53 protein-coding genes, 3 pseudogenes and 1 riboswitch (2 of these 57 cut by a window edge) are annotated in these 55,860 nt (G+C 60.8%); of the genes and pseudogenes, 17 read left to right on the forward strand and 39 right to left on the reverse strand.

Annotated elements, in window-relative coordinates:
- From ACSQ3F_RS28255 to ACSQ3F_RS28275, 5 genes are all read right to left on the reverse strand, one after another.
- Positions 1–165, reverse strand: the beginning of a protein-coding gene (locus tag ACSQ3F_RS28255; protein ID WP_436103461.1) for a sugar phosphate isomerase/epimerase family protein. It extends 681 nt beyond the left edge of the window; only the first 165 of its 846 coding nucleotides appear in the window; it begins with the start codon at positions 163–165; the stop codon falls past the left edge of the window.
- Positions 165–1,241 carry a Gfo/Idh/MocA family protein gene (locus ACSQ3F_RS28260; protein WP_436103462.1) on the reverse strand — a complete coding sequence of 359 codons (1,077 nt, stop codon included), beginning with the start codon at positions 1,239–1,241 and terminating at the stop codon, positions 165–167. The genes ACSQ3F_RS28255 and ACSQ3F_RS28260 overlap by 1 nt, the downstream gene beginning before the upstream one ends.
- Before the next feature lie 139 nt (positions 1,242–1,380).
- Positions 1,381–2,526: an ABC transporter ATP-binding protein gene (locus tag ACSQ3F_RS28265; RefSeq protein ID WP_436103463.1), complete on the reverse strand. Its 1,146-nt coding sequence runs from the start codon at positions 2,524–2,526 to the stop codon at positions 1,381–1,383.
- Between the two features lie 353 nt (positions 2,527–2,879).
- The gene (locus tag ACSQ3F_RS28270; protein ID WP_436103464.1) at positions 2,880–3,815 is read right to left on the reverse strand and encodes a PfkB family carbohydrate kinase; all 936 of its coding nucleotides are present in this window, start codon (positions 3,813–3,815) and stop codon (positions 2,880–2,882) included.
- Positions 3,816–3,818: 3 nt separating this feature from the next.
- The gene (locus tag ACSQ3F_RS28275; RefSeq protein ID WP_436103465.1) at positions 3,819–4,619 is read right to left on the reverse strand and encodes an aldolase; all 801 of its coding nucleotides are present in this window, start codon (positions 4,617–4,619) and stop codon (positions 3,819–3,821) included.
- A gap of 231 nt (positions 4,620–4,850) precedes the next feature.
- Between ACSQ3F_RS28275 and ACSQ3F_RS28280 the strand changes: the two genes are divergently transcribed.
- A complete protein-coding gene (locus tag ACSQ3F_RS28280; RefSeq protein ID WP_436103466.1) occupies positions 4,851–5,612 on the forward strand; it encodes a DeoR/GlpR family DNA-binding transcription regulator in 762 nt (253 codons plus the stop codon).
- Between the two features lie 22 nt (positions 5,613–5,634).
- On the opposite strand, the gene ACSQ3F_RS28285 is transcribed toward ACSQ3F_RS28280, so the two are convergent.
- A complete protein-coding gene (locus ACSQ3F_RS28285) occupies positions 5,635–6,453 on the reverse strand; it encodes a sugar phosphate isomerase/epimerase family protein (protein ID WP_436103467.1) in 819 nt (272 codons plus the stop codon).
- Positions 6,454–6,754: 301 nt separating this feature from the next.
- Here ACSQ3F_RS28285 and ACSQ3F_RS28290 point away from each other — a divergent pair, with 301 nt between their 5' ends.
- Positions 6,755–7,903 carry a Gfo/Idh/MocA family protein gene (locus ACSQ3F_RS28290; RefSeq protein ID WP_436103468.1) on the forward strand — a complete coding sequence of 383 codons (1,149 nt, stop codon included), beginning with the start codon at positions 6,755–6,757 and terminating at the stop codon, positions 7,901–7,903.
- A complete protein-coding gene (locus ACSQ3F_RS28295) occupies positions 7,900–8,835 on the forward strand; it encodes an alpha/beta hydrolase (protein ID WP_436103469.1) in 936 nt (311 codons plus the stop codon). The genes ACSQ3F_RS28290 and ACSQ3F_RS28295 overlap by 4 nt, the downstream gene beginning before the upstream one ends.
- 24 nt (positions 8,836–8,859) lie before the next feature.
- On the opposite strand, the gene ACSQ3F_RS28300 is transcribed toward ACSQ3F_RS28295, so the two are convergent.
- Entirely contained in the window at positions 8,860–9,894 is a 1,035-nt protein-coding gene (locus tag ACSQ3F_RS28300; RefSeq protein ID WP_436103470.1) for a LacI family DNA-binding transcriptional regulator, read from the reverse strand.
- 557 nt (positions 9,895–10,451) lie between these two features.
- Between ACSQ3F_RS28300 and ACSQ3F_RS28305 the strand changes: the two genes are divergently transcribed.
- The 3 genes from ACSQ3F_RS28305 (at position 10,452) to ACSQ3F_RS28315 (ending at position 13,576) form a co-directional block, all read left to right on the forward strand.
- Entirely contained in the window at positions 10,452–11,699 is a 1,248-nt protein-coding gene (locus ACSQ3F_RS28305) for an ABC transporter substrate-binding protein (RefSeq protein ID WP_436103471.1), read from the forward strand.
- A gap of 87 nt (positions 11,700–11,786) precedes the next feature.
- Complete coding sequence (locus tag ACSQ3F_RS28310; protein WP_436103472.1) at positions 11,787–12,725, forward strand: carbohydrate ABC transporter permease; 939 nt, start codon at positions 11,787–11,789, stop codon at positions 12,723–12,725.
- Between the two features lie 5 nt (positions 12,726–12,730).
- A complete protein-coding gene (locus tag ACSQ3F_RS28315) occupies positions 12,731–13,576 on the forward strand; it encodes a carbohydrate ABC transporter permease (protein ID WP_436103473.1) in 846 nt (281 codons plus the stop codon).
- Positions 13,577–13,951: 375 nt separating this feature from the next.
- On the opposite strand, the gene ACSQ3F_RS28320 is transcribed toward ACSQ3F_RS28315, so the two are convergent.
- Both ACSQ3F_RS28320 and ACSQ3F_RS28325 read right to left on the reverse strand, forming a co-directional pair.
- A protein-coding gene (locus tag ACSQ3F_RS28320) for an IS630 family transposase (RefSeq protein WP_436103474.1) occupies positions 13,952–15,012 on the reverse strand; the annotation gives its coding sequence in 2 pieces (ribosomal slippage) (positions 13,952–14,547 and positions 14,547–15,012; 1,062 coding nt in all).
- A 120-nt stretch (positions 15,013–15,132) separates the two neighbouring features.
- Positions 15,133–16,187, reverse strand: a pseudogene (locus tag ACSQ3F_RS28325) (IS110 family transposase).
- Between the two features lie 221 nt (positions 16,188–16,408).
- Here ACSQ3F_RS28325 and ACSQ3F_RS28330 point away from each other — a divergent pair.
- Positions 16,409–16,891, forward strand: a complete 483-nt coding sequence (locus tag ACSQ3F_RS28330) for a hypothetical protein (protein ID WP_436103475.1) — start codon at positions 16,409–16,411, stop codon at positions 16,889–16,891.
- Between the two features lie 77 nt (positions 16,892–16,968).
- Positions 16,969–19,044: a sigma-54-dependent Fis family transcriptional regulator gene (locus ACSQ3F_RS28335; protein WP_436103476.1), complete on the forward strand. Its 2,076-nt coding sequence runs from the start codon at positions 16,969–16,971 to the stop codon at positions 19,042–19,044.
- Positions 19,045–19,141: 97 nt separating this feature from the next.
- Here ACSQ3F_RS28335 and ACSQ3F_RS28340 read toward each other — a convergent pair.
- From ACSQ3F_RS28340 to ACSQ3F_RS28375, 8 genes and pseudogenes are all read right to left on the reverse strand, one after another.
- Positions 19,142–19,821, reverse strand: a pseudogene (locus tag ACSQ3F_RS28340) (MIP family channel protein).
- A gap of 94 nt (positions 19,822–19,915) precedes the next feature.
- The gene (locus ACSQ3F_RS28345) at positions 19,916–21,547 is read right to left on the reverse strand and encodes a molecular chaperone GroEL (RefSeq protein ID WP_436103477.1); all 1,632 of its coding nucleotides are present in this window, start codon (positions 21,545–21,547) and stop codon (positions 19,916–19,918) included.
- A gap of 65 nt (positions 21,548–21,612) precedes the next feature.
- The gene (locus ACSQ3F_RS28350; RefSeq protein ID WP_436103478.1) at positions 21,613–22,419 is read right to left on the reverse strand and encodes an iron-sulfur cluster assembly protein; all 807 of its coding nucleotides are present in this window, start codon (positions 22,417–22,419) and stop codon (positions 21,613–21,615) included.
- Positions 22,420–22,424: 5 nt separating this feature from the next.
- Positions 22,425–23,447: an amidohydrolase family protein gene (locus tag ACSQ3F_RS28355; protein WP_436103479.1), complete on the reverse strand. Its 1,023-nt coding sequence runs from the start codon at positions 23,445–23,447 to the stop codon at positions 22,425–22,427.
- A 69-nt stretch (positions 23,448–23,516) separates the two neighbouring features.
- Positions 23,517–23,885: an MmoB/DmpM family protein gene (locus tag ACSQ3F_RS28360; RefSeq protein ID WP_436103480.1), complete on the reverse strand. Its 369-nt coding sequence runs from the start codon at positions 23,883–23,885 to the stop codon at positions 23,517–23,519.
- Positions 23,886–23,902: 17 nt separating this feature from the next.
- Positions 23,903–24,961 (reverse strand): aromatic/alkene monooxygenase hydroxylase subunit beta, encoded by a 1,059-nt coding sequence (locus ACSQ3F_RS28365; RefSeq protein WP_436103481.1) that lies wholly within the window; start codon positions 24,959–24,961, stop codon positions 23,903–23,905.
- Between the two features lie 56 nt (positions 24,962–25,017).
- A complete protein-coding gene (locus tag ACSQ3F_RS28370; RefSeq protein WP_436103482.1) occupies positions 25,018–26,100 on the reverse strand; it encodes an NADH:ubiquinone reductase (Na(+)-transporting) subunit F in 1,083 nt (360 codons plus the stop codon).
- A gap of 96 nt (positions 26,101–26,196) precedes the next feature.
- Positions 26,197–27,870 carry an aromatic/alkene/methane monooxygenase hydroxylase/oxygenase subunit alpha gene (locus ACSQ3F_RS28375; RefSeq protein WP_436103483.1) on the reverse strand — a complete coding sequence of 558 codons (1,674 nt, stop codon included), beginning with the start codon at positions 27,868–27,870 and terminating at the stop codon, positions 26,197–26,199.
- A gap of 495 nt (positions 27,871–28,365) precedes the next feature.
- On the opposite strand from ACSQ3F_RS28375, the gene ACSQ3F_RS28380 reads away from it, so the two are divergent.
- The 4 genes from ACSQ3F_RS28380 to ACSQ3F_RS28395 are packed head-to-tail and all read left to right on the forward strand — an operon-like array spanning position 28,366 to position 30,460.
- On the forward strand, positions 28,366–28,821 hold the full coding sequence (locus ACSQ3F_RS28380) for a hypothetical protein (protein ID WP_436103484.1): 456 nt from the start codon (positions 28,366–28,368) through the stop codon (positions 28,819–28,821).
- A 15-nt stretch (positions 28,822–28,836) separates the two neighbouring features.
- Positions 28,837–29,151, forward strand: a complete 315-nt coding sequence (locus ACSQ3F_RS28385) for a hypothetical protein (RefSeq protein WP_436103485.1) — start codon at positions 28,837–28,839, stop codon at positions 29,149–29,151.
- Between the two features lies 1 nt (position 29,152).
- Positions 29,153–30,253 carry a WD40 repeat domain-containing protein gene (locus tag ACSQ3F_RS28390; RefSeq protein WP_436103486.1) on the forward strand — a complete coding sequence of 367 codons (1,101 nt, stop codon included), beginning with the start codon at positions 29,153–29,155 and terminating at the stop codon, positions 30,251–30,253.
- A gap of 30 nt (positions 30,254–30,283) precedes the next feature.
- Positions 30,284–30,460, forward strand: a complete 177-nt coding sequence (locus tag ACSQ3F_RS28395; protein ID WP_436103487.1) for a hypothetical protein — start codon at positions 30,284–30,286, stop codon at positions 30,458–30,460.
- 61 nt (positions 30,461–30,521) lie between these two features.
- Here the strand turns inward: ACSQ3F_RS28395 and ACSQ3F_RS28400 are convergent, their stop codons facing one another.
- Positions 30,522–30,803, reverse strand: coding sequence for a ribbon-helix-helix domain-containing protein (locus ACSQ3F_RS28400; protein ID WP_436103488.1), 282 nt, complete (start codon positions 30,801–30,803; stop codon positions 30,522–30,524).
- A 100-nt stretch (positions 30,804–30,903) separates the two neighbouring features.
- Positions 30,904–31,956: an NAD(P)-dependent alcohol dehydrogenase gene (locus ACSQ3F_RS28405; protein WP_436103489.1), complete on the reverse strand. Its 1,053-nt coding sequence runs from the start codon at positions 31,954–31,956 to the stop codon at positions 30,904–30,906.
- 226 nt (positions 31,957–32,182) lie between these two features.
- Here ACSQ3F_RS28405 and ACSQ3F_RS28410 point away from each other — a divergent pair, with 226 nt between their 5' ends.
- Entirely contained in the window at positions 32,183–34,057 is a 1,875-nt protein-coding gene (locus ACSQ3F_RS28410; protein ID WP_436103490.1) for a sigma-54-dependent Fis family transcriptional regulator, read from the forward strand.
- Here the strand turns inward: ACSQ3F_RS28410 and ACSQ3F_RS28415 are convergent.
- Complete coding sequence (locus ACSQ3F_RS28415; RefSeq protein WP_436103529.1) at positions 34,054–34,449, reverse strand: VOC family protein; 396 nt, start codon at positions 34,447–34,449, stop codon at positions 34,054–34,056. The genes ACSQ3F_RS28410 and ACSQ3F_RS28415 overlap by 4 nt on opposite strands.
- A 109-nt stretch (positions 34,450–34,558) precedes the next feature.
- On the opposite strand from ACSQ3F_RS28415, the gene ACSQ3F_RS28420 reads away from it, so the two are divergent.
- Positions 34,559–35,140: a hypothetical protein gene (locus ACSQ3F_RS28420; RefSeq protein ID WP_436103491.1), complete on the forward strand. Its 582-nt coding sequence runs from the start codon at positions 34,559–34,561 to the stop codon at positions 35,138–35,140.
- On the opposite strand, the gene ACSQ3F_RS28425 is transcribed toward ACSQ3F_RS28420, so the two are convergent.
- Positions 35,132–35,776: a hypothetical protein gene (locus tag ACSQ3F_RS28425; RefSeq protein WP_436103492.1), complete on the reverse strand. Its 645-nt coding sequence runs from the start codon at positions 35,774–35,776 to the stop codon at positions 35,132–35,134. The two genes, ACSQ3F_RS28420 and ACSQ3F_RS28425, sit on opposite strands and share 9 nt — an antisense overlap.
- Before the next feature lie 136 nt (positions 35,777–35,912).
- Here ACSQ3F_RS28425 and ACSQ3F_RS28430 point away from each other — a divergent pair.
- Positions 35,913–36,124, forward strand: a pseudogene (locus ACSQ3F_RS28430) (transposase); the annotation flags it as partial.
- Positions 36,125–36,508: 384 nt separating this feature from the next.
- Here ACSQ3F_RS28430 and ACSQ3F_RS28435 read toward each other — a convergent pair.
- From ACSQ3F_RS28435 to ACSQ3F_RS28460, 6 genes are all read right to left on the reverse strand, one after another.
- Positions 36,509–37,882, reverse strand: a complete 1,374-nt coding sequence (locus ACSQ3F_RS28435; RefSeq protein ID WP_436103493.1) for an ISNCY family transposase — start codon at positions 37,880–37,882, stop codon at positions 36,509–36,511.
- A gap of 175 nt (positions 37,883–38,057) precedes the next feature.
- Complete coding sequence (locus tag ACSQ3F_RS28440; RefSeq protein ID WP_436103530.1) at positions 38,058–38,777, reverse strand: ABC transporter ATP-binding protein; 720 nt, start codon at positions 38,775–38,777, stop codon at positions 38,058–38,060.
- Positions 38,778–38,818: 41 nt separating this feature from the next.
- Positions 38,819–39,778, reverse strand: coding sequence for a FecCD family ABC transporter permease (locus ACSQ3F_RS28445; RefSeq protein ID WP_436103531.1), 960 nt, complete (start codon positions 39,776–39,778; stop codon positions 38,819–38,821).
- A gap of 92 nt (positions 39,779–39,870) precedes the next feature.
- Positions 39,871–40,929, reverse strand: a complete 1,059-nt coding sequence (locus ACSQ3F_RS28450; RefSeq protein ID WP_436103494.1) for an ABC transporter substrate-binding protein — start codon at positions 40,927–40,929, stop codon at positions 39,871–39,873.
- A 35-nt stretch (positions 40,930–40,964) separates the two neighbouring features.
- A riboswitch (cobalamin riboswitch) is annotated at positions 40,965–41,206 on the reverse strand.
- Positions 41,207–41,285: 79 nt separating this feature from the next.
- Positions 41,286–42,080 carry an SDR family NAD(P)-dependent oxidoreductase gene (locus ACSQ3F_RS28455; RefSeq protein ID WP_436103495.1) on the reverse strand — a complete coding sequence of 265 codons (795 nt, stop codon included), beginning with the start codon at positions 42,078–42,080 and terminating at the stop codon, positions 41,286–41,288.
- 155 nt (positions 42,081–42,235) lie between these two features.
- Entirely contained in the window at positions 42,236–43,438 is a 1,203-nt protein-coding gene (locus tag ACSQ3F_RS28460; protein ID WP_436103496.1) for a multidrug effflux MFS transporter, read from the reverse strand.
- A 209-nt stretch (positions 43,439–43,647) separates the two neighbouring features.
- On the opposite strand from ACSQ3F_RS28460, the gene ACSQ3F_RS28465 reads away from it, so the two are divergent.
- A complete protein-coding gene (locus tag ACSQ3F_RS28465) occupies positions 43,648–44,346 on the forward strand; it encodes a TetR/AcrR family transcriptional regulator C-terminal domain-containing protein (protein ID WP_436103497.1) in 699 nt (232 codons plus the stop codon).
- 96 nt (positions 44,347–44,442) lie between these two features.
- Here the strand turns inward: ACSQ3F_RS28465 and ACSQ3F_RS28470 are convergent, their stop codons facing one another.
- From ACSQ3F_RS28470 to ACSQ3F_RS28520, 11 genes are all read right to left on the reverse strand, one after another.
- Complete coding sequence (locus ACSQ3F_RS28470) at positions 44,443–45,252, reverse strand: phosphate/phosphite/phosphonate ABC transporter substrate-binding protein (RefSeq protein WP_436103498.1); 810 nt, start codon at positions 45,250–45,252, stop codon at positions 44,443–44,445.
- A 156-nt stretch (positions 45,253–45,408) separates the two neighbouring features.
- Complete coding sequence (locus tag ACSQ3F_RS28475) at positions 45,409–45,951, reverse strand: RES family NAD+ phosphorylase (RefSeq protein ID WP_436103532.1); 543 nt, start codon at positions 45,949–45,951, stop codon at positions 45,409–45,411.
- Positions 45,917–46,288 (reverse strand): antitoxin Xre/MbcA/ParS toxin-binding domain-containing protein, encoded by a 372-nt coding sequence (locus ACSQ3F_RS28480; RefSeq protein ID WP_436103499.1) that lies wholly within the window; start codon positions 46,286–46,288, stop codon positions 45,917–45,919. The genes ACSQ3F_RS28475 and ACSQ3F_RS28480 overlap by 35 nt, the downstream gene beginning before the upstream one ends.
- Positions 46,289–46,364: 76 nt before the next feature.
- Positions 46,365–47,156 carry a crotonase/enoyl-CoA hydratase family protein gene (locus ACSQ3F_RS28485; RefSeq protein WP_436103500.1) on the reverse strand — a complete coding sequence of 264 codons (792 nt, stop codon included), beginning with the start codon at positions 47,154–47,156 and terminating at the stop codon, positions 46,365–46,367.
- Positions 47,153–48,034 (reverse strand): hydroxymethylglutaryl-CoA lyase, encoded by an 882-nt coding sequence (locus ACSQ3F_RS28490; protein ID WP_436103501.1) that lies wholly within the window; start codon positions 48,032–48,034, stop codon positions 47,153–47,155. Before ACSQ3F_RS28490 ends, ACSQ3F_RS28485 begins: the two co-directional genes overlap by 4 nt.
- On the reverse strand, positions 48,034–50,019 hold the full coding sequence (locus tag ACSQ3F_RS28495; RefSeq protein WP_436103502.1) for an acetyl/propionyl/methylcrotonyl-CoA carboxylase subunit alpha: 1,986 nt from the start codon (positions 50,017–50,019) through the stop codon (positions 48,034–48,036). Before ACSQ3F_RS28495 ends, ACSQ3F_RS28490 begins: the two co-directional genes overlap by 1 nt.
- A gap of 13 nt (positions 50,020–50,032) precedes the next feature.
- A complete protein-coding gene (locus ACSQ3F_RS28500) occupies positions 50,033–50,416 on the reverse strand; it encodes a RidA family protein (protein ID WP_436103503.1) in 384 nt (127 codons plus the stop codon).
- A 10-nt stretch (positions 50,417–50,426) separates the two neighbouring features.
- Positions 50,427–52,034 carry a carboxyl transferase domain-containing protein gene (locus ACSQ3F_RS28505; protein ID WP_436103504.1) on the reverse strand — a complete coding sequence of 536 codons (1,608 nt, stop codon included), beginning with the start codon at positions 52,032–52,034 and terminating at the stop codon, positions 50,427–50,429.
- Between the two features lie 8 nt (positions 52,035–52,042).
- Complete coding sequence (locus ACSQ3F_RS28510; protein WP_436103505.1) at positions 52,043–52,426, reverse strand: type II toxin-antitoxin system VapC family toxin; 384 nt, start codon at positions 52,424–52,426, stop codon at positions 52,043–52,045.
- Complete coding sequence (locus tag ACSQ3F_RS28515; RefSeq protein WP_436103506.1) at positions 52,423–52,914, reverse strand: hypothetical protein; 492 nt, start codon at positions 52,912–52,914, stop codon at positions 52,423–52,425. Before ACSQ3F_RS28515 ends, ACSQ3F_RS28510 begins: the two co-directional genes overlap by 4 nt.
- A gap of 71 nt (positions 52,915–52,985) precedes the next feature.
- Positions 52,986–54,149: an isovaleryl-CoA dehydrogenase gene (locus ACSQ3F_RS28520; RefSeq protein ID WP_436103507.1), complete on the reverse strand. Its 1,164-nt coding sequence runs from the start codon at positions 54,147–54,149 to the stop codon at positions 52,986–52,988.
- Between the two features lie 346 nt (positions 54,150–54,495).
- Between ACSQ3F_RS28520 and ACSQ3F_RS28525 the strand changes: the two genes are divergently transcribed.
- Positions 54,496–55,710, forward strand: coding sequence for a TIGR03862 family flavoprotein (locus tag ACSQ3F_RS28525; RefSeq protein WP_436103508.1), 1,215 nt, complete (start codon positions 54,496–54,498; stop codon positions 55,708–55,710).
- 10 nt (positions 55,711–55,720) lie between these two features.
- Here ACSQ3F_RS28525 and ACSQ3F_RS28530 read toward each other — a convergent pair whose 3' ends face one another.
- Positions 55,721–55,860 carry the end of a DUF4174 domain-containing protein gene (locus ACSQ3F_RS28530; RefSeq protein ID WP_436103509.1) on the reverse strand. The gene runs 274 nt beyond the window's last position, so 140 of the gene's 414 nt are visible here — the last part of the coding sequence; its start codon lies beyond the right edge, outside the window — the gene reads right to left on this strand; its stop codon occupies positions 55,721–55,723.

Below are 55,860 nucleotides of genomic sequence, written 5' to 3' on the forward strand. Positions count from 1 at the left end.
CGCAACCGGGCGCGCCTGCTCTTTGCCGATTGCCTCCGGCATCGAAGGCAGACCCGAGCAGGCCATGTTGTATTGCGTGGAGTCGAAACCGGCGTCGGCAACCGCCTTCAGTACGGTTTCGGGATCCGTCCCCTCGAAGGTCTTGGCGAAAATACCGAGCTTCATCACACGCCACCCGTGGCGTCGGCAAGGACGACCCGCCGGCCGCTTTCGACCGATCGCGCGATGGCGACCATGGCCCGGACGGATGCGAGGCCGTCGTCGACGTCGGCACCCTCCATTGGCGTGCCGTCCAGTATGGTGCGGGCGAAGCCTTCCAGCTGGCGGCGGTAGAAATGCCCGTCCGCACCCAGCACGCGATGGGTCGCCCCGTCGGCTTCCCGAAAGATATCGACCTCGCTGGTCTTGTAGTACCAGGGGTTATAGGTCTTGCCGAGAATGCTGCCGTTCTGGCCGTAGATCTGGAAGCCCTCATGCCAATCCATGCGGACCTGTACGGTCAGGTCGAGATGACCGAGGGTACCGGAGGCGAACTCCACGTCGACGAACCAGCACCAGATACCGGCGCGCTCCGATAGGCGCGCCTGGACCGAAATGATGTCGCCGGCAAAATAGCGCGCAGTGTCGATCAGGTGGCAGCCGTGCGCGAGCATGTAGTAGCGGCGGAGGTCCGCCTTGGGATTGCTGGAAGGTTTGCGGGCATTGGCGCTGGTGACGACCAACGGCTGGACGGCGTCGGTCATCGGATAGCGATGCGTGCTGTCGCAATACCAGGCCTTCAGGGCAATCAATTCGCCAATCTCGTCGCGAATGAAGGCTTTCGCAGCCTGAAGGCCGGCATCGAACCGCTTCATGTGGCCGACCTGGAAGATCTTTCCGGATTTTTCGATTGCAGCTTTCAGCCCGAGGCATTCCTCGACCGTCAGGCCAACCGGTTTCTCGCAAAGAACATGCTTGCCGGCCTCCAGCGCCCGGACGGAGGCCGGAACGTGGAAGGCGTCAGCGGTCGCAATGATCACGGCGTCAAGGTTCGGATCGGCGAGCATCTTGTCGAAGTCGTTGTAGGTCTTCTCCGCCGCATGCGTGATCGCCATGCGCTCGCGCAGATCGTCAGCCACGTCGCAAATCGCATAGAGATCGGAATTCACTGCCTTGGTGCAGCTCTCGAAATGTGCTGCCTGGGCAATCTGGCCCGCTCCGAGGACGCCTACGCGAAGGCGTCTTTCCTGTTTTGCTGGCATCGCGAAACCTTTGGGTGTTGATGTTGACAAGCGACGCCGGTTCCGGCGCCTAAGAGAATGACATGGGGCAACCGAGGCGATGTTCCTTGCGCACCGCCATCGTCGAAGGAGAGCGCCGCGCCCATCGCCGGCCTCGATCTCACAGCGCCATATGCGTCTGCGGGTGGAAAAAATGCAGCTTGGCCGGATCGACGGCCAGATCGATGGACTCGCCCGCCTCAACCGCGCTGACGGCTTCGAACCTCGCGACGGCATTGGCGGCGTTGCTCAGGTCCTCGACGGCGTCTGGGTCGCCCGAATCGACGCGGACCGCCTCGATGTTGAGATGAACGATCAGTTCGGAGCCAAGCTCCTCGATCGACTTGACCAGCGCCGGGATCGTCGGATAGGCGGCGCCCGAAGGAAGGCGCCCGTCATAGAGGTCTTCCGGCCGGATGCCGAAGACGACGGTCTTTCCCTCGAAGGCGGAAAGACCGGGCGCACGATCGAAGGCGCTGACAGGCAGGGGGATGGAGAAGGTCGGCAGCTGGATCTTGCCGTCCTGCAGACGCCCTTCGAAGAGGTTCATGGACGGCGAGCCGATGAAGCCGGCGACGAAGGCATTGATCGGACGGTTGTAGAGCGCCTTGGGCGTGTCCACCTGCTGCAGCACGCCGCCCTTCAGGACAGCGACGCGATCACCCATCGTCAGGGCCTCGGTCTGATCATGGGTCACGTAGATCGTCGTGACCCCCAGCTGTCGCTGGAGGCTTGCGATTTCGGCCCGCATCTGCACCCGCAGCTTCGCATCAAGGTTCGAGAGGGGCTCGTCCATGAGGAAGGCCGCGGGCTCACGCACCATGGCGCGCCCCATCGCCACGCGCTGGCGCTGGCCGCCGGAAAGTTGCGCGGGCTTGTTGCCCAACAGGGTCTCCAGCTGGAGGATTTTGGCGACTTCGTTGACGCGCTTGGTGCGTTCGGCCTTGCTCTTGCCCGCCAACTTCATCGAAAAGGCGATGTTGTCGAAAACGGTCATGTGCGGATAGAGCGCATAGCTCTGGAAGACCATGGCGATATCACGATCCTTGGGCGGGAGATCCACAACGTCCTGCCCACCGATGCTCAGCGTTCCGCTGGTGATTTCCTCGAGCCCTGCGATCATGCGGAGCGCCGTCGATTTTCCGCAGCCGGAAGGGCCGACCAAAATCAGGAACTCGCCATCATGGATCGTCAGGCTCAAATCCTTGATTGCATGGTAGTTGTTTCCATAGGTCTTGCAGATCCTGTCCAGCATAACCACTGCCACGTCATTTTCCTCCCAAGTCCAGTCTCGGCCGCACCCAAGGGCGACCCTCGCCCACCACCTCCCAGCCGCCACACAAGAGGCTCAGGACTACGCATAAAAGTCAACAGAAAATCGCAAGAGAAAAACTCAATCGCCACCGTAATTTTCAATTAAAATACTGAAAAATATACATATTATGTGATTTTAAAAATTACTATGTGTGCAATGTTATTTTTTAACGCGCGTATATTTTTGGTGCAAGACATCGATGGCTGACTTCGCAAGGCGATCGCCGTAGTCGCCCGTCGAAACCGGTCGCGACGGAGGAGCACGGTCCACCGAAACGCACGGTCACGCAGGTACGGATCTGGGTTTTAACTGGCTGTCAAAAGCACGGGCGCGGGCGCATTTTCACTCATCATCCACGCCTGGCATGCATGGTTGTCGGGTAGCCCCTTGCGCCCGCCATGCGATGTCACGGAGATGGCGGCGGCGGCGGTGGCATAGACCACGGAACGGAGAGGTCTCTTCCCTTCCGCGAGAGCAAAAGCATAGGCGCCGTGAAAACAGTCGCCCGCACCGGTCGTATCGACCGCCCGCACCGCATAGGCCGGAACATGCCAGAGCTCGGCGTCACCCTTCTGCCGGACATAGGAACCGCGATCGCCATCGGTGAGAACGACCGCGGAGCGCTCGGCCGACCAGAGCTTTTCAAGGATAGCAGCAGGATCGCTTTCGCCGGCATAGGACTTGCCAAAGGCGAGCGGCAGGACCAGATGATCGGCGAGAGCCATGATCCGGTCGGTCGCTGCACCGACGGTCCATTCGATATCGGCGACAACGGAAAGGCCGAGTGCGCGTGCGCGGGCAACCACCGATTCGGAATGTACGGAATAGCCGTCAATCAGGAGTACTGGCGCCTGCGTCAGCACGTCGTCCGGCAGCGCTTCCGAAGTGCCATGCAATACGTCGTCGTCATAGGCGATAAACCGGTCACCGTCCGGGCCGACCGTGATCACGGAGCGGATGGGCGCGGCGGATGGATGGCGCGGCGCAAAAGATATGTCGACGCCGTCCCGCTCGAGCTCGCGACCGCCGACATCGGCGCGCGGCTGATCGTTCAGCCACCCGATGAATGCGGCGTGTCCACCGAGCCGGGCGACGGTCACCAGGGCCGTCGCCACGTTGCCGCCGTGATCGGTGGCGCGCTCCGTCACCCGCCCCTTGCCGGCGGTCAGCGGCCGATCGACATAGATGATGTCGTCGATTGCCAAGGCGCCAAAGCCCAGAACATGGAAAGAGCGTGGCATGTCCTATGCGCCGGCAGCGGCCAGCGCCTCTCGCGGCGTCATTCCATCATGGATGACGCGTTTGAAGGCGCGCGCCGCCGTCGTGGTGTCGCCGTGACCCCAAAGATTTCGGCCAACCACGGCACCCTTGGCACCAGCCCGCAGGGCGTCGGACGTCTGCTCCAGGGCACCGAGCAGCGTATCCGTCTTCGGACCGCCGGCGATAACGACCGGGATCGGGCAGGTCGCCACCGTTTCGCTGAACGAGTCGAAATCGCCGGTGTAGCCGACCTTGACGACATCCACGCCCGTCTCGTAGCCAATGCGCACCGCATAGGCGATTTCATCCGGTGTAAAGACGATCTTGCCACCATTGGCGAAGTCGCGCGGATAGACATGGGCGATGACCGGCATTTCAAAGCGGGCCGCCGCATTCACCGTATCGGTTAGCCAGCGGATATATTCGCCTTCAGTGTTACCGCGCACCGGAATGGCGACGGCCAGCGCATCGGCACCGTAGCGCACCGCATCCTCAGGCGTGGCGATGAGCTGGCGAATGCGATCGTCCGCCGTGAAACACCCGGCCTGGATAACCAGCGCCGCCTTGCCGGCATATTCCGACCAGAGATGACGCGCAGCACCCGGCTGGATGCTGACGTAGTCGGGGCCGCCGGCCATGACGCGCTTCAGAGCGCCGGGCAAGTCGGCGAGCCCACCTTCGCGCACGTTGCCATAGCCGACGAAATGATCGACAGCGCCTCCGAAAAGATTGCCTGACGGGTTTGAGAACAGGCGGGAGAGACGAATTTTTGTTCCGAGACCCATGTCGAAAAATCCCCTTGCGGTTGCGGGCGCTGATGCCGGGTGACCCTAACTCGAAAACAAAACAACATTCAATATTTCGATTTCTTTCATTTCGACCTTATTTGAGAATTTTTGACGTGCCAATCTCTAAAAAAATCGCTATTGGCTTTTCTGAAATAGAAATGCGGAACAACAGTCTTTCGTTTTTCGAAAGAAATCCTCATCGTCAACAGAGGCAATTCGGGGTCATTCATGCTTGCAGAACAGCGACGGCATCAGATCTTGCTGGAACTCCAAAGAGTCGGTCAGGCGCGCACCCGCCAGCTCGCAGAATTCTTCGAGGTTTCGGAAGTGACGATCCGTTCCGATCTCGAAATCATGGACGCCAAGAAGCAGCTCATCAAAACCCACGGCGGAGCGGTCGCCCTGCCCGCCGATTCTCCGGCCGCCGCCTTTGAAGAGCGCATGCAGCGCAATTTCGATGCCAAACGGCGGATCGCGCAGGTGGCCGCCCGCCAGATCATCGACAACCAGTCGATCGTCTTCGACAGCGGCTCCACGCTGTTGCAGGTGGCCATGCAGATGCCACCGGTCCACAATGTGGTCGTGGCGACAACAGCCATGAATATCGCGCAGCATCTGATGTATCGGCCGGGGCTCGACGTGCACATGATCGGCGGCCGGGTTTTTCCAAGCACCGTCAGCACGATCGTTTCGGATTCCGACAAGGCACTCGGCGGGCTCGTTGCACATCAGGCCTTCGTCAGCGCCCACGCGATCGATCAGGCCTTCGACGTCGTCGATGTGTCGGAAGACATCGCTCGCACCAAGCGCAATCTGGTGCGCATGGCCCGCCGCGTCGTGCTCGTGGCAGACTCCAGCAAATGGGATATCGGAGCATCCTCCAAGGCTTTTTCCCTGTCACGTGTCGATCTGATCATCACGGACAGCAACATGCCGCATAGCATCCGCAACCGCCTGGAAAAACTGGGCGTGGAAGTCCGCTACGCATGAGCTGCAGGCGGCCTGTCGCCGGCTAGAACCCAAAGCGGCGCAGCGTCTCACGATTCTCTCGAACGGCGCCGGACGGACTCTTGCCAGCATGATCGGATTCTTCCTCGACCACGATCCAGCCATTGAACAGCGGAGCCACGCGGACGGCCGCGACTACGGCCGACACATCGCAGACGCCGGCGCCAAGCATCGCCCAGGTACCGCTTGCATCGACATCCTTGAGATGAACGTAACGGATACGGGCGCGGTGTGCCGCCAGAGTGTCGTCCATCGACTGGCCACCGCGCAGGATATGGCCGGTATCCGGCACCCAGCCAACCTGCGGATCGAGAAGCGTGAACAGACGATCATAGTCCGCGCGGGTGAAGAGAAGCGTGTTGTGATGCGAGGAAGGATGCACCGCGACTGCAACCCCCGCGGTTCGCCCGATTTCCGTGGAACGATTGTAGCATTCGGCCGCAATCGCGAACTTTTCGTCGCGCGAACCATCCGAAACGACCGTCGCCGACCCCATCGACACCAGTGCACCGGGGAAATGAGCCGCGAAATCCACCCAACGGCGGGCGGTATCGAGATCGGACGCAATCTTTTCCGGCAGAGTGAAGCCGCTGGACGAACCGAAGGCGAAAGAGACCAGCTTCAGGCCCGCATCGGCAAGCGTCCGGGCAAAGGCAGCGGGATGCAGCGCATAGTGGCCGATCATCGTGTCGGTGATCTCGATACCGGAATAACCGGCATCGGCGATTGCGCGCACGAGGTCATCCGGCCCGCCCGGCCACCGCGCACCCAACATCTCCCAGGTGAATGTCTGGCATCCGATTTGCAATTCTGCAGTCTTCATATCTTGGTCCTGACCTCTCGATTGATGAGTACGCCGGCACCGGCGTCGACGGTCTTGGCCTGCGCCGACGGGGCCGCCGCAGGGGCCTACTTCGTTGGAGTCGGAAAGGCAGCCCATCCCGGCAGAGGGTTGGACAGAAACCGCTACGTCGGCATTTCCCCGGAAAATCGACGCCTCCAAACGCCTTGTCACTACGTAAGATAAAATGTTATCGTGCGTCAATATAATTTGTTTCTCGCGATTATATTCAACGTTCCGTTTCGGAACCCCCATGCAGACTGGCAGGATCAGGTCCTTCAACATGACACAGACGAACGATACGAAACTCAAAATCGGCGTGGTCGGATGCGGCAACATTTCGCTCGCCTACATGCGCAATGCGCCCCTGTTCCGCGGCGTTGAAATCACCACCTGCGCGGATCTCAACATGGAGGCGGCCAGGCGCCGCGCGGCGGAGTTCAACCTGCGCGCGACGGATGTCGAATCCCTTATCGACGACAAGAACATCGACCTCATTCTGAACCTGACGATTCCGGCTGCTCATTTCGACGTTTCCATGCGGGCGCTGTCGGCGGGCAAGCATGTCTTTACCGAGAAGCCGCTTGGCGTCACGGCGCGTGAGGGAAGGCAGCTGGTCGATGCGGCGGCCGCAAAGGGCCTCGCACTCGGCTCGGCTCCGGACACTTTCCTCGGCGCGGCAGGGCGCCGTGCACGACGCCAACTGGAAGCCGGCGCCATCGGCAAGCTGGTAACCGGGTCTGCCTTCATGATGGGGCGCGGGATGGAGCACTGGCACCCCGACCCGAGCTTCTACTATCAGGGCGGCGCCGGGCCGGTCATGGACATGGGCCCCTACTACCTCACGATGATGGTCAATCTGATGGGACCCGTTCGCCGCGCGCAGGCCGTCGCCACGAGCGGTCAGGAGGAACGACTGATCACGGCGGAGGGGCCGAAGAAGGGCACCACCTTCAAGGTCGGCACCCCGACCAGCGTGCTTTCGCTCCTGGAATTCGATTGCGGCGCCACCATCACCTTCGGCGCCTCCTGGGACGTGTTTCGCCACTCCAATCATCCCATCGAGCTGCATGGCACCGAAGGCTCGCTGCGCTTGCCCGACCCGGATAATTTCGGCGGCGTCGTCGCGCTTTCCAGTCGTGGCGCACCATGGCAGGAAACGGACACCGCCGGCGAACTCTTCGGTGCTATCAACTGGCCGATCGCGGCACCGGACCGCGCCAACTACCGCATGCTCGGCCTCGCCGATCTCGCGCGGGCGATCATCGAGGGCCGCCCGCCGCGCGCTTCGGGCGATCTCGCGCTGCATGTGCTCGAAATCATGGAGGCGATCCTGCGCGCGGGCAAAACCGGCATCGCCCAGACCATCTCCGGCGCGGTCGAGCAGCCGAAGGAACTGAAGGAAGACGAAGCGAGAAGTCTGCTCGCATGACGATACTGGACGAATCCGCAAAGCGCGCCCTCGCTTGGCCGGGCGACCCGCAGATCCCGATCGAACGCTGCCAGCCGGTTGAGGCGCGGGCGCAGTATCTCGACGGTTTCGCACAGATTCAATGGCCGCTAGAAGATGTGGATGAGACGCGGGAAGAGTATGCCGGCAACATCAGGCTGAAGATCTGGCGGGGCCGCGGCGCACCGCAGCAGGGTGCCCCGGCCCTGCTCTATCTCCACGGCGGCGGCTGGGTGATCGGCACGCCGGAGACCCATGAGGATATCTGTCGCTCCCTCGCCAATGCGGTCGGCGCTGTCGTTTTTTCGCCCGACTATCGCCTGGCCCCAGACCATCCTTTCCCGGCGGCGCTGGAGGATTGCGCGGGAGCACTCGTCTGGATGAAGGATCGCGCCGACACCCTCGGCATCGACCCGGCGCGGATCATCATCGGCGGCGACAGCGCCGGCGGAAATCTGGCCGCCGTCGTCGCGCTCATGGCACGGGATGGAGACGCCCCCGGGGTGATCGGTCAGGTGCTGATCTATCCCGTCACCGATCAGCAGCAGGTGCTGGATAGCTACAGACGCTATGCCGAGGATTTCGGCCTGACGGCAGCCGCGATGGCATGGTTCCGGAACCACTACCTTCCGCACGCCGCCAGCCGCTTGGACTGGCGCGCCTCGCCGCTTAACGCAGCGTCGCTTGCAGGCGTCGCTCCGGCGTTCGTCGTCCTTGCCGGATACGACGTGCTGTTCGACGAGGGCGCTGCCTATGCGAAGCGACTAGAAGCGGAGGCACAAGCCACGTGTCGGATATGGCCGGGACAGATCCATGGCTTCGTGTCCATGGGACGCGCCATACCGGAGGCGAAAGAGGCCCTGGAAGCCATTGCGGCAGCGTGGCGCCGCATGGACCCCGCCCTCGGCCCCTGACACCGTAACTGGCGAAGGGCGGCCTCAGGCGGACTCCCGCATCACCAGGGTCGCTTCGAGGATCACTCTCTTCGTCTCCACCGCCCGGTCGTCGTCCTCATCATCGAGACGCTTCAACAGAAGCTCCACGGCTTTCGCGGCAATTTCGGGGGCATCCTGCGCCATCGTCGTCAGCGACGGGCAGGTGTAGCGGCTCAGCGGATGATCGTCGTGGCCTGCAATGCGCACGTCGCAGGAATCACTGCGACCAATCTTGAGCCCGGAAGCGAACGCGGCCGCCATCGCGCCGAAGGCGAACCGGTCGTTGGCGCACAGCAGCGTCTTGCCCGGCAGGCTGCCCTTGGCGAGGATCCGCTGCATCTGTTCGTAGCCGAGGCGCTCGAATTCCCATGAGGGTGGAGCCTCGCAATCGATGACGAGCGGCGAATGACCTTCCCGGATCATGGTGGCGCGGTAGCTCGCCTGCCGTTCGCCCGCATTTTCGGTGAGGTGCGGCACTTCCAGGAAAATCGGTGGCTCACCCGAGCGACACAGATACTGGACGATGGCCGCAACGCTCTGCGCATTGTCGTTCCCGACAAAGGGCAGGTCGATGCTGGCGGGACTATCAAAGCAGACGACAGGGATCGCATCGGTCAGGCGTTCCAGCGCCGACCGGCGCGATCCGGCACCCAATGGCGCTACCACCGCACCCGCGACCTTCAGCGAGAGGAGCGTCCGCACGGCCTCCTCCTCCAGTTCGGGCCGCGTGTGGGAGGAGAGCTGTACGGGCCAGAAGCCCTTTGCGCGCAATTCCAGCTCGATCAGCGACACGACCTGCACATAGAATGGATCCGACATGGTCGGCACCAGTATGCCGATATTCTTGGTCCGCTTGCGATTGAGATGCCGCGCAAAAAGGTTCGGCTCGAAATTCGATTTTTTCAGCGCCGCCTCGATGCGCTTGCGGGTCACTTCCTTGACCTGGGTCGGATCGTCGAAATATTTCGACAGCGTCGGCCGCGAAACGCCACATGCGCTCGCGAAGTCGTCCATCGATCTGTAACTCTTCTTGGCCATTCAGTTCCTTACCGACTTGCAGGACGACACGCTAGGCGGGCTAAAAATCGAACTCGCTCGCGCAGCAGAAATCCGATGTCGCGCAAAATTACGCAATAGATAAAACGTACTGGTCCCTGACGAAAGTCGGCGATTGCAGTGGTCGTATTCACGTCACGCGATACCCAAATCGCCCGTTCTTGCGAAAAGCGAAAATACCCGTCCGGTAGCATTTCCGACGCCTCACGGCTGCAAGCCACTCGTTTCGACCGCCAATCACGAAGGCTCGCCACGAAGCCGGCACGGCGGTCGCATTTCGATTTATTGAGTAAACTTTCATTTGCTTACGAAAGTAAAGAAATAATGCGTCACAAGCTATAAATATAGCGCAAAAAAATTTCCGCGCGCAAATTTTTTTTATTATTTTATATCATATAGTTATATGCAAAATATGCACAAAAATGGCACCTACACGGTCCTCGATCGCAGTTCCTCGTTGACAGGTAGGGGCCTCAAGGAACCTACTTCTGCTGCGATCTGGGAGGATCGATCCGCTGAAAGTCCAATGGGAGGCAGATATGATTTTCAAAAAACTCAGTATGACGATGAAGGCCGCCGCGGCTGCCTGGATGCTTTGCGCCACGTCGGCATTCGCCGACACCACAATCGAATTCATCCAGTGGTGGGAGCCCGAAATGCCCGCCGGCGCGCTGCGTGGCATCATGGACGACTTTGAAGCCAAGAACCCCGGCATCAAGGTGACGCTCGTCAGCGGCCCTTATGCCACGACCCGCGACCAGATCGTCGTCGGCGCCGCTTCCGGTACGCTCAGCGACGTGGTTGGCCTCGATGGTGCCTGGGTCAACGGTCTTGCCAAACAGGGCGCCATCGCATCGATGGACGAACTGATGGATAAGGCGAACTACGACAAGAGCCAGATCACCGACATCGTCAAGGTCGAGGGCAAAAGCGTGATGTTCCCGCTCGCCTCCTTCGTCTATCCGGTTTTCGTGAACATGGATCTCGCCAAGGCAGCCGGCGTCGACAAGATGCCGACGACGCGCACGGAATTCGCCGAAGCCGCAAAGAAGATGACCGATGCCTCCAAAAACCAATACGGTTGGGTCCTGCCGCTGTCGCTGCAGTCGCCGAGCGGCATCCAGAACGACGTGATGTCCTGGGTTTGGGCCTCGGGCGCCTCTATGATGAAGGACGGCAAGCCGGACCTCGAAAACGACGCTGTCGTCGGCACGCTCGAGTATATTGGATCCCTCAACAAGGAAGGCGTCATATCGCCCGGTATCTTCGCCAAGAAGGAGCAGGACAAGGTCGAGGAATTCGTCAACGGTCGCGTCGGCATGATGGTCGACTCGCTCGCCCACGTGAACCTCATCCGCGAACGCAATCCGCAGCTTAATTTCGGCATCTCTGCCTTGCCGGCTTCTGACGGCTACACCGGCAAGCGCGGCATGCCCTACGCATCCTGGGGCATCGGGATCAGCGAAGGCAGCGAGCACAAGGAAGAAGCCTGGAAGCTGGTCGAATTTCTGATGAGCCCGGACGTGAACGGCCGCCTCGTTTCGATCGCCAATGCCTTCCCCGGCAACGTCCACGCAAAGCCGGACTTCGTGGCCTCCGACCCGATCTTCGCTGAAGCCTTCAAAATTTTCCAGAGCGGTTATCCGGCCAACGAATTCGTCGGCCTTCCGGTTGCCGAAGAGTTGATGCGCGACATGAATGTCGAAGTTCAGAAGATGTTTGACGGTGCGCAGTCCGCCAAGGATGCTGCTACCAATACGCAGAAGGCCTGGCTCGCCAAGTTCTAGGCACGGCGCTTTCACCGTCACCGGCAGAGCGGCTCCGCGCTGCCGGTGCAATTCGTCAATTCTCGGTAGAATGGAAAGTCAGGCCTCATGAATCGTTCCGCTTCGGCTCTGGTCGCCGCGCCGACGAAAGCGCGCAGGAAGGGTAAGCTTCGCTACACCACTTTGAGGAAGCTGGTGCCGTATCTCTACGTTTCACCGGCCACGCTGCTTCTCGTTCTGCTGATGCTGTTTCCGATGGCGATGGTGTTCCGCTATTCCTTGATGGATGGCGCCATCATGAAGAAGGGTGCCGCCTTCGTCGGGCTGCAGAACTACGTCACGATCTTCGGGAACCCGGTTTTCTGGCAATCGGTCGTCCAGACGCTCTATTTCACGGTCATGAGCGTGGTCTTCCACTTCATCATCGGCCTCGCCTTCGCGCTGCTCTTGAATACAAACCGCGTCGATCCGCTCATTCGCAGTGTCCTGCGTGTCCTCTACATCCTGCCCTGGCTGTTCACGGCCGTCATCATCGCCATCATCTGGCGCCTGCTGCTCGACCCGAACGGCGTCGTGAACAGCATTCTGATGGCCCTCCATATCGTTGACTTCAAGGTCGAGTGGTTCTCCTCCACGAGCACCGCAATCCATGCCTTGACGTTCGCAAACATCTGGGCCGGCTATCCGCTCTACATGGTCAGCCTGCTCGCCGGCCTTCAGGGCATTCCGAAGGAACTGTACGAGGCCGCCGGCATCGACGGCGCCAACGAACTGGAGAAATTCTGGTACATCACTATTCCGCAACTGATGCCGATTATCATCAGCATCGCGCTCCTCGATTTCATCTGGACGATGCAGGTCTTCCCACTCGTGTGGATGACGACCGGCGGCGGTCCGATCTATTCGACCGAAGTGCTGAGCACATTCACCTACAAACTCGCCTTCGCCCAGTATGAGTTCTCGCTGGCCTCGGCGAGCGCGATGATCATCCTCGTCATCTCGATGAGCGTCACCTACTTCTACATCAAGCATCAGCAGCGCAGGTAAAGCCCATGGCAAAGCGGTCTTTCAAAAACTCGGTGCTGCCGACCCTCCTGACCTATGTCGGGCTCGCGATCGGTCTGGTCTTCGCCGCCTTTCCGATCGTGTGGATGTTCTTCAGCTCGCTGAAATCGAACACCGAAATCTTCGCCCTTCCGCCGAGGCTGCTGCCGGACGATTTCACGATCTCGGCCTATCTGACGATCTTCAATGACCCCGTGAAGGTTCGGTTCTTCATCAACAGCTACTTCGTCGCCGGCGTCGTCACGCTTCTGACGCTCATCGTCGCCATTCTGGCCGCCTATGGCTTCAGCCGTTATTCGTTCCGCTTCAAGAACACGCTGAACATCTTCATCATCAGTACGCAGACCGTTCCGCCGATCACCCTCCTCATTCCCTACTTCGGAATGGTGGTAGCCTTCAGGATCTTCGACACATATCTGGCGCTGATCCTGACCTACATGGTCTTCACCCTACCCTACGCGATCTTGTTGATGACCGGTTACCTCAACACTCTGCCAAAGGAACTGGACGAAGCAGTGCTGGTGGACGGCGGATCGAGTTGGACGGCTCTTTGGCGGGTGATCGTTCCCATCTCTGTGCCCGGCATCGTCGCCACGGGCGTCTACACTTTTCTGCTTGCCTGGAACGAATTCCTCTTCGCCCTGACGCTGACGAAATCAATGGACCTGCGAACCGTCCCGATCGGCATCCAGCTCCTGATGGGCCAGCATGCCTTCGAATGGAACGAGATGATGGCGATGAGCGTGCTCGGATCTCTTCCGCTGCTGGTGCTCTATCTGGTCGCCCAACGCTATTTCCTGGCTGGCATGACGGCGGGATCGGTCAAGAGCTGACCGATGGGCATGTCGCAATCCGGGCAGAAGGTTTTGCGCGTGGGACAGTCCCGAGTGATCAATCTGGTGCTCCGGTATGAGCAACTGGGACGGTGATGTCATGTCTGGATGGCGCCCGTTTGGCAATGTGCTTTTGGACGATGTTTGAGCTTTGCGGGTCGGGTGCAGTCATGTCTCCGGCCTGTTTGTGCGGCACGTGATGACCGCTGGCCTTGATGTTTTCCGCTTGATCCGATCCCTATCACATTATCGCGCTGTTGTTGCGCAAGACATCACCGCGGGTTCTTCGGTTCGTGCGGTCCATTCCGCTATGCTGTCACATCATGCCATTGTCACTCCGCCAACTGTTGTGCCGCTAATACCAACGAGCGCTAATCAAAACCGGTGCGCCCAATCGCGCATTCCGATCGACATGATCTTCCACGGCTGTGCGACCAGCTTGTTCCATGCGTCACAGCAATGGGCGACGATGTCCTCGTAGTCCTTGAAGATCCGGTTGGACAACCAGTTATCGCGCATAAATTGCCACACGTTCTCGACGGGGTTTAATTCGGGCGAGCGCGGCGGCAGGAATAGCAAGGTGATGTTGTCGGGGACGATGAGTTTCGGCGTGACGTGCCATCCAGCCTGATCAACGATCAGCACGGCATGAGCACCCTCATCGACAGCCTGGCTGATTTCGAGCAAATGCTGGTTCATGGCGCTGGTGTCGCAGTAGGGAAGAACAAGGCCCGCACCCTTGCCCTTCTTGGGGCAGATGGCTCCGAAGATGTACGTCCACATCGTGCGTTGATCGAGTGGTGCCGAAGGCCTTGTCCCCTTGCGTGCCCATCGCCGGGTGATCTTGTTCTTCTGCCCTATCCGAGCTTCGTCGGCCCACCAGAGCTCGATCGCGACGTTCTTGGGGAGCCTGCTTTTGATGGCTGCCAACGTGGCGGGGAAGTTTTTTTTAAACTCTCCAGGTCGCCTTCGTTCTGGGCGTAATGGCGCGGGCGAGCAGACAGCTTTGCAAAGCCGAACGCCTTCAATTCGCGGCCAATGGTCGTTTCATCGACGGATATCCGGTACTCCTGGAAAAGCCATTGAACAAGATCCTTGCGCCGCCAGCGAACGACGCCATGCACCGCTGGTATCGGGCCACTTTCGACGATCTTTGCCAGAGCCTGACGATGCACGTCGGAAAGCTTTCCTTGATTGCCAGGCGCTTTGCCATTGATGAGCCCTGACGGACCACGCGCATTGAAGCGAACAACCCAATCGCGAACAATCTGCAGGGTCACGCCTCCGATCCTGGCCGCATCGCTGCGTGAATGGCCATCATAGATTTCGGCAAGGGCAAGAAGACGCCGAGCCTGTGCCGCGTCCTTCGCATTTTTGGCCAATGCCCGCAGGGCAAAACCGTCGAAGTCATCGCGCAGTGGAATTCCCAATGTCATCCGCAAACCTCCGTTTGCGACATAGATTCAGACTTCAACTGATTTGGAAACCGCAAAAACGAGTCAGAGATCGCTCACGTTGGTATAAGGCAAAGGTAACGCTTGTTCGTTTCAGTGTGTTTACGCCAAGACCGGAGCGCTATGGCCGGGAGCGAAGTCCTGCTGATAGTCGTTCTTGTTCCTCGCCATAATCGCCCACGCGATGCGGGCCATTTTGTTGGCGAGGGCGACGGCGACAAGTTTGAAGGGTTTTCTTGAGAGCAGACAACGCGCCCAGTTCGCCAGAGGCGTGTATCAGTCGTCCCCTTCTTCATCCTGTAGAGTGCTGCATGAGCGCCAACCACCAAGAGCTTGCGTAAATGCCGGTTACCCATCTTGGAAATGGAACCCAGTCTTGGTTTGCCGCCGGTTGAGTGTTGCCTGGGGACAAGACCCAGCCAGGCTGCAAACTCACGTCCGCCGTCAAACAACTTCGGATCCGAGACGCTGGCGGAAAGGCAAGTAGCGATGACACGCCCTATCCCGGGCACGGTCGCAAGTCGGATGCTGACATCGTTGTTGCGATGAGCGGTAAGGATCGCCTTGTCGAGCGTTGCGATCTGGGCCTCCATCTCTGTCAATGCCGCGGCCAAGGGCACGAGGGCAACGCGAACGGCCTGCGGGCTGTGTTGTTCATCGTCGAGGATTGCGATCAACTGCCGGACATTCCGGGCTCCTTGCGGTGCGACAATGCCAAGCTCGGCAAAGTGACCACGCAAGGCATTGATGAGCGCAGTCCGTTGCGAAATCAGAAGCTCGCGTGCGCTGTGCAGCATCAGTGTCGCTTGCTGGTCCTGGCTCTTTGCCGGGACAAACCGCATCGACGGTCGTGTGACCGCTTCGCAGATGGCCGCAGCATCAGCGGCATCATTCTTCTGCCGTCGCAGGTACGGCTTGGTATAGTTTGGTGGGATCAGCCGGAGATCATAGCCAGCTTCCATGAGCGTTCGCGCCCAGTGATGGGCCGTCGCGCAAGCCTCCATGCCAATCCGGCAGGGAGGAAGCTTCTCGAAGAATGGCTGCATCTGCCCGCGTCGCGGCGACTTGCGCAGGACGACCTGTCCATCGGCGTCAATGCCATGAAGCTGGAAAACATTCTTTGCGATATCAAGCCCGATTGTCGCAATCTCGTCCATGGTGGGTGGCTCCTCTCTACCGGAAAAATCCCTGCCCCATGGCGATTCGGATCGGAGTTCCTCGAACTATAACCGTCAAAACAATCGGCCCCGCCGCAGCCCGATACCACCTTTCCGGGGTTCCTCAGTATAAGATACCTGCTGGTTGATGTCTGAAAATGTGATAGGCTTTTGCCACAATACGATGCGAAAACGCAGGCAGGCAGAATCTGGGAGGGTTCATGGTCGAGATATTTTCGAAGCAGGACGGACCGCGTCGGGAGGACGCGCAAGTCCGTCGGCTGATAGAGCAAAACCGCAGCGTCATCACGAAGCTTGCCGACCAGTTTAGCGGTGGTCGCTACTCGGAATCAAAAAAGCCGAAACTGGCCCCACAGGCAGAAGGCCTCATCATCCATATCGGGGGTGGGACGGCACCGGTCCCCGCAGCGGAACCCAAAATCCGCGTTACCGCTAATGGTCGCGTGATAAGCGTCGATGTCACAAGTGGGCGACAACTGCAACATTTCGGCGACATTCGCGACCGGCGAGGCCTGAAGATGTTCGCATTGGCGACGAAGGCTAATGGATACATCGGCCCACTCGACGAGTCGATGGCCGCAGCCCTGGCGGATATGGACGGTGTCGTGGTGGGATCTTCCTACGGCGACGCGGATCTGGCGGCCGATATCGGTCTGCGGCTTGATATTCCTCCCGAGACTTGAGGACGAGAGGCACACCTCTATCCCCCGCCAACTCAGCTTGACGCCAGTTCCCTCGAACGTGGAATGTGAATAGCCGTATGAGCCGAAATTCATATACACCGGGAAATCCAGCAAAGGCCAAACCTTCGGCGATTGGCGGCTTGATGACCGGCGATGCGATTTTGAGTTCCGCCTACGATGAGCGAATGACGATGCGCGCTTGGGAGTCGCTGCTGGAGGGCAGGATCGAGCCTGCGCGATCCTCGTTGCCCGTCAGATTGACGATCAACGATTCCTGGCACCGTTGCGCCAATGGCGGTATCGATGCACAGCGCAACGAGGCGCCGATCGAGACAGACAAGGATGCAGTCGAGGCCCTTGCCAGAAGCAGTTCGGAACTGCTGGCAGCAGCAGCCCGTCCGTTCGAGGCGATCGGGAGGCTATTGAACGGCACAGGCGCAATGTTGATGCTGGCCGACGGCGAAGGGGTGCTGATCGACGTCATCGGCGACAAGAAGACGATCTACGACGGCATGGATATTCATCTCGGGGTTGGAGGGAAGTGGACCGAGGATGTTGTTGGAACCAACGGCATAGGTACCGCCCTTTGGACAGGGGAGCCCGTATTTGTCCATGCCGCCGAACACTTTTGCGCGGGGATAAAAGCCTGGACCTGTGCCGGAGCGCCGATCCGCGATCCTTTTGATGGTAAGGTTATTGGGGTCGTCGATCTTTCGGGCCATCCTGATATTTTCCGGCCACACAACATCGCCCTCGTTACGGCTGCCGCTCGGGAAATTGAACGGGCGCTCGCGGATTCGCAGAATGAAGAGCGGATGCGGTTGCTGGAGGCCTTCATAGCGTCGGCTAGCAACTATCGTTCGAACGACGGCGTCATGATCATCGACCGCCATGGCCGCGCCATATACAGCAACAATGTGCCGATCTCGGAGAGGAAGCGATTCGGCGACACGATCCGCCAGGACGCCAGGCGCTGTCGTTTGCCGGAGTTGAGCAACTCCGGCTTTCTCGACAGCGTTTCGACCGCCCTGCCCCAGGATATGCAATCCTGGCATGTCTGCCCTCTGGAACTTGATGGGGATGTCCGCGGCGCGGCCCTGGTCTTTCCCAAAACTGGTGACGGCAGAACCGTCTCGATTGGCAGCAGAACCACGTCGCAGCGTCTGAAAGATGAATGCGCGCTCATCATCGGCGAGAGCGAAGCCCTGCGAAATGCCGTGGATATCGCCTGCAAGATCGGCGAATCGGAGGATGTAACCTCACTCCTGATCGAAGGCGAAACGGGCGTCGGCAAGGAACTGTTTGCGCGGCTCGTTCACAGCGCAAGCCGCAAATCAGCCAACGGTCCCTTCATTGCCCTCAACTGCGGCGCCATAACAAAGGAGTTGTTTGGCAGCGAGCTGTTCGGCCATGTTGGGGGCGCCTTCACGGGGGCGTCCCGGGACGGCAAACCTGGCGTTTTCGAGCTCGCCGATGGGGGCGTCCTAAGCCTTGATGAAATTGGCGAGATGCCGCTGGATATGCAACCCTTTCTATTGCGTGTGCTCGAAGAGAGAGCGGTCAACCGACTAGGCGACAGCCGGCTGCGGCCGGTCGACGTCAGGCTTGTCGCCTCCACAAACCGAGATCTCAAGGCAGAAGTTGGAAATGGTCGCTTTCGCAAGGATCTGTTCTACCGGATAAGCACAGTGTCTATCCATGTTCCGCCACTCCGGGATCGCGGCAGCGACAGCCTGTTGCTGATCGAGCATTTCAATCGCAAGCTCGCCGATCGCAAGGGAAGCGCGCCGCTCCGTTTCTCAAACCACGCCTTGGACGCACTGCTCGCCTACCGCTGGCCCGGCAATGTCCGCGAACTGCGAAACCTCGTTGAACGACTGCATCTGCTTTCGAACAACAGCTTCGTGGGCTTCGAGGATCTGCCCACCGACATAGCTGAACCGACACAGGGCCAAATTGCATCGGTAACAGACGAGCGTAAGGGAAATGATGCCCCTGTCGTCAGCTTTGAGGATGCCGAGCGACAGGCGATCCGGAATGCGCTGGTAGCCGAACACGGCAATCTCAGCAAGGTTGCCCAGCGGCTCGGCGTATCGCGCCCTACGCTTTATCGCAAGCTGGAGCAGTTCGGCATCAGGCGCGGTTTCGTTTGAGGCTCGAATTCTGACTACCAACGGAGCGGCAAGAACCCATGGCGCGAATGCCATGGGTTCTTGGTAAGCGTTGGCTTTCCAGCCGGCATCACGAAGGCTACGCGGCTGCCTCGATGACTTCGAACGTGCCCGAACGCCAGAGGATGCCCGCGGCTGCGGCACCCATGCACGGTGCAAGGACATAGAGCCAGAGCTGGGAGAGCGCCGAACCGCCGGCAAAAAGTGCCGGCCCGAGCGAACGGGCAGGATTGACCGAGGCGCCTGAGACCGTGATCCCGGCGAGATGGATGGCGACGAGGGTCAGGCCGATCGCCAGACCCGCCAGCACGCCGGCACCGTCGGTCGCGGTCGCCCGCAGGATAACAATGAGGAAGATGAAGGTCGCGACCAGTTCGAACAGGAAAGCCGAAAGCATGGAATAGCCGGACCAGCCGTTCTGAGCAAATCCGTTGGCTGCCACGTCGTACCCTCCGGCCTTGCCCTCGGCGATGATGTAGAGCGCACCCGCCGCCAAGATCGCACCAAGGCATTGGGCGATGATATAGGCCGCGAGATCGGCGGGCCTTAGTCGACCGCTGCAGAAGAATCCAAGGCTGACGGCAGGATTAAGATGGGCACCGGAAACGAGCCGATGGAATAGGCCATCGCAACGACCGTCAGGCCAAACGCAAATGCCACGCCGAGCAGGCCGACTTCGGACCGCATGAAGATGACCGTGGCACAACCGAAAAACACCAGCGCAAACGTGCCGATGAACTCACACACATATTTGTTCATTCTCTCTTCTCTCCCAAGATGTTCTACTCCCCGCCCGGCCGCGAGGGGTAAGTAAGGGTTGGTGCCGGCGGCCGGCCGAATGTCGAGATTGCGTTCAGGCGCGGCCAAGCTTCTCCGCGCCGCCGCCAAGTGCCGGTCCGGCCGTCGGATCCTCGTGTTCGGCAAGATCGCCGATCAGTGTTTCCGTCGTCAGGATGAGCTTGGCGACCGAGGCTGCGTTTCGCAGCGCAGTATAGGTCACGCGCACCGGATCGATGATCCCGGCATCGATCATGTTTTCGTATTTGCCGAGCGAGGCGTTGAACCCGTAACCGCTGTTGACGCGGGTGACCTCGGCGATGATCGCATCGGGATCGCGACCGGCATTGGTCGCGATACGCCACAGCGGCCGCGTAAGCACCGATTGCACGAGGCGGATCCCCTCGGCGACATCGTAGTCGGCCGCCGCGATCAGGGCATCGAGCACCGGCGCGATCTGGGCCAGCGCCGAACCCCCGCCTGCCACCACGCCTTCCTCGGCTGCGGCACGCACCGCATGCAGCGAATCCTCGATCAACTGGATCGTACGCTTCTGCTCGACCGGCGTGACTCCGCCGGCATAGAGCACGGCCGTTCCGCCCGACAGCTTGGCCAACCGTTCGCGCAGCTTGTCCTGCTCGATGTTGGGCGGCGCGACTTCATATTGCCGCTGCACCTGCGCCTTGCGCGCCGCGATCGCAGCCGAATCGCCGCCACCGCGGACGATCGTCGTATAAGTCGAACTCGTTCGGACCCGTTCGGCCGAACCCAGATCTTCGACCGCCACGTCTTCGATGCGTCCGCCGAGATCGCGGGCGATCACCCGGCCACCAGTCAGGATCGCCAGATCCTCAAGCATCGCCTTGCGCCAATGACCATATTCCGGCGGATGCACGATCAGGTATTTCCCTGTTTCATGCTTGCCAAGCAATGTCACCACCGCTTCCGGGGAAACGTCCTCGGCCACGATCAACAGCGGACGGCCCGCATCGTCGGCGAGACGGCGCACCGCGTCAAGCGACGACGGTTCCCGGATCTTCAGGTCGGTCAAAAGGATCAGCGGGCGTTCGAGCACGGCCTCCATCTTCTCCTGATTGGTGACCATGTGATGGGAGAGATAGCCGCGCTCGAAGGACATGCCCTCGACCACATCCAGCGTCGTTTCGGTGGTCACGCTGAAATCGGTGGTGATGATGCCGTCGGCGCCGACGCGCTCATAGGCCTCAGCGACCAGCGCGCCGAGCTTTGAATCTGTGGCGGCGATATTGGCGACGGCGGCAAGCTTGCCATTGCCCTTGGCGGGTTTGGCGCCGGCCTTCAGCCCCTCGACCACCTTGTCGACGGCAAGATCGATGCCCTTGCACAGATCGACGGATTTCACCCCGCGCTCATTGGCAGCGACGCCTCCCTGCACCAGCGCATTGGCCAGCACGATGGCAGTCGTGGTACCGTCGCCGGCAACCTCGTTGGTCTGCATGGAGACCTCGCGCACCACCTGCGCGCCCATATTTTCGAACCGGTCGTGCAGCTCGATTTCGGATGCAATGCTGACGCCGTCGCGGGTGACCATCGGTGTTCCAAGCGGCCGGTCGATCATCGCATTCATCCCTCTTGGACCAAGGGTAGGTTCGACGGCGGCCGCCAATCTGGCAACGCCCCGGGCGAGCGCGCGCCGCGCTTCGGAATTGTGCAACATCAATTTGGACATAGTTCCTCCTTCCGCCTGACGGGCGGTTTGTTGATTTGGGGCCTCTTTCGGGAAGGCCGTTGTGTTTACCGGTTGGAATGCGGCCGCATTTCGGTTCCTGGAACCCGGCCGATGATGAAATCGACAAGCGTCGGCTCACCATCGATCATTTCCATTTCCTTGTAACGCGTTTGTTTGAGCCCCCGGCATAGCGCGCCGTTGAACTCCATGTTGATCCGCACGCTACGCAGTTCGGCAAGATGTGTAGACAGCGCCTCCGGCGCGATCCGTCCGCCTTCGTGATCGACGATCATGGCGGCATTCGACGACAGATTCGGAAACCGCCAGAACCATGCCTCGCGGTAGCGTGCCTTCTGCTTCGCCGCCTCTTCGCTGCCGAACGCATAGGCTTCGAAAGTGGCACACGTCATGGCGACGATGTCGCTGTCCGTCATCCCCATTGCGCGAAGATCGAAGATCACCGCTTCCTGGCGGCGCTTGAAGGCCTTTACCCGGAACTTCTCTCGCAGATCCTCAAGATCGGCATCCTCCGCAAGCGATCCGAAAATCTCCTTGAAACTCTTACCGTCCGCGATACCCTTGTTGACCTCCTCGGCAAACATATGGTCGTGCAGGGTGATATGGTATTTGGGCGACCAGGACAGGGCCTCAAGGGCCGACCGGACATCGTCGAGCATCAGGAAGGCGAAGTTCGGCGAACACCAGTATGTCGGCAGGCGAAAGCCGACATCGACCCGGCCATCGGCCGCAATCTCCGCGTGCTCGATAAAGCCCATGTCCGTCACGGGCTCGTCCAGTTCCGGATCGTTGACGCCTTCCAAACGCCGCCAGAGTTCCCCCTGACGGCTTTCTGACTGAGTGGCGGTTTTCATCGCCTTCACTCCGCCGCGACGCTGAACGGCGACGCGGCGAGAGCCGCCTTCTTGGCCGCGACATCGATATCGTAGAGCCTTGCTGCGTTGAGGCCGAGGATCTTCTCCTTGATCTCATGGGTCAGCTCGACGCCGCGTTCCTTGGCGATATCCTCCGGCAGTTCGAACGCCCAGAATTTCTCGACCAGCCAGCGCGGTGTCCAGATCGCGTAATCAGACCCGAAGAGGATCTTGTCCGGACCGGCCCAGAACAGCAGTTCGGAAATCACCTCGGCGAAATAACGCGGCCGTGAGTGGATGAAGGGCAGCGCGACGGCAAGACCGCCATAGACATTGGTTTCCTGCACGGCGATCCAGCAGAAATCGTCGAGCCTTGGCAAGCCGCAATGTTCAACGATCCAGTTGAGATTCTGGAAATCGGTCGCGGCATAATCGACGTCGTGAACGTCGAAAGCATCCTTGTTCAGCGGCAAGATGGTCGGTCCCTTGTGAACATGGACGTTCTTGATGCCGAGCTTTTCGCAAAGCTCGAAACACTTGTAGGCCGCCGGATCGTTGAGCCTCCAGCCCTTCGAGGCCCCGTTCCACTCGGCCGTGTACATCTTCACGCCCTTGATGTCGTAGGTCTCCTTCATCCAGTGGATGTATTCCAGCGCCTTGTCGCCGTCGCGCGGGTCGAACGACCCGTTGACGATGAAACGCTCGGGATAGCGATTGGCCATCTCCGAATTCCGCTCGACGGTGTTGAAGCCGTTCTTGTAGAAATCCTTGAGATAGGTCGACTGAACGATCGCCACATCGTCCGGGCCGTCGATGAACAGGTCGTGATAGAGATCGTCGGCACTGTATTTTTCGAACTTGCTCTTCTCCCAGAGCTGTTCCTTCGGGCTCAGTGCCGTGTGGTAGGCGTAGAAGCACTCGACGAACTGTTTGCCGTGGATATTGCGCTGGTTTTCGGGGCTGCCGTCCCAGAAATGGGTGTGGCCGTCGACGATGAAGATTTCCTTGCCTTCCGGTGTCTTGAACATATTTTCCTCCACTAGGATGATTGAAACTCCGACGCGCCGCTCCAACGGCGCGCCGCTCGTCCTCTCGTCTCAGATGTATGCGAACACCTCGTCCATATCGCCGAACAGAATGACCTCGTTGTCGTCGATGCGCACCATGCGGCCGTAATGGGTAGAGGTATTGACCTCGAAGATCTCGGCGGTCATTTCGCGGCCGAGATATTCGCTGATGTCGTCCATCCGGAAGATCAGCTTGCCGTTTCCGTCGATGCGGATCATCGCCGGGGCGTAGGTTACGGTGACGCCGGGTTTCAGGCCCATGAATTCGGCGATGGCGCGGGCCTCGACCGAATCGTTCATGGTGACGCCACACTGGTGGGAAATCGTCTGTTCGAAGGTGATGTCCTTCATCGATTTGAAGATGTTGGACTGCGATGCGTCGCGTGCGATTGATGACATTCTGGTTGCTCCTGGGTTTAGCGTGTCAGGCCGAGTTCGCCGAGAATCTGGCCAATCCGTTCTTCGGACTGCGCGCGGACGTCGGGGAACGAGATCGGCTTGGAATGCGGCATCGACCAGATCGGCTGAAGGCCGAGGGCTGCCTTGTCGGCGAGTGCGCTATGCTTATCGACCCAGCCCTGGAAAAGCTTGCGGTTGGCCGCGCCGTGCTTTTCGTCGTTGGCGAGCAGGTAGATCAGGTCGATCGTGTTGGCGAGATTGCGTTCGTAATCCGCTTCGGCGGCCGAGACGACCGGCGGCGTGATGAAGTCATGATTGGCGGCCGCAGCCTGCATCAGGAAGCCGGAGCGAAACAGCTCGCCGACCAACGGTTCGAAGACGATGTTGATCGCGAAATACTGTTCGAGATAGTCGGTTGCACCCATGATCGTCTCGATGGCTTCGCGGGTGCCCTGCCAGACGCTGTCCTCCAGCCAGTGCTTCTTGCCGAGTTCGTCGTCCCAGCCTGGAATATCCATGCCGATCTCGGCGAGATAGAGCGTGATGTCCTGGGCAAGCCGCAGCTTGTAGGAGGAATTGGTCAGCGTGGCGTTGTTGATCATTTGGGTGTAGCCGTAGCGCTGCGCCTGCATCAACGACGTGCCGAGGCCGAATTCGGCATGTTTCCAGGCGCCCAGATGGGCCTGCAGAACCTTGATCCAGACCTTGTCGAAGGACTTCGGCGCACCGGCCCGGCGGGCATTGGTGATCACGCTCTGCACCATCGTCTCGATCTTCGACTGGCGCTGATAGTGAGTGCGCTCCCATTCCTGGTCCGGCGCGCGGAAGGCGTGCCAGTTGGAACTCTCGGCGGCCGTGTTGTCCTTGACATAGGCGCCCTTGCCGTTGGCAAAGGAAATGATCCAGTTCTGGATCAGATAGCGTTCCGGGTCCGGCTGGACGTCGACCGTCACGTCCTCGTAATGGGTGGCGCGCTGGCCTTTCGGGTCGAAATATCGATATTTCCGGCTGTCGGAATCGGCGAAGACCGCCGAACCCGCGGCGCCTGATCGAGTTGAAGTCGCTGTGGCTGTCATGATGTCTCACTCCCTTGTTGCAATTGCTGTGCGTATGTTCCCCGATGCATCCGACCTCAGTGGCCGGATGTTCCTCCACCGGATGACGTGGTGAACTTGTCGAAGAAGATGCGCTCCATTTCGAAGCCGTTCATGAAGAGAACCGGCTGCAGCGCATCGATCATCGGCGGCGGGCCGCAGGCATAGACGTCTCCCTCGCCGTCGATGCCAAGTCGTTTGAGGATGGCGTCGACGTTCTGGTGGACGAAACCCCGCTCGCCGTCCCAGGCACCCTCTTCGGCATGCGACAGGACGGGGATAAAGGTGACATCCGGATACCGGCTCACCAGGTCGGCGATCTTGTCGAGATGAAAAAGATCGTCGGGTGTTCGCGCGCCATAGAAGAAATAGACCGGTCGCGTCTCGCCACTCATCACGTGGTCGTTGAGGATCGACCAGACCGGCGACATGCCCGATCCCGCGCCTACGAGAACGAGGGCGCCTTCCCTGTTTTCTCGCCGGAAACAGGTTCCGTAAGGTCCGACGACGGAGACCTCGGCTCCGACCCGGATTCCTCCGGAATCGAGTTCTCCGGAGAACTTTCCTTCAGGGTATTTCTTGATGATGAAGGAGAGTTTCTGGGTTTCGTGCGGCGTATTTGCCATGGAGAACGAGCGCGTAATCGTCTCCCCTTTTTCCGTGGTGACTGTGATGTCGACATATTGCCCCGCCCAGAACTTCATCGGGGAGTTGAGCTCGATTTCGATGCCGCGTATGTCGTGGGTCAAATTCTCCTTGGCGGAGATGCGGCCCTTGAACGTCTTGACGGCAATCGCTTTCGCAAGAACCTCCTCGTCATAGTTGAGAAGTTCGACCTCGACGTCGGAATAGGCGATCGACCGGCACAACAGGATGTGGCCGGATTCCTTCTCCATGTCGTTGAGCGCGAAGGTCGAATATTTGAGCATGTCGACCTCACCGTCGAGCAGCACGCATTTGCAGGCAGAACATTGCCCTTCCTTGCAGCCGTGCGGCAGCGCGATGCCCTGGCGAAATGCAGCATTCAAAACGGTCTCGCCATGTTCGACCTCGAACTCGACCCCGACTGGTTCAAGTCGCACCGTATGGGCGGTCTGATGTGCTTTTTGAGCTTCAGCCATTCTAGAATCTCCCAATTCCTGTCCGTGCCTCCGAAAAGAAACGGCCTCATTCCGGAAATTGCGGAGGCCGGTTCAGGCCTCCGCAGCAGTCTGGCCCTAGTTGCAGGGGTTCACGGTGAAGCCCGCGCGATACTCGGCGAGGTGCTTTTCGCGGTCGGCAGGCGTCATTTCGCGCAGCAGCGTCAGCGGCGACATGATGGTGTGGCCGCGAACGTCGTCGAGGGTCCACATATCCTTGGCGTCGAAGCTCAGGTGCGGCTGCGGAACAAGGGTCTTGCCGTCGGAGCGGATGAAGTTCAGATCCTTCATCGCCTCGCCGAGATCCCAGCCGTGATAGACGGTTTCCCACTCGCGCTTGCCGCTGAACCGGCCCATGGCGGGCGTCGGCCGGCCCTGGTACTCATCCGAGAACGCCTCGACGGCGGTCCAGCGGTCCAGTTCATGCGCAAACGTGTGGATCTGCCCGTCGATCTCGTCGACCACCATGTCCTCGCGGATCAGGCAGGGAACCAGGCAACTCCAGCAGCGGTGCGGATAGACGTATCCGACATCCTCGTTGAAGGTGATGATCTTCTCGCCGCGCTTGCTGAGCTTGGCGTGCCATTTCCAGAAGTCGCCGAATTCAGCGTACCAGCCCGGATATTTGTGTTCGAACCATTCGAAGTCCTTGTCGGTCTGGGCTTCGATCCGCCAGAAATTGAGCGGCCAGCCGACCGTGAAGAACTGGGCCACCTTGTGGACGTAGTTTTTCTTGGTAATGCGGTTCCAGGCTTCGTGAACATCGTCATGATGGATCTTGATGCCGTATTTTTCGAGCGGCAGCATGTAGGTGCGGTAGTAGTCCTCGAAGATCCAGCGGTGCCACATTTCCGCATAGGATTCCTTGTTCTTGTCGCGGTTGGTCGTGCCGTATTCGATCAGGGTGCCGATGGCTGCGTCGACGATCGCATGGTTCTGCCAGAAGGCGTACCGCAGGTCACGCTCCAGGAGCAGATGGTTTTCCGGTTCCTTCAGCGCCGCCATCAGGAGAGAATGGCCGTTGCCGATATGCCGGCTTTCATCGGACTGCACCGACAGGAACACGGTCGGCAGCGCATAGTCGCCATTGCGGGCGGCTTCCGAAGGCATCGCCACGAACAACGTGTTGGTGAAGGCGGTTTCCGCGACCACGGTCAGGTACATGCAGGCTGAGGTCATCACGTCGCCGGTGATGAAGCCTTCGCCGAATTGGCGGCCGATGGTCGTGGCGTAGCACTTGCCGAAAGCCTCTTCCGTAATGTCGAAGCCCGCCGGATCGATATAGTTTTCCATGTACCATTTTTTCAGGTTCATCTGGATGGTCGAATGACGGAACTCGTCGACCATCTGCATGGTGAAGCCGGTACGCAGATCCTCGCCGGGCGCGATGCGGGCGACCATCGCCATGGAGCGGGCCGCCGAAATTTCCGGAAAGGGAATGATGGCCAGGAACAGTTTCATCCACTCGACCCAGCGCGGCTGGACGTTGCGGAACATGTCGCCGCGAAGAGCGGCATCGAGCGCGCCGTAGACGCGGTTGTCCTTTTCCTCCTGCATGGGGAAATAGGAGCGCAGCACCTGCTTCATCGGATCGCGCGGCGCCTTCGTGATCTTGTAGTCGGTCGGAAACGTCATCGCTTCCTGGACGTAGGTGGGATTCCAACCGAGGTCGGAAATCTTCTTGGTTGCCTCGCCAACGGAAATACCGCGCTGCGAGGTGATCTTGTTAAGCGTCAAAGACGACATCGTCATCAGCCTCCACTGTGTTTGAACCGCGGGCCTTCCCGGCCCCGGCTGGAACGGCGCCGTTAGCGCCGCGAGCGAAAGGTGGAACGGCAGGCATGGGGCTGCGCCAAAGGCGCGACCAAGGTCCGGCCATTCAAGTGGATCACGGCAAAGGTTTTTGGGGGGAACGATCCGGACACTCCCGTTCCAGACTGTTTAAAACCGAACTCCCCATTCCTTCGTTCTTCTGGCGTCGCTGCAAACGCGATGGCTTCTTATGGAATAGACGATGCAAAGGCCGTGCCAATTTGAAAACGCAGTGCTGGGAACGATTGGAAAGGGTGAATATCCGTTATGTGTAACGTTATTTTACAATTGTAAATTACAGTATGTAACATTCTATATTATGTGCAACTGCAGCATAGTTTCTTGCATATGCGGAGAGAATATAATTAGACATAATTTTCTTCTTATCTATATTTTATAATCCATGGACAATGGTTTTTATCTGGAAGAGAAATCATGACAGACAATGACGGCCCCGGTTCGGCGGAGAGCCCCCGGGAAGATATCAGCACAGCGCTGGCGCGGCTCATGCCGCGCGATCTCGTTTTCGCCCTGCGTTTCGTGGGCGAAAGTCAGCATCTGATGCAAACCCATTTCCAGCATTTCATCCTGACCGAACTGGCCGCGACCGGGGTGACCCAGGACACCCACCCGATGATTCATGCCTTTGCCGAACGGCATGCACTGATGCTGCGCGATTTCGTTTTCTCCGGCGTATCGCTGTCCCGGCAGTTCCGCATTGAGGAGGTGGAGCAACTGACGGGGGATACGATGATCCGCGTCGATGTCTGGGATCAGCTTCGCGACCATGTGGTGATGGCCGAACATCAATTCAGAACACAGCTACCGGAACTACCGACCATTCTGGAAGCCTGGAAAGCGCCGGCGACCGGCGACGCCGCGCACCGTTGAGACAGGGAATTTGCAATGACCAGCACAGACAATGCCGCCGACGATCTCATGAGGCGCCGCGTCGAACGCGTCGCCACCGTCTCGGCGCTGACCGCAACAGCATTGAAGCTGACGCAGGCGGCGGCCGGGATGGAAATGGAGATTCTACGCCTCGAGATGGAAATCCTCCGCAATCCCGCCAACGGGAAACTGGCGCAGGAATTGCTTGAGACGGAGAACAACGCTGCGGCGATGCGGAAGGCCCAGGCGGATTGCGCCGGGGATATCGCTGCGGCGGAAAGGAAGGTCGCGGCCCTGGACGAGCTGATCGCGACCGCAAAGGGAGAATGACATGAACCAGCAGACCATGCCGAACGTAACCCTGTTCGATCTTCTGGCCCGCAATTGGCAGCGCCAGGCACCGGTCCGTCATCTCTGTTTCAACGAGGACGACACGCTTCTGGCGATCGGCTCAGTGGATGGCGCGGTTGCGCTCGCCCGCCTCGGCGACAACGAACCGCCGGAATCGCGTATCGTGATCGACAACGGCCAGACGACGATCCAGCCGCGGCTGGGCAAGCCCTCGCCGTTGATCAGCACGCGCATCCATGAGGGTGCAAGGCTCTCGGCCCATCGGGACGGAGCGTTTCTCGCGGCAACCCGCAGCGGCGATTTGCTGCGGGTCGATCGTACCGGCGCGATCGTGGCAAAGGTTTTGTCCGACAAAGGCCCGATCTGCGCCTTCGATCATTGCCGCGCGACGGGTCTCAGCGCTGCGGCGGTGTCCCATCGCCTGCGCCTGCAATCGGGAGAGACGGACACGATCCGCGAGATCGATCTTGGTGACCGGAAACCGGCCATCGTGTCGATCGCCGGCGATGGCCGGCTGGTCGCGCTGGCCTGTTCGGGCAGCCTGAGCGTTTGGCGCATTGCCGATGACCCCGGCCCGCTGATCGAGATGTCCCTTCCATCATCGCCGCTGTCGTTGGAATGGAGCGCGGATGGCCGGTGGCTCGGTTGCGGACTTCAAACCGGCGGGCTCGTTCTGCTGAACGCGGACACAGGGCACCATATCATGCTCGGCGATTTTCCCGGACCGGTCGCAATGCTCGACTGGAGCCCGGTGGCCAACACGGTGCTGGCCTCCGGCGCCTATCGCATCGCCGGCTGGTCGATGGATGCACCGCCGCCCGGCGCGCGCGCCACGGGACGCGGAGGCTTCGTCATGGTGGATGCCGTCGCGGCCCATCCTGTCAAGGCGCTGGTTGCGGCCGGCTATCCGAACGGCCGGATTGCCATAGCCCCTATCGGATCGCCCGAGGAACTGATCGTGCGGGATGCCGGCGGTCCGGTCACGGCGCTGCAATGGTCGACAGACGGTCGCCATCTGGCTGTGGGCGATGCGCTCGGCAATGCGGCCATCGTCACCTTTCCGAACGAGATCTTCAAATAACAACCCTGAAAACCGATAACGGAGGACATCATGCAGGCGGAACGCACCATTGAAGAACAGAGCAAGGACGCATTTTTCGAGAAAATTGCCAGACTGTCGGAAGAGATGATCGCGGCTCACGGCAAGGACTTCAGCATGGGCGCGCTGGTGCTCGGCGCACGATGGATCGCCGAGGGCCGCCTCGAGGCGGAGCGGAAAGCCAATTGATTGCATTGGAGTCGATCCGGCATGCCGAGATGGCAGCGCGTTCATCTGCTGCCATCTCGGTTTAGGCGTTGCGACGGAAAACGATCTGCGTATTTCGCTCTTCCAAGTAGAGCAGACAAACCGTGCGCAGTACGGACGCCAGATTCGACATGCCGCCGGGCAGGGCCAACGCTTCATCATACAGTGCCGATATCAGCTTGGCGGTCGAAAGCCCTTCCATCTGCGCCATGTCTTTGAGGGCGTCCCAGAACGCCGCCTCCAGCCGGATGCTGGTTGAATGTCCGGAAATGCGCACCGACCGGCTGATCTTCGTGAATCGGTGCGGGCTCTGCGCTGTCAACACCCTGCACATCATATCTCTTCCTCCCACGATGTGTCGCCTTACGGCAAAGGCTCCCCGCCGGTTGACCTGGCGGAGAGCGGATGCATGCTGGACCGGCATATCAGGGAATGAGCACGGCGCGACCGTGGATCTTGCCGTCGCGCAGATCCCGGAGCGCCTGGTTGGCATCGGCCAGCCGGTATTCGACGGTGGTCAGATCCACGAGCCCGCGATCGGCCAGCGCCATCAGTTCGGTCAGCTCTGCCCAGGTGCCGACCAGATTGCCGATTATGTTCTTTTCGGTGATTACCATGTCGACCGTGGGCACGCGGATGTCCTCGCCGTAGCCGACGACATAATAGCTGCCCATCGATCGAGTCATGGCGAGCCCCTTGGTCGTCGTGCCTTTCTCGCCGACGAAATCAATGACCGCCTCGGCGCCTTGACCGCCCGTCAGTTCGAGAACGGCCTCGACCTCGTTGCCGTCCGCCTTCACCGTCTTGTCGGCGCCGATCTTTGCGGCCAGTGCCAGAGAAGCGTCAGATTTGTCGACGACGATCACATCCGCCGCGCACATCGCTTTGAGGCATTGCACACCGATATGGCCGAGCCCGCCCGCGCCGATGACCACACAAGCCTCGCCCGGCAACAGATGCCGCGTCGCCTTCTTGACGGCCCTGTAAGCTGTTAGTCCAGCATCGGCGTAAGGTGCCACCTCCTTCGGCGCCAGCGTCTTCGGCAGCGGCACGATGTTGCGCTCCGATGTGCAGAGATATTCGGAATAGCCACCGTTGCAATCCAGCCCCGGAAACTTGCCCGGCCCATGCATGTCGAAGCCGCGCCGGCACGCTAGGCAGGTACCGCCGGAAATCTTGGGATGCACGATCACCGGATCTCCGACCTTGATACCTTCGACTTCCTTGCCGATGGCCTCCACCCAGCCAGCATTCTCATGACCCATAATGAGCGGCAGGAGATTATTGCCGGCAGGATCCATATGCGGCCGCCAGACCCCTTCGATGATGTGGAGATCAGTGCGGCAGACACCGGCTCCCCCGATCCTGACGATGACATCGGTTGATTTGGTTATGACCGGATCGGCGACTTCCTGCAGCGAAACCCATTGGTCCGCCGTCAGGTTGTCGTCGTATTTGGTTAGAACTTGCGCCTTCATGCCTTTTCTCCTCCAATTGACGGATTTTTGCCCGTTGCAGGAGTCAATAAGCAAGCCTTACGCCAGACCTAATTCTATTGCGTTATCAGTGACATGAGCCAGATCGTCCGCTCAACAGATGTTCACCGGTTGAACGCTATGAACAGCGACACTGTACAGTTTCTGTCTATTGCGCCGCCTTGCCCAATGCTGGTACCTTGGCGGAAATGATGCATGAGGAGGAGACATGCAGCATCTTTCGGGAATGGACCGCGCGCGCAACGCGCTGGAAAAGGGCGAGCGCTTCCCTGTCGGTGCCCTGCAGCCGATCGTTGCCGACAGCTGGCAGCGATGCCGTGACATCGACCTCGACCCACGGGGCACGCCGCGGCACAGTGTTGTCGCATTTTCCGACGTAAAGCATCGCCGCGAGGCCAATGCCGCGATGCGTCTGCTGGCGCTCGCAGAGATGCAACTCCTGCACTCACAAATCGCCGGCTCGAATTTCATGATCGCCCTTGGCGATGCGGATGGCATCGTGCTCGATACGATCAGCGACCAGCATTTCGCCGCTAGCGAGGCCGGGCGGTCGATCATTCCCGGCAGCATGTGGAGCGAAAGCGAGCGTGGCACAAATGCGCTGGGGCTCGCCGCCATGGTCGAACAGCCGGTGGCGATCTACGGTCGCGAGCATTATTTCGCCTGCCACAGCCATCTGAGTTGCATGGCCGCACCGATCTTCAATTCCGATGGCAAGATTCTTGGACTGCTCGATGCATCGTGCGCCCATGAGGCCCGGCAGGAGCATACGCATGCTTTGGTTCGCATGGCCGCCGCCCAGATCGAGAACGGCCTTATTTATCAGGACCATTCCAAAAGCTTCGTCTTCGCCTTCCATCCACGCGTGGAATATCTCGACACGCTTTCCGCGGGGCTGATTTCCGTGTCGCTCGACGGCGAGGTCGTGTCGATCAACCGCCCAGGCAAGGCATTCCTCAACGGCCTGTCCGCCGCGCCGGGCAGCCATTTCGACATGCTGTTCGAAGCGGGCTTCGGCCCGGCGGTCGATGGCCTTCTGAAAGGTGGTGTCATCCGCATCCGCGACCGGGCGGGCAGCGGCGTCTTCATGGTTTGCCGCCAGATCGGCGAACGCCGCACGCCCATGCCGAAGCGTTCTTCACCTTCCATTCCGGTGCTGCTGCGAAAAGAAGACGCGCCGGACTTCGTCTCGGACGATCCAGCGATCAAACGGTCGCTCAACGATCTTGCCGAGGCGGTGCTGCTTTGTATGCCGGTGCACATTACCGGTGAGACCGGCACCGGCAAGGAGCTGATGGCCCGCCATGTCCACCGGCTGAGTGGCCGCAAAGGGGAGTTCATCGCGTTCAATTGCGGCGCAGTGCCGGAGGAATTGTTCACCGCGGAAATCTTCGGCCACGAGCGCGGAGCATTCACCAGTGCGCGCGCGGAAGGCGCTCCCGGCTTGGCTCGCTTGGCTGATCGCGGCACGCTATTTCTCGACGAGGTTGCCGATATACCGCTTGCCGCGCAGACATCGCTGCTGCGCTTCCTTGACACCATGGAAATCCGTGCCGTCGGTGGCCAAAAGACGCAGAAAGTGGATATCCAGATCGTCTCGGCGACCAATCGCGATCTGGAGGACATGGTAGCGCAAAGACAGTTTCGGGCCGACCTCTATTACCGGTTGAACGCATTCGCTATCCGCCTGCCTGCGCTGCGAACGCGGTCTGATTTTGCCAGTGTCGTCCGCCATCTGATGGAAAAAATGGCGCCCGGAACACCCGTGACCGATGCCGCAATCGCCACCCTCCTGCAACGGAAATGGCCTGGCAATATCCGCGAACTCCGATCCGTGTTGCAGCGCGCACTGGTTCGCCGGCGCGCCGACTACATTGACGAAAGCTGCTTCGACGAGGCCGGTCCCGTCTCCGACCTTTCTCGCGACTGCTGCGACGAATGCAGGGGCCGACCGCTCAACCGCGCCAAATGTCAGGAAATCCGGTCGGTTTACCAAAAGACCGATAAGAACATATCACGCACGGCGCGTGAACTCGGCCTGTCGCGAACGACGGTCTACAAACATGTGCGGACAGCAGCTTAGAGATAGCGCCCGCCACGCTGCAACACTTCGATCTTGTAGCCATCGGGATCGCTGATGAAGAAAAATCGGGCGAGCTTTTTGCCGTGATGATTGAAGTCCACCACCGTGCCGGGATTGAAGCCGAGCCCAGCGAGGCGCTGGTGCTCGGCGTCGAGATCGTCGACCGAAACGGCGAGATGGCCATAGCCGTCGCCAAGCGCATAGGGTTCGGAACGGCCTTTGTTGACGGTCAGCTCAAGTTCGAATTCGCTTTCCTGATTGCTTAGATAGATCAGTGTGAACGTTTCAAAATCCAGCCGCTCGGCAACCGCAAGACCGAAAGCCTGATGGTAGAATTCAACCGACCGCTGCTCCTGGAGAACGCGGATCATGGAGTGGATTGTCTTGGCCAGGATGTAACCCTCAAATTGCAAAATCAGGAGCAACCTAGGCCATTTCGTGGTGAAAAGGCAGTAACTGTCTACCACGCGGTTTACCAACGCGGTGTCTCGCTCACCTTGGATGCGCTGGCCCATTCTTGTCGCGTTTCATCGGAGGAAATTAATCTATCTTGTCCGACTGGACAGAACAATTAACGACTATGTCTCTGGTACAAAACGTCATCTATCTCTCAGGTCGGGCATCGGCAAAGGCGCGAACGGTCATAGCGGCGGCGCCGACGGCCTTGATGGGAATGGCGAAAAACCGGAAGCCGTCCTTTGGCAGGAGGTGCAGATCGCGCAGGTTCTCGACGATCAGGATATCACGCTCAAGAAGGAGCGAATGAGCGGGACGGGCGGGATCGGCGCGTGTATCAACATTGAAAGTATCGACACCCAGCAACGATGCGCCCCGCGCGATCAACGCATCGATGACATCACGATCAAGAAACGGATACTGCTCGCCAATCCAGGAGGTGAATGCCGATCGAAAGCGGTCGCTTCAGTGCCCGGATGCAAGTCGGTGAATCGTTTATCTCTGAGATCAGTCTGCGTGATTGAAGCATATCGGAGCTTTCAGCATAGCGACGCGCTTCCGCGGGAAAGCGGGAATTCGCGCCACGCTAAGGGCGGGATAAGAGCCGCCGCAGGAGCATCAACATAGTGGCTCGCCCTCCCCGTCGCTCGCCAACAACACCGAAGCGGCATAGCCAACGGGATCGGCGGACAGCCGTCCCACGCCGACGGCAAGGGCGTAATTCTGCAGCAGAGAGCCCTGCGCCATCGAAAACAGGCCGGCCCGCACTGGCTTGGCAAGGACGGGCGCGGCGCGGTCATATTCCGGCACGATGACCAATAATGCTTGCCGGGCTATTGGACGGGTGAGGAAATCGTGATTGGCCCTGCGGGCCGCCAAGGACAGGACCGGCTGCTCGGCCAGCGCCGGCGGCGAGGATCTGCGATGGCGTGTGGTCAAGAAATCCAGCAGTTCAGATACGGAGGGCGCCCCGCCGTCCCTTCCGCGCGCCCAGTCCGCCAGCCGCATCGCGCCGTCGCGAGCGTTGAAATCGAGCAGCGTCAGAACCGTTTCCGGCAGCCACTCCTCCAATCTTCTGCCGCCGCGCGCCTCGAGCCGAGCGTCGTGCTCGCGACACCAGAAGTTCCAGGGAAACGCTGCACCCTTTCGATGGATATCGGGCGGGCAACGGGGGCAGACATATCGGCAGCCTGGGGCGACCATCAGCCGGGCATGCGGTGCGATTTCCTCGAACGTCATCGTCCGGAGCGCCTCGGCCGTCATGCCCGTGCATCCTGCCAGCATCCAGTTCCAAGGGGCGAGACGACCTATTATATTCGAGTTGTGGATCGGCGGCTCGACAAGAGTGAATCGCACCGGGTTTGCCGGAGGCTTCAACTCATGAGAGATTGGAGCCGATATGAGCAAAACGACGAACAAATTTTCACCTGAAGTCCGTGACCGTGCCATCCGTATGGTGCTGGATCACGAAGCCGAACATCCCTCACGGTGGGCGGCCGTTTCATCGATCGCGGCCAAGATTGGTTGCTCACCGAATACGCTGCACGATTGGTCAAGAAGACAGAGGTCGATAGGGGCAAACGAGCAGGCCTGCCGAGTGATGTCGCCGAGACGCGTTGAATTTCAATCTCCAGTGGGTCATGTGTGGTGCAGCTTCACACCTATGTCTCCGGGTTGGACAAACGATTCTATGGTCCACATAACCGGACTCGTACCCGTGACCATGAGGACGATGGTTTCGCTCGGTCGCCTTGAGCGGATTCGAACCGGAGACCCGTAACTCGATAGTTGATCGCATAAAGCCCTATTACAACTCAACTTTGTGGCAGCCAGGTTGAAATGTCCGCTCTGGCGCAAAGTTAAAATGTCACTTGGCGCTGCCATACGGCACGACGACCAGCCCCGACCGGACCGGCTGGGCCGGGTTGCAAGGGAAGGGAGGGGCGGGTGAGAAGCACCCATCGGCTTGAGCTTTGAGATTATTCGACCGGTACTTCATTCCGCAGCATCAAGCTTGGAGTGCGCCTGCTGACGCCGGGCAATCGCCGCCGCATCGTTCATGAAATCCGTCTTCCGGCCCGGCTTTCGACCGCGCGGCTTGTAGCCGTTCTTCTCGCTGTTGGTCTTGACCTTCGGCGTTGGCAGCTGATCCTGCCGCTCCTTGATGTAGGCCAGCACATCGGAAAGCCGCTTGTTCTCGGTGATCGCCGCATGCGTCACCCGCTGGTCCTTGTAGAACACCCGATACGGCAGCGAATGGCCTTTCCAGCGCACGTCGAGCCGACCATCCGCATAGGCATAGGTCTCGACATAGCGGCCGACCAGCCCGCGGGTGACATCGGTCTCCTCCAGCATGATCCGCTGGCGCTCGAACGAAATGGTCAGCTGTGCCGTGATGTAGCGTTGCTCACGCTTGCACAGAATGTCCTTGAGCCGGTCCGACGCAAGATTCACCGGCCGATGCAGATCATCGGGCCGGGCAGGGATGCGCGCAAACTTCGCATTGTGGCGCTCCATGAAGCCCGCCAGGAAGGCATTGCCTCTATCCATGTCGGAGACCTCCGCCAGCCGCAGATCCTTGATCAAGCGGTCCTGCAACGTCCGGTTCGCACGTTCGACACGGCCCTTGGCCTGGCTCGAATTTGCGCAAAGAATCTCGATGTTTAGCTCACAAAGCGCCCGCCCGAACTGGGTCATGCCTTGGCCACCCTTGGCATCCTTCTTCGCCACTCTGAACACCGAATGCTTATCGGAATAGAAGGCAACAGGAGCACCGTGATCCCTCAAATAAAGCTCCAGCGCCTCGAAGTAGCTGAACGCACTTTCCGATCGCACGAACCGCAACTGCATCAGCTTGCCGGTGGCATCGTCGATGAACACCAGCAGCGAACACGGATCGCCGCGATCCTCGAACCAGCGGTGCTCCGAACCATCGATCTGCACCAGTTCGCCATAGGCCTCCCGGCGCAGCCGCGGCTGATGAAACGTCCGACGCTGCTTGCGCGACAGCCAGAGGCCAGCCTGCGACATCCAGTGCCGCAACGTCTCGCGCGACACCGTCAGCCCATCACGCTCGGCAAGCTTCTCGGCTGCCAAGGTCGGACCGAAATCGGCATAGCGCTCGCGTACGATCGCAACAGCATAATCGCGCACGCCGTCGCTGATCCGATTGTTCGATGGACGCCCGATCGCCTTGTGCCGGATCGACGCCGCACCGGTCGTCCTGATCCGCTCCAGCAGCCGGCGCACCTGGCGCTCGCTCAAGCCCAGAACATGCGCCGCCGACACCATCGTCATCCGGCTGTCAATGACCTTCGACAAAACCTCGATCCGCTGCAGATCGCGCTCGCTCATCGCAATCAATCCCATCCGCAATCTCCCACGTCATCAAAACGCGGGCAGTGTGACATTCCAACTTTGCAGAAACAGGGCACTTCAACTTTGCGGCTACAAACTTTTGAGACGTAAGGCGATTTATGGAACATCCATAAGCGATTGAATCGGCGGCAGTATCAATACTCGACGACCTTGAAGGCGATGCCGATCAGTCGATCCGATACTGGACATGGTACCGGCCGTGATAGGCTGAGCGTTCGATATGGGCGCGCACGCCAAAAACCTCGGCCATAAGCCTTTCCGTCAGAATATCCTCCGGCGCGCCCGCGGCTACGACCTTGCCCTGGTGCAACACGGCAAGGCTGTCGCAGAACATCGCTGCCAGATTGAGATCATGCAGTGCAACGATGCTGGTCACCGGCAGCCGCGCCACCAGGCCGAGGATTTCCAATTGATGTTGGATGTCGAGATGGTTCGTCGGCTCGTCAAGCAGCAGTTCGCTCGGTGTCTGCGCCAGTGCGCGGGCGATGTGCACGCGCTGGCGCTCGCCGCCGGACAGCGTATGCCAAAGCTGTCCGGCGCGGCCGGGCATGCCGACATGGAAAAGAGCGGCATTTACCGCCGCATCGTCCGCGGCCCCCCAGGGTGACAACGGGCCGCGATGCGGCGTGCGCCCGAGCCGCACGACGTCGAGAACGGTCACCTGCGCGTCAGTCGTTGCCTGCTGCTCGACGAAAGCGACGCGGCGGGCAATATCGAGGCGGGACATTGCGGCGATATCGGTATTTCCCAGCGAAATGACACCGCTTTTGACGTTGCGCAGCCGACAGATGAGACGCAACAGGCTGGATTTGCCCGACCCATTGGGGCCAAGCAGGCCAAGCGTCTTGCCGGGCGCTACGTCGATGCTAATGCCGTCGACGATCATCTCGCCGGCGGCCAACCAGTGGACGTCACGGACGGAAATGCTCAAACCGGTCTCCTCGCCTTGTAGAGAATGAACGCGAAGGCCGGGGCGCCAAACAGCGCGGTGACGACGCCGATCGGCAGGATCTGCTGCGGAATGATGATGCGCGATGCAATATCGGCGGTGACCATGAAGATCGCGCCCATCATCGCCGAGGCAGGCAGAAGGCGGCCGTGCGATGGGCCGGCGAGAAACCGCGCCGCATGCGGAATGACCAATCCGACAAAGCCGATGGAGCCGACGATACTGACCATGGCCGCCGTCATCAGCGCCGTTGCGCCGAGAAGGATGATGCGAACACGGCTGACCGCAATGCCCAGAGCCGCCGCTGCATCGATCCCGAAGGTAAAGGCATCGAGCGCTCGGGCATAGAACATCGACACTGCAAAACCGACGAGAGCGACTGGAGCGGCCAGATAGACATCCGGCCAGCGCACGCCGGCAAGGCTGCCGAGCAACCAGAACATGACGCCGCGCGCCTGCTCGGCATTGGCCGATGTGGTGACGATGTAGGACGTCAGCGCGGTGAAAAGCTGCGATCCCGCTACCCCCGCCAGAATGATCCGGTCCGCTCCTCCGCCGGCCCCTGCCGCGAGTGCCGAGACGAGAACGAAGGCCGTGATTGCGCCGATGAAAGCGCCGGCTGACAACGTCAGGACGCCATAGCCGAAGCCGAGGATCATGACCGCGACCGCCCCGGTGGATGCGCCGGCGGAAATGCCGAGCACATAAGGCTCGGCCAGCGGATTGCGCAGCAGCGCCTGCAGGATCGCGCCGGACAGCGCAAGGGCCGCACCGGAACTCGCGGCAAGAAGCGCACGGCTCAGCCGATAGTCCCAGACGATGCCCTCATGGATGCGGCTGAGTTCGAAGGACGCGCCGAAAATCCGGTTGGCCACGGCCTTGCCGGTTGTTGTGAGCGGGATGGAGATCTCGCCGATCGAGACGGCGAGGCTGACCATGAAGGCGAGTGCGACAAGCGTCAGGATGGCGAGCGCCAGGCGCGCCCACCATCTTTCGCCGGTCACCACAGGTTGACCGATAGCCGCAAGTGTCACTGCGACAACCCGAATGTCTTGATGCCTTGCGCCAGGGTCTCGATGCCATCGATGGTGCGGATTGTCGGGTTCATCGACTGCGCATCCATCCGGACGAAGCGCCTGTTCTTGACCGCATCCAGCTGGCTGGTGACCGGATCCTTCTCCAGGAAATCGATCTTCACCGCCGGATCGTCCGCCGCGTAGCGCCGGCGGTCCATGGTGGCGATGACGATGACGGACGGATTGGCCTCCGCGATCGTTTCCCAGCCGACCAGAGGCCATTCCTCCTCGGTCGTCACGACATTCCTGACGCCGATCGTCTTCAGGATATAGGCTGGAGCGCTGTTCTTGCCGGCGATGAAGGCGTCGCCCGCGACTTCCTTGCTCGAAAACCAGAAGACGACGGGAATCTCGCCGAGCTTTCCACCGATCGAAGCGACAGCGTCGGATTCCCGCTTTTTCAGGTCGGCGATCAGCGCATCGCCGCGATCCCTTATGTCGAAGATTTCCGAGAACTCACGGATTTCCTGGTAGATCAGGTCCATCGTGAAGAGTTGCCTGCGCACGCCATCGCCGCCATCCGTGTTGACCTTGGCGACGCAATCGGCCGGCGAAACATAGGTGTTGATGCCGAGGCCTGAAAACTGCTCGCGCTTGGCGACCGACCCTTGCGGCCCGACATGCCATTCGAATTCGGCGGCGACGAGATCCGGCGCCTCGCCGACGACGGATTCAAAGCTCGGATCGTTGTCGGCAAGACGCTTGATCTTCCGGTTTTCGGCCTCATATTCTTTCAGCACCGGACCGACCCAGACGGCGGTCCCGGCAATCTTGTCGGCCAAGCCGAGCGAGAACAGGATTTCGGTCATGCCCTGACCGATCGAGACAATCTTCTCCGGCGGCTTCTCGAAGCGGACGGTCTGGCCACAATTGGCAATTTCCAGGGGATAGCGCGTCGGCGCAGCCGCGGCCGGTGTGCAAAGGCTCCCCAACGCAACGACTGTTGCGGAAATCGGCGCGAGGATACGGGAAAAGGCGACAAAGCGCCCGGCAAGGCGGTCGAAATCGATCATGACGGTTCCTTTCCGGGCAACCCCGCCCGGGTGAGTGGATATTGCTTTCGACGGCAGGTCTCCTGGCTTGCGAATATGTGCTTTGCGTCTGCCTTCCCGCGAGACCAGAGGCTCGCAGTGGCATGGTGCCTCAAAAAGGCGCCACAAGGACGATCGGCAATCCGCTTACAGTTGCGGGGGCAGCCACGGTCTTGGTCCCTGTTGGGTCTTCCGCACCGTGTTCCCTATTAATCCCCTCGAAGTCATCCATCGGGGAACCGTCGGCAATGATGTAGTCCGAGCGCGGCGGCGGCGTCAAGGCGAACGGTGCCGCTGTCAACCGCGCGATTGACCAGTCCTGAAGCACCGCCGTGCGGTTAAGGCATCAACTGGCCGCCATTGACCTCGATGATCTGGCCGGTGATGTAGCCGGACAAAATGGGCGATGCCAGGAAGAGATAGGCGCCGACGCAGTCCTCCGGCGAGCCGACCCGGCCCATCGGCACGGTACGCCGTTGCGCATCGAGCATGTCAGGGCTGGTGTAGCGTTCGTGGAATGGCGTCGCGATGATGCCGGGCGCCACGGCGTTGACGCGGATGCCGTCGCCGACAAATTCCTTGGCGTGGCCGCGGGTGATGGTCGATACGAAGCCTTTGGCCGCCGCATAGAGAATAGCGCCATTGCCGCCGCCATTGCGGGCGGCGATCGACGTCGTATTGACGATGAAGCCGCCCTGTTTGCGCAGCCAGGGATGCGCGGCCCGCGTCCCGGCAAGCACCGAGCGGGCGTTCAGATCCATCACGCGCTGGTAGTGCGCATCGCTCATTTCGGCGGTCGCGACGCGACCGAGCATGCCACCGGCATTGTTGATCAGCCCGTCGAGCCGGCCGAAATGACCGGCGGCCTCCTCGACCACCCGTTCAGTTACCCCATCCGCGGATACGTCGCCCTGGACAAGCACCGCCGTGCCGCCGGCGGCCTCGACCTCCGCCAGCAGGTCGGTTGCCGCCTGGCGGCTCTCATTGTAGTGAATCGCGACGCTTGCGCCCTGGACAGAAAACGCCCGCACCAGCGCGGCGCCGATGCCGGTCGATGCACCGGTGATCAGAACCGCTTTTCCGTCGAGATCGGGGATCCGGATCCCCTGCCACATGTTCAGCTGGCCAGCCATGCGTCGCCCCCGGTTTCAGGTCCACGTCATTCATTCCGGAAGCGAGATAACGCTCGGGCCGGAATTGTCCAGCTTCGGCGGACGACCGCCCGACCAGCAAAAGGCCCGGAACATCGCCCGGGCCTCTGGCATTCCACGCGATCGATGATCCGCGGTTATTCGGCTGCAGCAGCCACCGCACGGCGGCGGCCGATCGTCGCCTGGGTTAGCAACAGCGCGCCGACGGCGCACAGCGCTATCCCCATCGCCATCGGCACCGCGGTGCCATCGAAGAAGACCGACGCAACCACCATGGCGACAGCGGCCGTGACGAAATGCAATGTTCCCATCAGCGACGAGGCCGTGCCGGCGATCTCGCCGTGATCCTCCAGCGCCAGAACCGCCGTCGTCGGGATGACAAGACCAAGACAGCCATAGCCGACGAAGAGGAAAACAGCCAACACGGGCAACTGGTTGAAGCCCAGGCTCATGACGATGGCCATTGTTGCCATGGTCAGCGCGAAAGCGGTGACGGCGACACGCATGACGCGCACGAGGCCGAAGCGCTCGCCGAACCAGCCGGTCGCCTGCGATACGCCGAAGAACGACACGGCGTTGGTCGAGAAGGCGAGGCTGTATTGCGTCGGCGTCAGGCCGTAATGGTCGATCAGCACGAAGGGCGAGTTCGCCAGATAGACGAGGAAGCTGGAGATGCCGAGCCCGCCGATGAAGGTGAGCGTCAGGAAGTTCTTGTCCTTCAAGAGCACACCATAGGCCGCCAAGGCGCTGCCAAGGCTGCTTTCGGCGCGATGCGCCTTCGGACGGGTTTCCCGTAACTGCGTCGCCAGAAGGATCAGGCCAATGAATGAGGCGGCCATGACCGCCCAGAAGACGCCGCGCCAGCCGTAGAATTCGATGACGGCGCTGCCGGTGAGCGGCGCAAGGATCGGCGAAATGCTGAAGACCAGCATCAGCAGCGACATCAGCCGCGCGGCCTGCACCCCGGTATGCATGTCACGGACGATGGCGCGCGGAATGACCATGCCGGCGGCTCCGCCGATCCCCTGCAGGAAGCGGAAGGCGATCAGGGTTTCGATATCGGTCGCCAGCGCGCAGCCGATGCTGGCCACGGAAAACAGGCCGATGCCGAGATAAAGCGGCGTCTTGCGGCCCCACATATCCGACAGCGGTCCGTAGACGAGTTGGGAGAGTGCAAAGGAGATAAAAAAGGCAAGCAGGCTCAGCTGCACGACATTGTTTTCGGCCTGAAGATCCTGTCCGATCGAGGGCAAGGCCGGAAGATACATATCGATGGCGAAAGGGCCGATCGCCGATAAAAGACCGAGGATCAGCGCCGTGCGAAAAAAGGAGGTCGTCATGGTGATCATCTTTCAGAAAACAGCGGCGCACAGCCGGGACATCGCCTTGCCGCATCGCTCTCAGGAGGGTTCAATGTGATCGTAACCAGGATGATCGCGGTGCTTGGGAGGACCCGCGCTCAATTGGCACCAGCGTGTCAATTAATTTGGACACATATGTAAAATTAGACACCATTGTCTAAAACGTCAATAGGCATTATCTTCGCCTCATGAAAAGTTCCAATGACACAGTTCCGAAGACCTCCGTGCACAGTCAGCGCGGACAATGTGCCAAGCGCTTGTCGATCCTCGATGCCGCCGCCGAAGTCTTTTGCCGCCAGGGTTTTGCCGGCGCGAGCATCGACGAGATCGCCGCCGAAGCCTGCGTGTCGCGCCAGACGGTCTACAATCACTACCGGGAAAAAGAGAACCTGTTCACGGCCGTCGTCGAGGACGTCATGGACAGGGCGAATGCCATGCTGTTCTCGATTCTGTCGACCTTTCCGGAAAATCCGGACAATCTGGAAGACGATCTTGCAGCCTTTGCCGTGCGCCTCAGCCGCAACTGCATCTGCAATCAGGATGGGAAATTCCTGCGCAGACTGGTGCAGTCGGAAGGCGAACGCTACCCGCATCTCTTCGAATCCTGGCGCCAGCACGGCCCTGGCAAGATCGGCACCGCACTGGCCGCCCTCTTCGCCCGCCTCGCCCACAAGGGGCTCATGCAGATCGACGATTTCGACCTCGCGGCCCGGCAGTTCCTGGCGCTGGTCAATGCCGACCTGCAGATGAGCACGCTGTTCGGCGCAAAACCAACGGAAGACGAGCTGGAAAGTGCCGCGCGCAATGCGGTGCGGACGTTTCTTCGAGCCTATGCCGCAACGGCCTCATCGCGATCGGCGCCCGCGATACCGCCCGCCGGGCGCTGAACAGCAACACGCCTCGGTTCGAGACGGTGACGCTGAAGCTCCAAGCCGTCTGATTGTCCAAGGGACCATCCGTCGCCCGGTATCAGGCGGCGGATGTCAGGAGATCACCGGATACTCCAATCGCTGTGCCTGCCGTTCCAGGTCCGCCAGCGGCTCATAGTCCGCATCGGACAGAACGGCAAAATCCTTCAGCGCCAGCACATCCCGCACAGGGCCCAGCGAAGGCTCGGCGATCGCCTGCCGCAGGACCTGCCGCAGCAGTGAAACCTCCCCATCGGAAGCATCGGCTCGGGTGATCAGCGGCAGTCCCGGCCCTTTGACCGTCTCGGTGAGAATGCGAACACCGGCCAGACTGCTCGGGTCGAACCGACGCACATTGCCATAGGTGACGCAGTCGATTGCCGCCACCTCCGCCCTCCCTGCCGTGATCGCCGCGATGCTGTTGCGGTGCCCGCCCGTTTCGATTACCGAGGAAAAGAACCGGCCATCCCGCGCCAGCGGCGCGACGGCGGCACGAAACAGATTGACGCCGGAATTGCTGTCCGGCTCGTTGATCGCGGCTCGCGCGCCACGCAACTCCTCGAGCGATCGGGCGGAAGAACCCCTGCCGACGACGATGAAGCTGCATTTGGACGGCCCGTCGCAGCCCGGATGACCATAGACCGGCGTCGCCACCAGCCGCACGCTGCCGCGCAGGTGCTTCACGTAGGGAAAGCCGCAAGCCTGGGCCAGCAGCAGCCCGGGATGCGTCCATGCCTCATTGTACCGCACGGCCTCATCGAGCGTACCGGGAACGTCTTTTAGACCCGCGCGCTTCAGCGCATCGCTCAGGAAGCCCCACAAAGCCGCCGTGGCTTCAGCAAGCGGTAGCGGGCTGGCATACATGGCAAGGCTGGCAAGGCGCATTCAGGAACTTTCGCAGGTGGCAGGCGTGGTTACCACAATTCGACCGGCGCGGTATCATCGATACTTGGTATTATCCGGTCACGAACGGTTGCGATGCGCAGTATGCGAAGCTTTTCCCGACATTATCCCGGTAGCCGTCCGCAAAAGCGACGGCCATTACATCCACGATGCGGATGTCTTCGGCATGCGCCCATCGGGATCAATGACATCGAGGCGCGGCGCGCCCGCTGAATTCCACCGCCAGAGCGCCACGCAGGTTCCGCCCGGCGACATGAAAGATGGATAGACGACCCCGTCGAAATCCTGCTCGATCAACCGTTGCCGCAGCCGATGGGTCTCGGGTATCTCGCCCTTGTCGAGATGCATCCGCCATTCGCAACGATGGATATCGGCAGAGCTTCCGAGTTTTGAAAGCGTCGTCTCATCGGTCAAATCGGTGAGAGAGGCGCCTTTGAGCTCAAGCTGCGCGATCAGCGCCGGATGCTGGACAAAACCCTGATTATACTCCGCCCAGGCGGTCGAGAGCTCGCGCGCTGCATAGATCGTCGGCGACCCGACCGGGTTCCAGCGGCCGCCGAAACGCGCAGCGCCCTCGCCCGAAAGCGGGGCAAAGGCCCATTGCGGCACGAAGGCGCGCCACAGGGTCAGCGTTTGAACGCTTTTATCAGGCATAAACGCCGGACCGCACCGCCTCGAGATAGGCCAGCACCTTGTCCGACTTGCCCTCGCTCACCAGATCATAGGCCGTCTTGCCCGCCCAGCCGGGGATCGGCTGATGCTTGAACCAGATGGTCGCGCGGTTCTCGTCTCCGGCCATTTCGCTGGCCATGGCAAGGATGCGCACGACCTGGCTCAAGGCGCTGTCCACCTTGCGCGCGCCCGATTTCGCCGTCAGCGTGTTGCGGGCAACGCCGATCAAGCGGGCAAGCTCGGACAGCGTGACACCGAGTTGTTCCGAGACACGGGGCGCCGACAGAAACGGCGACCGACCGTCACTGAACCGGCTTGCCGCAATATCGAAGCTCAAGGTTGTCATGGCACATTCCTAGCACATCTTGATAAAGACAGTATCAAAATATGCTCAAATCATGCACATTTCAAGCGCAGACGCGCTAAGCCGGCTTGCGCCAGCTCGGCTCCCGCTTCTCCAGAAATGCCGAAATGCCTTCCCGCGCCTCCGCCGTCTCCCAGGCATCGGCCAGGCGTTCGATCGTCGCCTCGACGACGGCGTCGGTGATCCGCATGCCGAGCGACCGCGCCAGGGCCTTCGAGCGGCCGACAGCGCCGGGAGCCACCTGCAGATAAGGCTTGATCTCCGCCTCCATCGCCTTGTCGAGCACCGGCATCGGCACGACGCGCGTCACCAATCCGGCCGCGTGCGCCTCGTGCGCGCCGATGATCTTGCCGGACATGAACAGCGGCCGCGCCTGGCCCTCGCCGATGCGGGCCACGACATAGGGGCTGATCGTTGCCGGGATCAGCCCGAGCCGCGTCTCGGTCAGCCCGAATTTCGCCGTGTCCGCAGCAATGGCAACGTCGGCAACGGCAAGCAGGCCAATGCCGCCGCCAAAGGCATTGCCGTGGACGCGGGCGATGACGGGTTTTTCCAGGTCGTTCAGCGCCTTGAACATCAGCGCCAGCCGCCGCGCCTCCGCCATCCGCGTCGCCCGGTCGGCCTCGACCTGCGCCTTCATCCAGCCGAGATCGCCACCGGCACAGAAGCTTGCGCCCTCCCCGGTCAGCTCGATGACGCGCACGAACCGGTCGATCCCCAATTGTCCTGCCACGTCCGTCAACTCGTCGATCATCGTGGCCGAGAGCGCATTGTGTTTCTCCGGGCGGGCAAGCGTCAGGCGCGCCACGCCTCGATCATCGACGAACAGGTGAATGGTCTTGAACGTCATGCGGAACTCCTCAAACCGCGCGCGAAATCCGCGGCCGTTGCAAGTGCGTCTGCGTCTAGCCCCGTCTCGAAACCGCGCGCTTTCAAATAGCGGTCGACCAGCAGCGTATCGACATTGCCCTTGGCGCCCGGTGCGTAAGGGCATCCACCCAAACCGCCCACCGAAGCATCAAACACGCGGATGCCGCGATCCAGCGCAACGCCGATATTGTCGAGCGCCCGGCCCGACGTATCGTGAAAATGCCCGGCCAGCTTGGCCGCGGGGATCGCCGCCAGCACGGCCGTCAACATGCGATCGACCGCCTCCGGCGTCCCCCGGCCGATCGTGTCGCCGAGACTGATCTCGTAACAGCCGAGCTGCATGAGCTGCGCGGCAACATTGGCAGCGCTTGCGGGGGCGATGGCGCCATCATAGGGGCATTCTACCACGCAACTGACATAGCCGCGCATCGGAATACCGTGCTGCCGGGCGGCCTGCGCCACCGGCAAAAAACGCTCGATACTCTCGGCGACGGAGCAATTGATATTGTGCTGCGAAAACCCTTCGGACGCCGAGGCAAAGATCGCGACCTCGTGCGCCCCCGCCGCAAGCGCCGCTTCGAAGCCCTTCATATTCGGTGTCAGCACCGCATAGCGCACGCCTGGCCTGCGGTCGATGCCGGCCATGACCTCGGCCGCATCGGCCAGTTGCGGCACCCATTTCGGGCTGACGAAACTCGTGACCTCGATGCGTTCGAACCCGCAGGCCGAGAGCATATCAACAAGCCTGATCTTGGCGGCCGTATCGATCAGGACCTTCTCGTTCTGAAGCCCGTCCCGCGGCGCCATCTCCACAATCGACACGCGGTTTAAAGCGCCGCTTGTATCCGTTTCTGACATCACGCAGCCTCGGGCTTCAGCGACAAGAGAACCGTACCCTCGGAGGTCTGCTCGCCCTCGGCGACATTCATACTCTCGACAACGCCGTCCCGGCTTGCCGAAAGGGTCAGTTCCATCTTCATCGCCTCCATGACGATCAACGCGTCACCTTTTGAGACCGCATCTCCCGCCTGAACGCGCACCAGCTTGACCAGTCCCGGCATGGGCGCGACGACACGATCGGTTCCGGTCGCACTCTCGGCCTCACCATCGAGTGGATCAGGCACGTGGAATTCATGGGCCTTGCCATCGAGCAACAGCGTCAGGCCGTGCGGTGCCTCAAGCAGCAGCAAGCGAACCTGCCGGCCTCCGACCTCCGCATGGCACCCGCCGTCGAACCGGCCGAAAATGCGCACCGGCAGGACATGGCCGCCGTTATGAACCGCAAACAGATCGAGCCCTCGTGCTGCCACCCGCAAGGCATGACGCTCGCCGGCATGATCGAGCGTCACCGTGCGCGTCGCCTGGCCCCAGATCTGCCAGTGGCCAAGCGACAGCCAGGGATCGCCGGCCGGCCGTTTCCGCAGAATGCCGAGAGACAAAACCGCCGCCAGCGCCACTGCCGCCTCGTCGGGCGCCTCGGCGGCAGTCAGCGTCTCGACCTCACGGTCGATGAGCCCGGTGTCGGGATGCCCCGAGGTAAAGTCCGGCTGCTGGCTCAGACGACGAAGAAATTCGAGATTGTTGGCGACGCCGCCGATATGGCTGTTTCTCAAAGCCTCCGTCAGCCGGGCGAGCGCGGCGGCTCTGGTCGGGCCGTGCACGCTCAGCTTGGCGATCATCGGATCGTAATAGGGGCTGATGCGATCGCCCGGCCGCACGCCGGTATCGATGCGCGTGTCATCGTCCGGAAAGCTCAGATGCCACAGCGTGCCGGTCGAAGGCAGGAAACCCCGCGCCGGGTCCTCCGCATAGACCCGCGCCTCGAAGGACCAGCCGTCGATCGCAAGCTCGGACTGCCTCTTCGGCAAAGGCTCGCCATTTGCCACCCGCAATTGCCATTCGACAAGGTCGATCCCCGTGATCGCCTCCGTCACCGGGTGCTCGACCTGAAGGCGCGTGTTCATTTCCATGAAGAAGAATTTGTCGGGCTCAAGCCCATCGGAGACATCGACGATGAATTCGACCGTGCCTGCCCCCTGGTAGCCGATGGCCCGCGCCGCGCGAACGGCGGCGTCGCCCATGGCCATGCGCATTTCCGCTGTCATGCCCGGCGCCGGCGCCTCCTCGATCACCTTCTGGTGCCGTCGCTGCAAAGAGCAGTCACGCTCGAACAGATGCACGACATTGCCATCGCGGTCGCCGAAGACCTGAATTTCGATATGGCGGGGCCGTTGCAGATATTTCTCGATCAGCACCGCCCCATCGCCGAAGGCCGCTTCCGCCTCCCGCCGCGCCGCTTCGAGTGCTGCGCCGAAATCCTCCGGCTGGTCGACGCGACGCATGCCTTTGCCGCCGCCGCCGGCGCGCGCCTTGATCAGCACAGGAAAGCCGATCTCGGCGGCGCGCTCGGCCAGGAACGCAGCGTCCTGATCGTCCCCATGATAACCGGGAACCACCGGCACGCCCGATTGCTCCATCAGTACCTTGGCCGCGTCCTTCAGGCCCATGGCGCGAATGGCAGCCGGCGAAGGCCCGATGAAGGCCATTCCGGCCGCCTCGACCGCCTCGGCGAAATCCGCGTTCTCCGACAGAAACCCATAGCCCGGATGGATCGCCTGCGCGCCGCACCGTTGCGCCACTCCGATGATACGCTCGATCGAAAGATAGCTCTCAGCTGCCACAGCGGCGCCAATGCGGAAGGCCTCATCCGCCAGTTCGACATGAAGCGCGCCGGCGTCCGCATCGGAATAGACCGCTGCCGTGCGGATGCCGAGCTGCCGCGCCGTGCGGATGATGCGGCACGCGATTTCACCGCGATTGGCAATGAGGATCTTCGAAAACATGATCTATCCCGGTCTATTGCGCGGCGACGACTTCGACCTCGAGAAGCCAGGCCCCGTCGAAAATGCCGGCGATCACCACCGTCATCGCCGGCGCCAGGTTGCCGAGATACTCGCTGCGGATTTCGCGATTGGCCACGGTGTGGTGCCGGTCGGCGAGATACGTCGTCACCTTGACGATATCCGCCTTGGTCATCCCCGCCGCCTTCAGCTGTGCATCAACATTGAGCCAGACCTGTCGCGCCTGCGCCTCGAAGCTTGCAGGCAAGGCATCGTCGGAATCCGTTGGCACCTGACCGCTGACGAAGAGCAGCCGCTGAAAATCCTCAAGCCGCACGGCTTGCGAATAGCCGCCGCGCGGTTGAGGGGCATTCTTGGCATTGAAAACGTCGCGTTTCATTGTCGTCTCCTCACATCCTGAACAGGCCAAAACGGGTTTCGTCTATCGGTGCATTCATTGTTGCCGAAAGAGAGAGCGCCAGCACATCGCGGCTCTTGCGCGGATCGATGATGCCGTCGTCCCAGAGCCGCGCCGAGGCATAGAGCGGGTGGCTTTGGGTTTCGAACAGGTTGAGCACCGGCTGCTTGAATTTCGCCTCGTCCTCTTCCGTCCAGGGGGTGCCAGCCCGCTTCAGCGCATCGCCGCGCACGGTCGCCAAAACCCCTGCCGCCTGCTCGCCGCCCATCACGGAAATCCGGCTGTTCGGCCAGGTCCAGAGGAAGCGCGGCGAAAAGGCCCGGCCGCTCATGCCGTAATTGCCGGCGCCGAAGGAGCCGCCGACCAGCATGGTGATCTTCGGCACCTTCGTCGTCGCCACCGCCGTCACCAGCTTGGCGCCATGCTTGGCAATGCCTTCCGTCTCGTATTTCCGCCCGACCATGAAGCCTGTGATGTTCTGCAGGAAAACGAGCGGGATTTTGCGTTGCGAACACAATTCGACGAAATGCGTGCCCTTCAGCGCCGATTCCGAAAACAGCACGCCATTGTTGGCGATGATGCCAACGGGGATACCGTGCACATGGGCAAAGCCGCAGACAAGCGTGGTGCCGTATCGCGCCTTGAACTCGTCGAACCGGGAACCGTCGACGATGCGGGCAATCACCTCGCGAATGTCATAGGGCGTGCGCAGGTCGGATGGGACGATGCCCGTAATATCGTCTGGATCGTAGACCGGTTCCTCCGGTGCCTGCCGCTCTACGGTCGCGATCACTGGCCGGTTGAGATTAGCGACTGTCCGGCGCGCCAAAGCCAGCGCATGCGCATCGTTGCGCGCCAGATGGTCGGCAACGCCGGAAAGCCGCGTATGCACGTCGCCACCGCCCAGATCTTCGGATGAGACAATCTCGCCGGTCGCGGCGCGAACCAGCGGCGGGCCGGCCAGAAAGATCGTTCCCTGACCCTCGACGATGATCGCCTCGTCCGACATCGCCGGCACATAGGCGCCGCCCGCCGTGCACGACCCCATCACCACGGCGATCTGCGGAATGCCGGCAGCCGACATGTTCGCCTGGTTGTAGAAAATTCGGCCGAAGTGATCCCGGTCCGGAAAAACCTCGTCCTGGTTCGGCAGGTTGGCCCCCCCGGAATCGACCAGATAGATGCAGGGCAGATTATTCTCCGCCGCGACCTCCTGCGCCCGCAAATGCTTCTTCACCGTCATCGGATAATAGGTGCCGCCTTTGACGGTGGCATCATTGCAGACGATCATGCAGTCGCGGCCGGACACGCGGCCGATCCCGGTGATCAAGCCTGCAGCCGGCGCATCACCGTTGTAGAGCCCGTGCGCGGCGGTCAAACCGACTTCGAGGAACGGCGTCGCCGGATCGATCAGCTGGGCCACGCGCTCGCGCGGCAGCATCTTGCCCCGGCTGACATGGCGTTCGCGCGCCACCTCGCCGCCGCCGCCGGCCGCCAGAAGCGCTGCCTCCTCCGCCACGCGCATCGCGTCGCTCATCGCCGCGCTGTTGGCCCGGAATGTTTCCGATGCGGTGGAAATTTGCGAGCGGATCACGGCCATGGGGTCACCTACCGGATAAGTTTCACGACACAGGCGAGGTCGAGTTCCGACCAGATCCTGTCAGTGGTGATGGCAGCCGTGCCGCCGATGATTGCCAGCCCTATGCAAGCGCGATCGGCAAAGGAAAGCCGCCTTGCGCGCGTATCTTTTCGCAATGCGGCCGCCCCCTCGGCGGAGGTCGTATCGAACGGAACGACCTCGAGCCGAAGAGCCCCCAGCCAGACGAAAGCCTCATCCGGTTGCAGGCCTTTGTCGATCAGCTTTGCCCCGGCTTCCGAATAATTGACTGCCGAGATGCGTGCACCTGGGAGCTGCATCATCGCCTGTTCGGCGCCCGGCTCGTTGAAAGCCATGGCCAATATAGCGGAAGCATCGAACACCGCGCCGCTCATTGCGCCTCCGCTTCCTTGCGGCGTTCCGCGATCAATTCGTCGGAGACGAGCGTGCCTGCGGGCACCAGATCCCGTGTGCGGCGCTGCAGCTGACGAACGGCAACCATTGGAGAGATGACGCGCAGTTCGCCATCGATAACGCTTACCGTCACCCGTCCGTCATCATCGAGAAGCATGGCGCGGCGAAGATCGGCCGGAAGCGTGATGCTGCCGTCAGTCGCCACTGACATCGACCGGAAAGTGATGTTTCCCGGCGAAAGGGATGGCAGGTCCCGCTGCATGTCTTTCTCCTGCCGGGCGAGATATTCCTTCTTCCAATGGGAATACTGTGTGAAACCGGTCCCCTGATTGCCGCCTTCGGCCATATAGATATCTGCAACTTCACGCCCGCTCGGCGGTGTGCCGTTCTTGGCCAGCAGTTCATCGCAGATTTGCCAGATACGCGCTTTTTCCGAACCCTGCCGTACAGATAAGTGCAACATATTCATCACAACCTCCATCAATCGATACGGCGATTATATTTTACGTAACACGTTATGTAAAACGATAAATGTAAAATCTACATCGTTTCCGCAAACAATTCCCGGCCGATCAACATGCGCCGTATCTCCGAAGTCCCGGCGCCGATCTCATAGAGCTTGGCGTCTCTCAGCAGACGGCCCGCTGGATAGTCATTGGTATAACCATTGCCGCCCAGCACCTGGATGGTTTCAAGCGCCAATGCCGTCGCCCGTTCGGCCGCATAGAGGATGCAGCCGGCCGCATCCTTGCGCGCCGTCTCGCCGCGGTCGCAAGCGGAAGCCACGGCGTAGACATAGGCGCGCGCGGCATTCAGCGTCACATACATGTCGGCGATCTTTCCCTGCATGAGTTGGAATTCCCCGATCGGCTGGCCGAACTGCTTTCTTTCATGCAGATAGGGGACGGCGGCGTCTAGGCAAGCCGCCATGATCCCGAGCGGCCCGGCAGAAAGCACCACCCGCTCGTAGTCGAGACCCGACATCAGGATGCGAACCCCACCGCCGACGCTGCCCAGCACATTCTCCTCCGGCACTTCGCAATCGCTGAAGATCAGTTCGCAAGTGTTGGAGCCGCGCATGCCGAGCTTGTCGAGCTTCTTGCCGGTGGAAAAACCGGAGAAACTCTTTTCGATCAGGAATGCCGTTATGCCGCGCGGACCGGCCTGCGGATCGGTCTTGGCATAGACCACCAGCACATCGGCATCCGGACCGTTGGTGATCCACATCTTGTTGCCGTTGAGCACATAACGGTCTCCGCGTTTGTCGGCCCTGAGCTTCATCGAGACGACATCGGAGCCCGCTCCCGGCTCGGACATCGCCAGTGCTCCGACATGCTCGCCGGAAACAAGCTTCGGCAGATATTGCTGTTTTTGCGCATCCGAGCCGTTGCGGTTGATCTGGTTGACGCAGAGATTGGAATGCGCCCCATAGCTCAAGCCCACCGACGCCGAAGCGCGGCTGATCTCCTCCATCGCCACGCAATGGGCGAGATAGCCGAGACCGCTTCCGCCGTAAGCTTCATCCGCTGTGATGCCCAGCAGCCCGAGATCGCCCATTTCCCGCCAGAGCGGCGTCGGAAAGCTGTTGTCCCGATCGATGTCGGCTGCATGCGGCGCGATGCGCTCGCTGGCAAACCGGCGCACGGCCTCGCGCAGCGCCTCGATTTCTTCGCCCAGAGCAAAGCTCAAACCACCTGAATACATCGGGCCTCCTCCCTATCACGCTGCTCTATGCCGGGTACGAACGATATCCACCGCGACCTCGACCGAGGCGCTTGGCGGACACTGCTCTCCTCCGAGTTCACAGCCGTCGAGTGATGCCGGTGCGACGGACTCCTCTTCCGCCGCGCCGGTGTCGAATTTCGAGACTATCACACCCGCGCAACAATTTCCGAACCAAGACAGAGGCTTGCACGCATGATTTGCAAAAAATCACCGCGGCAAAGCCGTCGTTTCGATTGCCCGGACAATCGGCTACCGTCGCTGTCGCCCTTGCATACGACGCCGGCAAGCTTCAAGACGGAACCACGACAACGGCAGCGGACAGATCATGGCAGGAAAACAGATCGCGATCATCGGCGGCGGGCCGGCGGGCCTGATGGCGGCAGAGGTGCTGTCGCTGTCCGGCCATGCGGTGACAGTCTATGACGGCATGCCGACCTTCGGCCGGAAATTCCTGCTCGCAGGCAAATCCGGCCTTAACATCACCCATTCCGAGAACTACGCACGCTTCGCCACCCGTTTCGGAGCGGCCAGCGAGCGACTGCGTTCAGCGCTCGACGCTTTCACCCCCGATGACGTGCAGGATTGGGCATCGGGGCTCGGCACGGAAACCTTCGTCGGCACATCCGGACGCGTTTTCCCGAAAGTCATGAAGGCATCGCCGCTTCTGCGCGCCTGGCTCGGCAGGCTCGAAGCGCAAGGCGTGAAACTGCTCACACGCCATCGCTGGACGGGTTTTGCCGGTGACGATCTAGTCTTCGAAACGCCGAATGGAAGGGCAGTCATCCGCAACGACGCGACGCTGCTCGCGCTCGGCGGCGCCAGCTGGCCGCGCCTGGGATCGGACGGAGCCTGGACCGCCGTGCTGCGCGATAAGGGCGTTGAAATAGCCGATCTTCTACCCGCCAATTGCGGCTTCGACGTTGCCTGGAGCGATATCTTCAAATCCCGCTTTGCCGGCGCGCCGCTGAAATCGGTGACGGCCACGTCGGATGCCGGGACCTTTCCCGGAGAATTCGTGATTTCCGAACACGGCATAGAGGGTAGCCTTGTCTACGCGCATGCGGCGGCCTTGCGGGACCGGCTTTCCGTGAATGGACGGGCAGACCTGCGCATAGATCTCGCACCGGGAAGAAGCATCGAACGCCTGGCGAGAGACCTTGACCGCCAGGATGGAAAGGCCAGCCTCTCCAATCGCCTGCGCAAGGGCGCCGGGCTCGAAGGCGTCAAATCCGCCCTGCTGCGGGAACTGCTTCCGGAAACCGCGCTCACCGATCCGCAGCAACTTGCGCGATCGATCAAGGCGCTACTGATCCCTGTGCTTAAGCCGCGGCCGATCGCCGAAGCGATTTCATCGGCGGGCGGTATCCGCCTCGATAATCTCGACGAGCGATATATGCTCAAATCCCTGCCCGGCATCTTCGCCACGGGAGAAATGCTGGACTGGGAGGCGCCGACCGGCGGCTATCTGCTGACCGCCTGTTTCGCCACCGGCCGCGCCGCCGCGCGCGGCATCATGCATTGGCTGCAAGCCCGGCAATGATCTCAGCGCCTCAGTTCGAAGGTTTGCGTGTCGGCGTCTGATCGATCAACTCGAAAATGGTGGAGACAGGCACCACGTCGTCCGACCGCAGCTTGACCAATCCATCCTTGCCGACAAGCCGCAGCGCAAAGACGCCATCGGCAACGTCGA

The organism is Pararhizobium sp. LjRoot238 (assembly GCF_964252955.1).
Taxonomy (GTDB): domain Bacteria; phylum Pseudomonadota; class Alphaproteobacteria; order Rhizobiales; family Rhizobiaceae; genus Pararhizobium.

Coding starts and splice junctions, on each gene's coding strand:
- ACSQ3F_RS28285 (WP_436103467.1), bottom strand. CDS start 6,453: ATGAAGACTGCAGAATTGCAAATCGGATGCCAGACATTCACCTGGGAG.
- ACSQ3F_RS28260 (WP_436103462.1), bottom strand. CDS start 1,241: ATGCCAGCAAAACAGGAAAGACGCCTTCGCGTAGGCGTCCTCGGAGCG.
- ACSQ3F_RS28330 (WP_436103475.1), top strand. CDS start 16,409: ATGGTCGAGATATTTTCGAAGCAGGACGGACCGCGTCGGGAGGACGCG.
- ACSQ3F_RS28350 (WP_436103478.1), bottom strand. CDS start 22,419: ATGAAAACCGCCACTCAGTCAGAAAGCCGTCAGGGGGAACTCTGGCGG.
- ACSQ3F_RS28445 (WP_436103531.1), bottom strand. CDS start 39,778: ATGGTCAGCCTCGCCGTCTCGATCGGCGAGATCTCCATCCCGCTCACA.
- ACSQ3F_RS28395 (WP_436103487.1), top strand. CDS start 30,284: ATGCAGGCGGAACGCACCATTGAAGAACAGAGCAAGGACGCATTTTTC.
- ACSQ3F_RS28525 (WP_436103508.1), top strand. CDS start 54,496: ATGGCAGGAAAACAGATCGCGATCATCGGCGGCGGGCCGGCGGGCCTG.
- ACSQ3F_RS28440 (WP_436103530.1), bottom strand. CDS start 38,777: ATGATCGTCGACGGCATTAGCATCGACGTAGCGCCCGGCAAGACGCTT.
- ACSQ3F_RS28480 (WP_436103499.1), bottom strand. CDS start 46,288: ATGACAACCTTGAGCTTCGATATTGCGGCAAGCCGGTTCAGTGACGGT.
- ACSQ3F_RS28365 (WP_436103481.1), bottom strand. CDS start 24,961: ATGACAGCCACAGCGACTTCAACTCGATCAGGCGCCGCGGGTTCGGCG.
- ACSQ3F_RS28460 (WP_436103496.1), bottom strand. CDS start 43,438: ATGACGACCTCCTTTTTTCGCACGGCGCTGATCCTCGGTCTTTTATCG.
- ACSQ3F_RS28450 (WP_436103494.1), bottom strand. CDS start 40,929: ATGATCGATTTCGACCGCCTTGCCGGGCGCTTTGTCGCCTTTTCCCGT.
- ACSQ3F_RS28455 (WP_436103495.1), bottom strand. CDS start 42,080: ATGGCTGGCCAGCTGAACATGTGGCAGGGGATCCGGATCCCCGATCTC.
- ACSQ3F_RS28505 (WP_436103504.1), bottom strand. CDS start 52,034: ATGGCCGTGATCCGCTCGCAAATTTCCACCGCATCGGAAACATTCCGG.
- ACSQ3F_RS28275 (WP_436103465.1), bottom strand. CDS start 4,619: ATGGGTCTCGGAACAAAAATTCGTCTCTCCCGCCTGTTCTCAAACCCG.
- ACSQ3F_RS28515 (WP_436103506.1), bottom strand. CDS start 52,914: ATGAATATGTTGCACTTATCTGTACGGCAGGGTTCGGAAAAAGCGCGT.
- ACSQ3F_RS28290 (WP_436103468.1), top strand. CDS start 6,755: ATGACACAGACGAACGATACGAAACTCAAAATCGGCGTGGTCGGATGC.
- ACSQ3F_RS28355 (WP_436103479.1), bottom strand. CDS start 23,447: ATGTTCAAGACACCGGAAGGCAAGGAAATCTTCATCGTCGACGGCCAC.
- ACSQ3F_RS28280 (WP_436103466.1), top strand. CDS start 4,851: ATGCTTGCAGAACAGCGACGGCATCAGATCTTGCTGGAACTCCAAAGA.
- ACSQ3F_RS28410 (WP_436103490.1), top strand. CDS start 32,183: ATGCAGCATCTTTCGGGAATGGACCGCGCGCGCAACGCGCTGGAAAAG.
- ACSQ3F_RS28405 (WP_436103489.1), bottom strand. CDS start 31,956: ATGAAGGCGCAAGTTCTAACCAAATACGACGACAACCTGACGGCGGAC.
- ACSQ3F_RS28315 (WP_436103473.1), top strand. CDS start 12,731: ATGGCAAAGCGGTCTTTCAAAAACTCGGTGCTGCCGACCCTCCTGACC.
- ACSQ3F_RS28500 (WP_436103503.1), bottom strand. CDS start 50,416: ATGAAACGCGACGTTTTCAATGCCAAGAATGCCCCTCAACCGCGCGGC.
- ACSQ3F_RS28465 (WP_436103497.1), top strand. CDS start 43,648: ATGAAAAGTTCCAATGACACAGTTCCGAAGACCTCCGTGCACAGTCAG.
- ACSQ3F_RS28300 (WP_436103470.1), bottom strand. CDS start 9,894: ATGGCCAAGAAGAGTTACAGATCGATGGACGACTTCGCGAGCGCATGT.
- ACSQ3F_RS28520 (WP_436103507.1), bottom strand. CDS start 54,149: ATGTATTCAGGTGGTTTGAGCTTTGCTCTGGGCGAAGAAATCGAGGCG.
- ACSQ3F_RS28345 (WP_436103477.1), bottom strand. CDS start 21,547: ATGTCCAAATTGATGTTGCACAATTCCGAAGCGCGGCGCGCGCTCGCC.
- ACSQ3F_RS28380 (WP_436103484.1), top strand. CDS start 28,366: ATGACAGACAATGACGGCCCCGGTTCGGCGGAGAGCCCCCGGGAAGAT.
- ACSQ3F_RS28425 (WP_436103492.1), bottom strand. CDS start 35,776: ATGACGGCCGAGGCGCTCCGGACGATGACGTTCGAGGAAATCGCACCG.
- ACSQ3F_RS28420 (WP_436103491.1), top strand. CDS start 34,559: ATGCGCTGGCCCATTCTTGTCGCGTTTCATCGGAGGAAATTAATCTAT.
- ACSQ3F_RS28310 (WP_436103472.1), top strand. CDS start 11,787: ATGAATCGTTCCGCTTCGGCTCTGGTCGCCGCGCCGACGAAAGCGCGC.
- ACSQ3F_RS28495 (WP_436103502.1), bottom strand. CDS start 50,019: ATGTTTTCGAAGATCCTCATTGCCAATCGCGGTGAAATCGCGTGCCGC.
- ACSQ3F_RS28335 (WP_436103476.1), top strand. CDS start 16,969: ATGAGCCGAAATTCATATACACCGGGAAATCCAGCAAAGGCCAAACCT.
- ACSQ3F_RS28490 (WP_436103501.1), bottom strand. CDS start 48,034: ATGTCAGAAACGGATACAAGCGGCGCTTTAAACCGCGTGTCGATTGTG.
- ACSQ3F_RS28485 (WP_436103500.1), bottom strand. CDS start 47,156: ATGACGTTCAAGACCATTCACCTGTTCGTCGATGATCGAGGCGTGGCG.
- ACSQ3F_RS28390 (WP_436103486.1), top strand. CDS start 29,153: ATGAACCAGCAGACCATGCCGAACGTAACCCTGTTCGATCTTCTGGCC.
- ACSQ3F_RS28270 (WP_436103464.1), bottom strand. CDS start 3,815: ATGCCACGCTCTTTCCATGTTCTGGGCTTTGGCGCCTTGGCAATCGAC.
- ACSQ3F_RS28375 (WP_436103483.1), bottom strand. CDS start 27,870: ATGACGATGTCGTCTTTGACGCTTAACAAGATCACCTCGCAGCGCGGT.
- ACSQ3F_RS28470 (WP_436103498.1), bottom strand. CDS start 45,252: ATGCGCCTTGCCAGCCTTGCCATGTATGCCAGCCCGCTACCGCTTGCT.
- ACSQ3F_RS28360 (WP_436103480.1), bottom strand. CDS start 23,885: ATGTCATCAATCGCACGCGACGCATCGCAGTCCAACATCTTCAAATCG.
- ACSQ3F_RS28295 (WP_436103469.1), top strand. CDS start 7,900: ATGACGATACTGGACGAATCCGCAAAGCGCGCCCTCGCTTGGCCGGGC.
- ACSQ3F_RS28370 (WP_436103482.1), bottom strand. CDS start 26,100: ATGGCTGAAGCTCAAAAAGCACATCAGACCGCCCATACGGTGCGACTT.
- ACSQ3F_RS28510 (WP_436103505.1), bottom strand. CDS start 52,426: ATGAGCGGCGCGGTGTTCGATGCTTCCGCTATATTGGCCATGGCTTTC.
- ACSQ3F_RS28305 (WP_436103471.1), top strand. CDS start 10,452: ATGATTTTCAAAAAACTCAGTATGACGATGAAGGCCGCCGCGGCTGCC.
- ACSQ3F_RS28435 (WP_436103493.1), bottom strand. CDS start 37,882: ATGGGATTGATTGCGATGAGCGAGCGCGATCTGCAGCGGATCGAGGTT.
- ACSQ3F_RS28385 (WP_436103485.1), top strand. CDS start 28,837: ATGACCAGCACAGACAATGCCGCCGACGATCTCATGAGGCGCCGCGTC.